The sequence below is a fragment of the Asanoa sp. NPDC049573 genome, assembly GCF_040676615.1.
Taxonomy (GTDB): Bacteria; Actinomycetota; Actinomycetes; order Mycobacteriales; family Micromonosporaceae; genus Asanoa.
Genome location: NZ_JBFAPI010000002.1, coordinates 547,790 through 605,234, shown reverse-complemented (window position 1 = coordinate 605,234; position 57,445 = coordinate 547,790). Strand labels below are relative to the sequence as shown.

Here is a 57,445-nt window from a genome sequence, read left to right as displayed (position 1 = left end):
TTCGCGGCGTTCACCGATGTGGGCCAGCCGTTGCCGATGGGCGACGCGGCATACACGACGTGGACGCACGTGGCCGGTGACCGGGCCTATTTCGCCTACGCGACCGAGCAGAAGAAGCTGCGGGTCGTCGCCGCCGACGCCAAGTCGGGCAAGCAGCTGTGGAGCCAGGAGGTGCCCGACCCCGCCGATTCGTGGCAGGGCATCCGGGCCGTGCCGGGCGCCGTGCTCGCCTACGCGGACGCGATCGGCAGCACCGAGCCGCGCCGGTTGTCCGTGCTCAACCCCGACAACGGCAGCCGGCTGTGGAACCTCGACCTCTACGGCGACGACGAGACCTTCGTCGTCGCCGACCGGCTGGTCGTCGTCGACCGGAAGAACGCGAAGCTGGTCGGCTACGGGCTGCGCGACGGCGATCAGAAATGGGAAAAAGCCACACCCAAGGACCAGTACGACAACGCCAAGACCGTGGTGTACGGCGCCCAGACGGCGGCCGACGTCGGCGGGCCGGCCGACTTCACGGGCACGGCGCTGGACCCCGACCGCGACGACGACAACCGGCTCGTGCAGATCAGCGCCGACCGGTCGGCCCGGGTCATCGACGCGGTCAGCGGCGAGATCGTCGAAGAGCAGCCCAACTTCGCCGATCCGGGCGATCTCGCGACCGTCTACGACGGCCAGCTGTTCACCACCCGCACGAGCGACAGCACCGAGGTGTTCGCGGCCGACCTCGACGCACTCGACAAGCCGCGCAGCGTCTACCGGGCGTCGGATCCGGCGCGCCGGGCGGCCGCGCTGAGCGCCTGCGGCGACAAGCGGATCTGCCTGCTGGAACAGACCTCGTACGACTCGAAGAGCACCCAACTGGTCGCCGTGCCGATCGGTGGGGACGGCCAGACCTGGACGAAGCCGGCAGCTGGCGTCGACGCGATCCTGCCGGTCGGGACCCACGTGCTGGTGCAGAGTGACGAGTCCGGCACCGACAAGGTGGTCGGCTACGACACGACCGGCAAGCAGGTGCTCGAACACGACGGCGTCGTGGGGCGGGTCAACGGCGCCAGCGTGCTGGTTTTCGGGAAACCGCCGAGCATCAGCGTCGACGACTACAACGTGATCGGCTGGGTGCTCGGCGCGAAGGAGCCGGTGCAACTCGGCGCGCTCAGCGGGGTGCGCTCGGCCAGCTGCACCTGGTCGACCAGCGTGATCGCCTGCGCCGGCGACAAGGACCTGCGGCTGCGCCGCTTCGCCGGGTAGGACGCGAAACGGCGGGCCGGTTGCCCGGCCCGCCGTTTGCTGGAGCTTGTTTCAGAGGCGCGTGCCCGCGGTGGCGTGGAACGCGTGGTGCCGGTCGGCACGCGGCTTGACGAACACGGTGTCGCCCATGTTGGGCATGTGGCGGCGGTCGGTGCGGATGGTGAACCGCTCGGAGACGCCGTCGAGGGCCGCGTGGCCGTAGATGTTGGCGTCGGAGCCGAGGTCTTCGACCAGCTCGACGACGACCGGCAGGCCGCCCTCGGTGGGCCCGACCAGGTCGCAGTCTTCCGGCCGGAAGCCGACGGTCACCTTGTCGCCGCCGCCGTTGGCGCGGGCCGCGGCGACCTCTTCGCGGGTCAGCGGGATGACCAGGTCGATGAACTTGGCGCCCGAGTCGGTCAGCGGCACGGTCTTGATGTTCATCGCCGGCGAGCCCATGAAGCCCGCGACGAAGACGTTGGCCGGCTTGTCGTAGAGCGCCCGCGGGGTGTCGACCTGCTGGAGCACGCCGTCGAGCATGACCGCCACGCGGTGACCCATCGTCATGGCCTCGACCTGGTCGTGGGTCACGTAGACGGTGGTGATGCCGAGCTTGGCCTGCAGCGAGGCGATCTGGGTGCGGGTCTGGACGCGGAGCTTGGCGTCGAGGTTCGACAGCGGCTCGTCCATCAGGAAGACCTGCGGCTCACGGACGATGGCGCGACCCATCGCGACCCGCTGGCGCTGGCCACCGGAGAGCGCCTTCGGCTTGCGGCTGAGGTATTCCTCGAGCTGGAGCAGGCCGGCGGCCTCCTTCACCCGGCGGTCGATCTCCGCCTTCGAGGTCTTACGCAGCTTGAGCGCGAAGGCCATGTTCTCGTAGACCGACATGTGCGGGTAGAGCGCGTAGTTCTGGAAGACCATCGCGATGTCGCGAGCCTTCGGCGGGAGGTGCGTGACGTCGCGGCTGTCGATGTGGATCGAGCCTTCGTCGACGTCTTCGAGGCCGGCGAGCATGCGCAGGCTGGTGGACTTGCCACAACCGGAGGGGCCGACGAGGACGAGGAACTCGCCGTCGCCGATCTCCAGGTCGAGGTGGTCGACCGCAGGCCGTTCAGTGCCCGGATAGATCCGGGTGGCCTGGGTGTAGGTGACCGTAGCCATGAGGGGACACCGCTTCCTTTCACCGGCAGGAACGTGCCGGACGATCCGAGTGAAAAGAGCTGCCGGCACGTCACCGCGCCGACACCTTGTCTGCAGGTCACCGTAAAGGTTTCTCGCAATGGTGCCAAGGTGTGGGCCGGCTACTGCCCCATTTGCCCTGGCAAGCGCCACCGGGGTGGGGGATCGCTATGCTGTGCTCAAAGCTGCCCCTGTAGCTCAGATGGCCAGAGCACTCGCCTTGTAAGCGAGATGTCGCCGGTTCGATCCCGGCCGGGGGCTCACGAGGCCGACCGTCGGCGGCTGTTCAGCCGCCGCGCGGAGCAGGCGGGGCCGGGCGGGTCGGCAGCTGCCACGGCGCCCGGTCGATCAGGCGGGCGATGAAAAGGCCCAGCAGCAGGCCGGCGACCGAGTCGGTCAGCCAGTGGAAGTCCAGGTAGATGGTGGTCACGAAGACGATCGCCGGCGGGGCGATGCGCAACCACAGGGTGGCCGTGCGGTTCAGCCAGGGTGCCAGGAGCAGCGCGATGACGCCGTACCAGACCACGGTGTTGACCAGGTGGCCGGACGGGTAGCCGGTGTCGTACGTACCCGGTGGCAGGCTGCTGTTGAAAAGATCGACCGCGTGCGGGCCGGTGTATCCCGGTGCCGCCCGCTCGGTCCAGATCTTCAGCGGCATGATCACGACGCCGGTCAGCAGGAACGCGGCGACGACCGGCAGGATCGGGTAGAGGTTGCGCCGGCGGATCGCCAGGAAGATGGCGATGACCAGGCTGATCAGCGTCAGCGGGCCGCCGTTGCCGAGATAGTTGAACACCCGGGCCAGAGTGTGGGTGACCTGCGTCTGGTGTGTCACGCACCAGTCGCGCACGGTCTGGTCGACGCCGAGCAGGCCACCGGCCGCGAGGATGCCGGTCAGCAGCGCGAAAAGGCCGACCAGCAGGAGGTCGAACCACCAGCCGGCCGGCCGCACCGGCCGGAGCCGGAGGGCGGCCGCCCGTTCGGTGATCGCGTTTCGCACGTGACCACCGTATCCGCGCGGCACACCCCCGCTCCGAGGCGCCTACAGAAGCTTCTTGATCCGGTTGTAGACCAGGTCGATCCGGACACCGCTGTTGGGGCAACCGCCGAAGTGGTGCAGGGCGATCACCCGGTCGGTTTTCCGCGAGATCACCGGCGAACCCGACGAACCGCCCGCCGTGTCGCAGTAGTACGAGACGTCGGAGTCCGTGCCGTAGCCGTCGTAGGCCGGGTCGTTGACCGCGCAGATGCCGCCGCCGTCCTTGTCGCTGCCCATCGCGATCATGCCGGGGTTGCCACCCGGGTGCTGAGGGATGTAGACCTCGCTGCCCTTCACCGGGCGGGTGGGCTCGATGGTCAGGTAGCCGTACTTCTGCACCTGCGCGAAGTTTTCCACCGAGAACAGCGTGTAGTCGAGGTCGCGGTCGGTGCTGAGCACCTTGTCGCCCCAGACCTTGGTGGCCTTGAAGACCGCGTCGCCGCCGCACTTCGCGCACTGGTAGTCGAACCAGACCTCGGTGTCGTAGGCGTCACTCGACGTGACCATGCAGTGGTTGTTGGTGAGCATCCGGTTGGTCGTGCCGAGCCGCCAACCGGTGCACAACTCGGTGCCGTTGATCAAAAGCCGGGCAACAGCCTTCGACTTCTTGTACGCGACCGGATCGGCCGATTTGTAGCAGACGGCGTCCCGCGCCTCGTTGGAGCCGCAGACGCTCTCCTCGCGGCCGTTCTCCGACAGCGACCGGGCGGTCCGCAACTCGGACGCGTCCTCCGCCGCCTGCTCCTGGCCGGTGAAGCCGCGGGCCACCTTGTCGACCCGCACGCCGAGCCCGGCGGCCTCCTGCAGCCCCAGCGGGTCGGGCACGGCGCGGTGCAGCGTGACCACCGCGGTGTCGCCGGTCACCGACATCGCCCACCGGCCGGCGCCGTCGGCCGCCTCGGCGCGGCTGCCGAGCAGCCCACCCACCACGTCGAGCGGGTCGCTGTCGACCCGGTGCACCTCGGTGCCCTCGGGGTCGGAAACGGTGACGTAGTCGCCCGGCAGCATCGCGAGTTCGTCGAAGTGCACCTTCACGTACTCGGCACCGGGGTAGCGGAACGTCTCGGTGGTGGTGCCCGCCGAGCGGTAGTCGAGCAGCGCGCCGACCGACTCGAGCGCGCCTACCTTCTGCCGCCCGACCGCGTCGATCGCGGCACCGACGCCGGCCGGCGGCGCGACCGGCAGTCCGCCGGCCGCGGTGTCGGATTCCTTACCCTGCTCTGCGGCCGCGGCCGCTGGGGGCGCTGCCGCCGCTTGGCCGAGCCGCGCGATTCCCGCCGGCTGTGCTTCGGTCCCGTCGCCGGTCATCGCGTACGCCGTCGCGCCGGCCAGAACCACTGCCGTGCACGCACTGGCGACCAGCGCCAGAGTCCGCCGCATACCTTGCCCCCTTGGCTCTCCTACATGGACTGCCACCAGGGAGAAAAGCCCCAGAGCAGACAATCAGATCATCTCGCCACTGTGTAACGAGCCACGGTCGACTGCGTAGCGCCGGTGTCAGCGGGCAGACTTGACGGGTGCGGATCACTTCGGCCCTCATCGACCCGGCGTTGCTCGACCTTCCCTGGTCGACACCGCTTGAGGAGTGGCCGCCAGATCACCTGGTCGCCCTCCCGCAGGGCATCTCCCGGCATGTCGTGCGCTTCGTCCAACTGGCCGGCACGGTCTACGCCGTCAAGGAGACCGGCGAGCGGATCGCCGAACGCGAGTACGACCTGCTCCGCCAGCTCGAACGGATCGGCTTCCCGGCCGTGGAGGCCGTCGCCATCGTGGCCGACCGCGCCGACGCCAAGGGCGAGCCGCTCGATCCCGTGCTGGTCACCCGCCACCTGCAGTTCTCGCTGCCCTACCGGGCGGTGTTCTCACACACGCTGCGCCCGGAGACGATGAACCGGCTGCTCGACGCGCTCGCCGCGTTGCTCGTGCGGATGCACCTGACCGGCTTCTTCTGGGGTGACTGCTCCCTGTCCAACACGCTGTTCCGACGGGACGCCGGCGCGTTCGCGGCCTACCTGGTCGACGCCGAGACCGGCGCGTTGCGCCCGTCGTTGTCAAACGGGCAACGCGGCGAAGACGTGGAGATCGCGCGGCTCAACATCTTCGGCGAGGCGCTCGACCTGCAGGCCGCCGAGTTGCTCGACGAGGCGATCGACCCCGAATGGGTGGCCGACGAGGTGATCGCCCGCTACGAGCGGCTCTGGCACGAGGTGACGTTCGAGCAGGAGATCGCGCGCGACTCACGGCACGACATCGAGAAGCGCATCCGCAAGCTGAACGAACTCGGCTTCGACGTCGCCGAGGTGTCGATGTCGGTGGTCGAGGGCGGCCGGGCGTACGTGCGGCCGAAGGTGGTCGACGCCGGCCACCACACCCGCCGGCTGCTCCGGCTGACCGGCCTCGACGCGGAGGAGAACCAGGCCCGGGCGCTGCTCAACGACCTCGACGCCTACCGGGCCGACAGTGACCTGCCTGACGAGCAGCAGGCCGCGCACCGCTGGCTGATCGAGGTGTTCGAGCCGGTCGTCCGGGCCGTGCCGGCCGAGTTGCGGCGCAAGCTGGAGCCGGCCGAGCTCTACACCCAGGTGCTCGAGCACCGCTGGTTCCGCTCCGAGGAGGCCGGCCGCGACGTGGGACTGGCCGCCGCCGTGCAGTCCTACCTGACCGACGTGCTGGTGCACCGCCCTGACGAGCAGGCGGTGCTCGGCGTCGAGGTGCCGGCCCTGCCCACGTCAGTCTGACGACGCCTCAGGGCTCGGCTGCGCCGGCACCACCACCGGCGGCGGAGCGGGCGGGCTGGCCTGCTTGATCAGGGCGCTCAGCCCGGCCCGGCGGGCCACCACGGTCAGCTCGTCGCCGGGCCCCAGCAGCGTCTCCGGCGGCGGTGACCAGCGCGGGCGTTGACCGGCCTTGAGCAGGGCGATCACCCGCGCACCGCGGGGCTGGTCGGCATCGCGCACCGGCCGGCCGTCGAGCGGCGAACCCTTCGCGACGACCACGATCGTGACCAGCAGGGCGTGCCGGCCGATCGGGATCGTCGCGACCACCTGCCGCTTGCGCAGCACCGCCGCGAACGCGGGCGCGGCCAGGTAGGAGACGCTGTGCGACCGGAAGATGCTGAACGTCGAGCGGATCCGCTGCGCCAGGTCGCCGTCGAACAGCCGCAACACCACCCGCAGGTCGGGCTGCAGCGACCGGCCGTTGAGCGCGGCCTGCAGGTTGGTCACGTCGTCGGTGGACACCACGACCAGCGCCCGGCACGTGCCGACCGACGCCTCGACCAGCGTCTCCTCCAGGGCCGCGTCGCCGACGATGACCGGGATGCCGAGTTGCTTGGCGACCACCGCGCCGCGCGGTTCGGCCACCTTGTCGATCGCCACCACCTCGACGCCGAGGTTGTGCAACTGGCGGATCACCCTGGTGCCGACGTTGCCGAGCCCGACCACCACGACGTGCCCCTCGCGCGGCACCGCGAGCCTGCCGGCGGTGAGGGCGAGCCGGGCCTTGACCATCGCGTCGACGACGGCGGCGGTGATCAGCGGCACCAGCGCCAGCCCGGCCACCGTCAACACGATCTGCATGAGCTGGACGACGACGCCCTTGTCGACCTCGACGTCGGCGCCGTTGAGCGCGGTCAGCAGCGTCGTGTAGACGGCCTGCCACGGGTCGAGGTGCGCGGTGCCGTCGGTGCGGTAGAGCAGGTAGCCGAACGTCACCGCGACCAGGATCACGGCCGCCGTGGCGATGCCGATCTTTCGGCTCAGGAACGAACGCAGTGCCTGGCCGAAGCCCTGCAGCGGGCGGCGGATCCGGCGCGCCCGGGCGATCCGGTTGGCCGCGACCTCGGTGGCCGGTTGCTGGCCGGTGGCCTCCGCGAGCACCAGGTCGGCCCGCGCCGGGTCGGGGAGCATCACCATGTGCGCCGGGTCGCTGGTGTCGGCGATGCCACAGACCACGTGCTCCGGGCGTACGTCGTCGCGGTGGGCCACCACCAGCGTGCGGCCATAGTGGTGGAAGTTGGTCGGCGCCACCTCGCCGAGCGCCGCGGCGACGAACGTGGGCGCCGCCATCGCCGCGTCGGAGAGCACCTCGCAGTCGCCGAGCAGGCGCTTCACGCCGTACCCGAGACCGGTGTTGAACATCCGCATCACGACTCGGACCCGCGGCGCGATCTCGTGCGCGGTGAGCGCGGCGTGGATGTTGCCGACGTCGTCCTGCTGCATCAACGCCAGGCCGGCGGCGGTCTCCAGGCCGGCGGCCCGCAGCGCCGTCTCGTCGACTCGGTCGGCGCGGATCACCCGGATGCCGCGGATCTTCGCGATGTCGGGTGCGGTGGGATGGCGACCCGGCGGAAGCACCACGGTCACCCGCACCGTCGCCGGGCCGAGCGCGTTGACGAGGTGGTAGGCGAGCGCGTCGTGCCCACACACGATGTAGTGCGGGCGGGTGTCGCCGTTGGTGCGCAAGCCGTCGCGCAACCGGGTCTCGACGGCGCGACGCGCCCGGTTGCGCCACGGAACGACCATGCCCCGGATCGTAGGTGCTCTCTGGGCGTTGGGAGCAACGGAACCCGAGCCTGCGTCGTTGGTCCGTTTGGTGAGCTAGGCGGTAAATGCCGCTAATGCGCTACTGACGGAATGGACTGACATGACCAAGTGGATCTATCGCGCGGTAGGTACGGTCGGCGTCGCCGCCGGTGGCGCCCTGCTCCTGGCGGGCGGTGCCGCGCAGGCCGACGGGATCGACGCGCCGGTGAACGACCTACGTGGTTCGCTCGACGGCTATTTCGGTGCCCTCCCGGGCGGCGGCGACCTGTTCAGCGGCGCCGACGCGGCGAACAGGGACCTGGCGCCCGCGCAGCAGCTGGGCTTCCTCGCCGCGTTGCCGAGCAGCCCGACCGCCGGGGTCGACCCCACGGCGCTGGAAGCGGGCACGGGCGCGGGCCAGCTCTCCGCCGACGACCTCAACCTGCTGTCGGTCGGTGACCAGAAAATCGGCATGGACGACCTCGGCGGCGCGCTCGGCTCCATCGGGCCGCTGACCCAGGACCCGGCCGGCTCGGCCGGCGGCGCCACCCGGAGCGCGGCGGCGCTGCCCGTGCTCGGCGGTGCCCCGGTGGACCTCGGGCTCGACAAGGTGGGCGGTCAACCCGGCGGCGCGCCCGGCGAGGACGAACTGACCGGCGCGGTCAGCAACACGCTCAGCGAAGACAACCTCAACACGATCGGGAGCGACTCCCAGATGCGGACCCTGGGCAGCACGGTAGACGCCGACCAGCTCGCGGACTTCGGTTCGGTCACCCGCCAGACCGGGCTCGGTGACCTGGGCCGCAGCGGGCTCGGCGGCGCGCCCCTCGGCGAGTCGACCGACGACCCGCTCGGCGCGGTGGGCAAGCACGCGGCCCCGGACCCCGGCGACTTCGCGATCGCCGACCTGAAGGGCGACACACTCGACCAGGTCGGCGAGCTCGTGCCGCCGCTGATCGGCGAGGCGCTCGAGGCCGAGATGCCGCCCGGCTTCCTCGGCACCGCGACCGAGGCCGACCCCAACTCCAACGCGCTCGGCCTGCCGCTCATCAGGCAGCTCCCGGTGGACGCGCTCAGCACCGGCGGCAACCTGCCGGTGCTCGGTTCGCTGACCTCGCAGGGCGCCGGCTCGGCTCCGGCCGGGCAGGCGCAGGCCCCGACCGCAAGCCAGGCCCCGGCTCAGGTTCCGGCGCAGAAGACTCAGCCGTCGGTCTCGCCGACCGCCGACAACCAGCGCGCCGGGCACCGGCAGTGGTCGAAGTCGTCGTCGGAGCGGCCGGTCGCCGGCGAGGACTCCGACTTCCGCTGACCTCCCGACGCAGCCGGCCCGCGGGGGTCCCGCGGGCCGGGTGCGCCGGCGCATACTTGCGATCATGAGGTTTCGGGGGATCGTCGCGCTCGGCGGCAAGACAGCGACCGGCATCGAGGTGCCCGCGGACGTGCTGGCCGCGCTCGGGCCGGGCAAGCGGCCACCGGTGATCGTCACCCTGGGTGGGCACAGCTATCGCACGACGGTCGCGCCGATGGGCGGGGCCTCCTTCGTGCCGCTCAGCGCGGAGCACCGCACCGCCGCCGGGGTGGCCGCCGGCGACGAGATCGACGTGGAGATCGTCCTCGACACGGCCGAGCGCACCGTCGACGTACCCCCGGATCTGCTCGAAGCCCTTGACCGGGCCGGCGGGGCCAGGAGCGCGTTCGACGCACTGTCCTACACCCGGCGCAAGGAATGGGCCCGGCTGGTCGAGTCGGCGAAGGCGCCGGAGACCCGGCAGCGACGGATCGCGAAGGCGGTCGCGGAACTGTCCGGCGGGCAGTGACCCGGTGACCGCCCGAAGCTGGGACGCCGAGTCCTACCACCGGGTGTCGGTGGCGATGGACGCGATGGCGCAGCAGGTGCTCGACCGGCTGCCCCTCGACGGCGACGAGACCGTGCTCGACGCGGGTTGCGGCACCGGCCGGATCACCGCCAAGCTGCTGGCCCGGTTGCCGCGCGGGCGGGTGATCGCCGTCGACGCCGACCCGGCGATGGTCGCGATCGCCCGGCAGACGCTGCCCCAGGTGATCGAGAGCGACCTGCTGGAGTTGTCGCTGCCGGTGACCGTCGACGCGATCTTCTCCACCGCCACGTTCCATTGGGTGCTCGACCACGACCGGCTTTTCGACCGGCTGGCGGCGGTGTTGCGTCCCGGCGGGCGACTGGTTGCCCAGTGCGGCGGCGCGGGCAACATCGCCGCGCTGCGGTCGGCCGCCGACGAGGTGGCGGCCCGGCCGGCCTGGCGGTCCTACTTCACCGACTTCACACCGCCTTTCCATTTCGCGTCACCGGATGCGACCGTGCGGCGGCTGACCCGGTCGGGCTTCCTCGACGTCGAGTGCTGGCTCCAGCCGTTTCCGATCAGGTCGGACGAGCCGCACGCCTATCTGGAGACGGTGCCGCTGGGCCCGTGGGCGCAGCTGCTGCCGGCTGCGCGGCGCCGCGACTACGTCGTGCAGGTATGGGACCGGGTGGCCGGCGACACGGTCGACTACGTGCGGCTCAATATCAGCGCACGGCGCGGATGAGCTGGGAGAAGGCGGTGGCCCGGGTGGCCGCCCTTTCCGACGGCGGGCCGCTCGATCCGCGGTTGCGGGTCACCGTGCACTTCCATCCGGATCGGCTCGTCGGCGGGCGGTCGATCCTCGCGGCGATGGCGCAGGACGGGGTCTACCGGTCGCAGTTCGAAACCGGCACCAGCAACGGCGGGCTGACCGCGGTCCCTGGCGGCGACCGCTGGCGGTGGGAAAGCCGGATGTTCGGCGGGGCCTACGACGGTGCGCCGGCCGCCGCGCGGCCAAAGTACGGGTCGCTCAACCACCGTGGCCGGGCGGCCGGCGGGTCGCCGCGGTTCGGCTCGGCACACTTTCGGCTACGTGCGTCCACTCTGGAGCGCACGACGTTCTGCTACCCGGACAGCGTGTTCGAACCGGCGTCGTTCGGCGTGGCCGCGCGGATGTCCCTGATCGCCCTGGCCGAGGCCGACGAGCAGGACTACCTCGACGACTACATCGAGGCACACGTGCACGGGGTCATCCGCTTCGCGACCGACGTCGAGGCGGTGGTCCTCGACCCGTGTTATCGCGACACGGCGGTCGAGGAACTCGCGGCCGCGCTGCCGTGCCCGGTCGAGTGGCACCACGGTTTCGTGCTGCCGGTCGACGAGTTCGTGAAGCACCCCGACTATCGAGGGCCGGCGGTCATCGAGGCGGGGCTCGACATCGCACGGGACGGGCGCCTGGACGCCCGCATCGTCGGCGCCGCCGTCAACGCCGGCCGGCACGACCCGCAGACGCTCAAACGCGTCTGGCATCACGTCGCCCGCTTCGGCAGTTGACCTCGAGGCCGTCGACGGGGCCGGCCTCTGGGTGCGCACGGTGTTGGGGGCGGCCAGCGCCGCCGTAGGCCACCGGTGGCCGCGTGCGGCCGGTCAGCTGACCCAGGAGCCGGCGCGCATGACGCGGACGACCCGCAGGTCGGCGTCGAGGATCGCCAGGTCCGCGCGCCAGCCGGGCTGCAACGAGCCGACCGTTTCCCCGAGGCCGATCGCCCGGGCCGGGGTCGTCGCCGCCATCCGGCAGGCGTCGACGATCGGGATGCCGGCGCCGACCGCCCGGCGCACGGCCGCGTCCATCGTCAGCGTGCTGCCGGCGATCGCGCCGTCGTGGGTCAGTCGGGCCACCCGGTCGCTGACCGTGACCTCCTGGCCGCCCAGGTCGTAGGCGCCGTCGGGCATGCCGGCCGCCGCCATCGCGTCGGTGACCAGGGCGGCCCGGTCGGCCCCGGTGACCGTCGCCGCGAACGACAGCGTGCCGTCGTGCAGGTGCACCCCGTCGGCGACGAACTCGCACACCACGCTGGCCGCGCCCAGCAGCGCGAAAACCGGCCCTGGCTCGCGGTGGTGCGGCGGCCGCATGCCGTTGAAGACGTGCGTTCCCACGCTCGCGCCGGCGTCGATCGCCGCCAGCGTCTCGTCGTAGGACGCGTCCGTGTGGCCTACCGCCGCGATCACGCCGTGCGAGGCCAGCAGGCGGATGGCGTCCAGCGCGCCCGGTCGCTCCGGAGCGACCGTCACCATCCGCACCGCTCCGCCGCCCAGCGTGATCAGCTCGCCCAGCTCGGTCGACGACGGGTCGCGCAGGAACGACGGGTTCTGTGCACCGCAGCGGACCGTCGACAGGTACGGCCCCTCGAAGTGGATGCCCGCCAGCACGCCGGCGTCGACCAGCGGCGCGAACGCCGCCGTGGCCGAGCGCATCAACGGGAACGGCGAGCTGACCAGGCTCGCGAACAGCGTCGTGGTGCCGTGCCGCAGGTGGAACGCCGCCGCCCGCAGCGCCGCATCGGGATCACCGGTGGTGAACGTGTCGCCGCCGCCGCCGTGGTTGTGCATGTCGACGAAGCCGGGAACGATCCACTGCGGGTCGGCGACGTCGCCTGGGGTGACCGACCCGATGCGGGTGCCGGCCACCTCGATCGAACCCGTCACGACACCGGTGGGCGTCACCACCCGTCCGTCGATCCTCACGCCGCCTCCAACGCGTCCCCGCCGAGCAGGCCGGCGCCGAGGCAGCCCGCCGCGTCGCCCAGCGCCGCCCGCACCAGCGCCGGTTCGCGCTGGAACGTCAACCGTGACCGCACGCCCGCGGCGAGCGGCGAAAGCAGCTGGGCCCCGGCCTCGGACAGGCCGCCGCCGACCACGACCACCGACGCGTCGAACAGCGTCTGCGCGATCGTCAGGCCGTCGGCCAGCGCGTCGACCACCTCGCCCCAGGCCTGGACCGCCAGCGGCTCGTCGGCCAGCGCGCGGGCCGCGACCGAAGCGGCGGACAGCCGCACACCGGCCAGCTCGGCATAGCGGCGGGCCAGCGCGGCCGCCGACGCCACCGACTCCAGGCAGCCGCGCGCGCCGCAGGCGCAGATCGGGCCGTCCGGCCGGACCATGATGTGGCCGACCTCGCCGGCCGCGCCGTGCGCACCGGCGAACGCCTTGCCGTCGACCACGTGCGCGGCCGCGATGCCGGTGCCGACGGCCACGAACAGCACATGCCGGTTTCCGGCGCCGGCACCGAGCCGGGCCTCGGCGACCCCGCCGGCGCGCACGTCATGACCGAGCGCGGCGGGCAGGCCGAGACGATCAGAAACCAGATCACGCAGGGGTACGTCGCGGAAGCCCACGTTCGCCGCCCAGACCGCCACGCCCCGGACCTCGTCGACCACGCCGGGCACCGCGACGCCCACCGCGACGGGGTTGAGTCCGTCCGCGCGGGCCTTGCCGGCGAGGCCGGACGCTACGTCCAGGAGGGTCGCGACGACCGCCGGGCCGCCGTCGGCGGCGTTGGTCGGGTGCCGTTCGGCGTGCCGCAACTCGCCGGCGCGCGACACCAGGCCGCATTTCATCACCGTGCCGCCCACGTCGAGCGCCACGACGACGTCGTCGCCTCCGGTCACCGCGGTTCCAGCACGACGGCGCGGGTCAGGTTGCGCGGCGCGTCCGGGTCCAGCCCGCGGTGCTGGGCCAGCGCGACCGCGAACCGCTGCGCCAGGATCAGCTCGGCCATCGGATCAAGCGTGACACCCGCACCGGCGCCGACGAACGTCGCCCCGGTCGCGGCGACCTCCTCGGCCAGCCCGGTCGGCGGCGCGCCGAGCGTCCAGACGGCCCGACCGGGTCCGGCGATCGCGATCGGGCCGTGCCGGTAGTCCATCGCCGGGTAGGCCTCGGTCCAGAACGTTGCCGCCTCGCGGCACTTGAGCGCGGCCTCCTGCGCCAGGCCGACCGTCCAGCCCTGCCCGACGAAGGTCACCTGCTCGACCGCGGCCGGGTCGAGCGGCAGGGGTGCGTCGACGGCCCGCTGAGCGTCGCCGGCCAGCGTCGCGACGTCTTCGCCGAGGCCGGCCCGGAGCAGGGCCAGCGCGCTGGTGGCGAACCGCGTCTGCACCACCGACCGCTCGTCGGCGAAGGGCAGCGCGAGCGCCGCGCCGGCCCGGGTCGCCGCCGGGGTGTCGGGTTCGCCGACGATCGCGAGGGTCGGACCGGACAGACCGCCCAGCAGGTCGACGATCTCCGTGGTGGTGCCGGACCGGCTGATCGCCACGACCAGGTCGTAGGAGCGGGCACGGGGGAACTCCGACGCCTGGAACGCGTCGGTCTCGCCGTGGCCGAGGCTTTCGCGGCGGGCGGCGTACGCCATCGCCATGAACCAGCTCGTGCCGCAACCGACGACGGCCACGCGCTGCCCGCGGCGCGGCAGTGGGTCGAGGTCGAGGGACGCGGCGCGCGGCCACATCTCCGGCTGGGTGGCGATTTCCGCCTCGACGTGCGTCACCCGATCCACCCCCTGGGGAGCCTGCGCGAATCAGCTCGATAATCGCGGTTTCCGCGCGTTATTGTGCAGGAGAAGGCACCGTGCGGCAAGCATGCGCGGATCGCGCGCGACCGCGCAGCCAAAGCGTTGCTTGCCGCTCGTTTCGCGCACTAGTGTGCACCGCAATTACACGGGGTCCGTGCCAGGGGGTCGATGTGGACCGGTACGCGCGTTGGAACGCCCTGCTCGAGCTGCTCACCGACAGCGGCCGGGTGAGCGTGGAAGACGCCGCGCTGCGGCTCAACGTCTCGCAGGCGACCATTCGGCGCGATTTCGACCAGCTCGGCCAGCAGCAGATGATCACCCGGACCCGGGGCGGCGCGGTCGCCAACGGCGTCTCCTACGACCTGCCGCTGCGCTACAAGACGGCCAAGCACTCCGCCGAGAAGCAGCGCATCGGCGCGGCCGCCGCGGCCCTGGTCGAGCCCGGCATGGTGGTCGGGCTCAACGGCGGCACGACGACCACCGAGGTGGCCCGCGCCCTGGCGGTGCGCCCCGACCTCAACTCCAGCGCCGACGGCGCCCAGCTCACTGTCGTCACCAACGCGCTCAACATCGCCAACGAACTGCTGGTCCGCTCGCGGATGAAAATCGTGGTGGCCGGCGGCGTGGTCCGGCCGCAGTCGTTCGAGTTGGTCGGCCCGCTCGGCAGCGCCCTGCTCCGCGAGGTCACCCTCGACATCGCGCTGCTCGGCGCCAACGCGATCGACGCGGTGCTCGGCCCGGCCGCGCACCACGAGGGCGAGGCGTCGATGAACGCGCTGATGGTCGCGCGGGCCCGGCGGGTGGTGATCATCGCGGACTCGTCGAAGCTCGGCGGTCACGCGTTCGCCCGGATCTGCCCGATCGAGCGGGTCGAGACGCTGGTCACCGACTCGGGTGCGACCCCGGAGGCGATCGCGCCGTTCCGCGCCGCGGGCGTACACGTGATCAGCGCATAGCGGTCTATCCGAATATCTACATACCCAGTAAGGTGTGCGCGATCCGACCGCCGAAGACGGGGAGCGCACGTGCCGGCCGTACTCGAAATATCGGGTCTGGAAAAGACCTACCAGAGCAGATTTCGAGGCGCCCGCAAGGCTCTCGACGGTTTCGACATGGTCGTCGAGTCGGGCCAGGTGCACGGTTTCCTCGGCCCCAACGGCTCCGGCAAGACCACCACGCTGCGCACCCTGCTCGGGTTGATCACGCCCAACGGCGGTGAGATGACGCTGCTCGGCGAGCGGGTTCCGGCCGCGCTGCCGCGGGTCGCCGGTCGGGTCGGCGCGATCGTCGAGAGCCCGCAGTTCTTCCCCAACTTCTCCGCGCACGACACGCTCTCGCTGCTGGCCGAGGCCGGCGGGGTGCCCAAGCAGCGGGTGCCCGAGGTGCTCGAGCTGGTCGGCCTGCGCGATCGCGGCAAGGAGCGGGTCAAGACCTACTCGCTGGGCATGAAGCAGCGGCTCGCCGTCGCGTCGGCGCTGCTCAAGAAGCCCGAGCTGCTGATTCTCGACGAGCCCGCCAACGGTCTCGACCCGGGCGGCATCCGCGAGATGCGCACCTTGATGCGCGGCCTGGCCGGTGCCGGCATGACGGTGCTGCTGTCCAGCCACATCCTCGGCGAGGTGCAGCTGATCTGCGACTCGGTCACGATCATCTCGCGTGGCCGGCGGGTGGTGCACGGCCCGGTCGCCGAGGTGCTCGCGCAGCACGCGGGCGGCGGTGTGACGGTGAAGCTGGAGTCGGCCGACGACCTCTCGCACGCCGCCGAGATCCTGATCGCCGCCGGCGCCCGGGTCACGCCGCGACCCGACCATCTGATCGTCTCCAACGTCGAGAAGTCAGCGTGGGTGACCCGCACCCTCGCGGAGCGGGGTTATTACGTGAGCGAGTTGGCGCCGGTCAAGGTCGACCTGGAGAGCGTCTTCCTCGAACTGACCCAGACCGCGCCGGTCGAAGGCCAGGCGCGCCAGGTCGACGACTCCGCGGTGGTCGCGCCGGGCCAGGGCGGGTGGGGCGTGTGAGCCTGCCCAAGGCAGAGGTGCGCCGGCTGTTCAAGCGCCGCGTCACCCGCATCTTCCTCATCCTGACGCTGCTGGGGCTGGCCATCTTCCCCGTGGCGTTCACGATCAGCAGCCAGCGGACCGGGCCGGAGCAGCGGGCCCAGGCGGCGGAGCGGGCACAGCAGGACTTCGAGCGGGCCAGCGCCGATTTCAAGCTGCAGGTGGCGCAGTGCGAGGCGGAGAAGGCGGCCGGTGCCACCGACACCGAGGTCCGTTACGGGCCCAACTGCGGCGCCGACTTCGGCCCGCGGCCCGAATACTTCGAGCCGGCAAACTACCTGCCGTTCGAGTTCGACTTCAGCCGCGAGTTCCAGCCCTCGGTCTACGTGTTCTGCGCGATCCTCGCGCTGGTGGCGTTCGTCATCGGCGCGTCGTTCGTCGGTGCCGAGTGGCACACCGGCGGCATGACGAACCTGCTGCTCTGGCGGCCACGCCGGATACCGGTGCTGCTCACCAAGCTGGGTGTGCTGCTCGGCGCGATGCTCGGCCTGACCGTGGTGGTCGGCGCCCTGTGGACGGCGGCGTTCTGGGCGATCGGCCGCTACGACGGCCAGGTCGGCAAGCTGACCTCCGGGGTATGGCAGTCGTTCGCGCTGACCGGCGCGCGGGGCGCGGTGGCGGTGCTGCTCGCGGCGACCCTCGGCTTCTGCCTGGCGTCGATCGGCCGGCATACCGCGATGGCGCTCGGCGTCGGCATCGGCGCGGTCGTGGTGAGCGAGATCGGCCTGCGGATCGCGTTCGAGTTGGTCCAGGTGCGGTTCGGCGACCGCTTCATCCTGTCGACCTACCTGGTGGCGTGGTTCGACAAGAAGTTCACGTTGTACGACTATCGCGCCTGCGACTTCGCACAGGGCCAGTGCAATCCGGGCGAGTTGGTCATCACCTGGCAGCAGTCCGCGGCCCTGTTCGCGATCGTGCTGGTGCTCGCGCTGGGCGGCGCGATCTGGTCGATGCGGCGGCGCGACGTGGTGTGACCCGAAGACGTCTTGATCACAGTGAATGAGCGGTGCACGGCGTCGTGGCCGCGGTTAGTCTGGTTGGCATCCCCACGTCGCCGCGTGTGTCGAGGAGCGCCATGATGCCGCCCGCCGCTGACCAGGCAGACACCCAGGACGACGACGCTCCACAGTCCGATGTGGAGCAGTCCGGGCCGCCGCCGTTGACCGAGCGCGAGGAGCAGATCCTGGCGTTCGAGCGCAAGTGGTGGAAGCACGCCGGCTCCAAGGAGCAGGCGATCCGCGATGCGTTCGACCTGTCGTCGACGCGCTACTACCAGTTGCTCAACGGCCTGCTCGACAACCCGGCCGCACTCGCGGCCGACCCGCTCGTGGTCGGCCGCCTGCGCCGGCTGCGCTCGACCCGGGCCCGGTCCCGCCGGCGCTAGTGGGCCCGGGCGTAGGCCTCGAGCCGGGCCACCTGCACCGGGTCCAGTGAGGGGCGCACCCGCTGCCGGGCCGCCTCGACGTGTTTCGCGGTGACCGAGGTGGCCTCCAGCGACTCGCGCATCGCGACCAGCGCGGCCTCGCGGATCAGCGCGGCGCAGTCGGCCGCGGAGAAACCGTCCAGGTCGCGCCCGAGGGCGACGAGGTCGACCTCCGGATCAAGCGGAACACCGCGGGCGGCCGCCCTGAGGATCTCGGCCCGAGCGGCGCCGTCCGGCGGCGGCACGAACACCAACCGCTCCAGCCGGCCGGGCCGCAGCAGCGCCGGGTCGATCAGGTCCGGCCGGTTGGTCGTGCCGATGACCACCACGTCGCGCAACGTCTCGACGCCGTCGAGTTCGGTGAGCAGCGCCGCGACCACCCGGTCGGTGGTGCCGCCGTCGGTCGACTGGCCGCGCAGCGGGGCGAGCGCGTCGATCTCGTCGAGGAAGATCAGCGTCGGCGCCGCCTCGCGGGCCCGGCGGAACAGCTCGCGGACCGCGCGTTCGCTCTCGCCGACCCACTTGTTGAGCAGTTCGGCGCCCTTGACCGAGAGCACGTTGGCCTTGCCGCTGCCGGCCAGCGCGGTGACCAGGAAGGTCTTGCCGCAGCCGGGCGGACCGTAGAGCAGCACACCGCGCGGCGGCCGCACCCCGAGCCGGGCGAACGTGTCCGGGTAGGTCAGTGGCCACAACACCGACTCGGTCAGCACCTCTTTGACCGCGACCAGGTCGCCGACATCGTCGAGGGTGAGCCCCGACAGCTCCAGTGTGGACGAAGCCATCGAGGTCGGCCGGACCGCCTCGCGCGCCGCGGTGAAGTCGGCCGCCGCGACCACGGGCGCCTCCGCTTCGCGCTGCCGCAACGCCGCACGCACGCCGGCTTCGCGCACCAGCGCGGCGAGGTCGGCGGCGACGAATCCGGGCGTACGCGCCGCGACGTCGTCAAGCTGCACGTCTGGGGCCAAAGGCGTCGCGCGGGTCAGCACGGTGAGCTGCTCGCGCCGCATCGCCTGGTCCGGCAGCGGCACCGAGATCTCCATCGAGAGCAGGTCGGGCGCGCGCAACGCGGGATCGATCTCCTCGGGCCGGCTGCTCGTGCACACGACGGCGGCGCCGGCGTCGACCAGCGACGAGAGCACCTGCCGGAACACGGTGGCCAGCGGGCCCGGGCTCTCCCGCGGCGCGAGCGCGTCGACGTCGGTGATCAGCACGACCGTGGGCGGGTCGACGGACCGCTCGGCGACCAGCGCCCGCAGTCGGGCCGCGGCCGAGTCGTTCGTGAGCGCCGCGATCTCCGGCGCCCAGAGCGGCAACACCCGCGCCCCGACGGCGGCCGCGACCGCCCGGACGAGGTCGGACTTCCCTGACCCGGCCGGCCCGGTGACCAACACCCCGAGCGAGACCGTGGTGGCCAGCCGGCTCAACACGTCGCGGTGGTGGAAGCCGAGATCGAGCAGTTCGGTGAGCTGCTGCGCCTGGTTGCGCAGCCCAGGCAGGTCGTCGACGCCGGGCGCACCCTCGTCGACCACCGCTTCGTCGACCACCGACCCTTCGACAACGGTCCCGTCGATCACGTCGGGGTCCTGGCCGGGGCCGGGGCCGGGGCCGCCGGGGCTGGCGGTCGGGGGAGGGCTGGCCGGCGCGCTGGTACGGGAGTCTCCACCGGCGTGGCCGACGGTCGTCCGTACGCCGGACGCTTGGGTGATCTGTCCGTTCTCCCAGGCGATTATGGTATCCATGGTGACCAGGGCTGCCTCCGCCGGCGTGACGTCGACCACCGACAGCAGCGTGCTGGTCCAGGCGTAGCCGACCCGGTTCGCCAGGCTCTGCCGGGCCGCCGCGACCAGCGACCGCGCCTCCTCGTCGGGCACCACGTCCTGCGGCAGCAGCGACACGTCGTCACCGGTCGAGATGACCTTGCCCAGCAGGGCCAGCCGGAGCATCTCCGGCGACACGGCCGCCACCACGCCTGGCGCACCCCGCAGGGTCGCCCGCCGAGCGGCCACCACCGGTGTCGGCGAAACGGTCACCTGTGCGCCATCGCGCACGCCGAGGTTGCCCAGCATCAGATCGTCGGCGTGCAGGAGGCCGCGGCCGTCGGCCGGCGATCCCGGCGCGACGATGCCGGCCGTGCTGCGCCGCCCGGTCAGCCGCACCGGGTCGCCGGGGCGCAGGCCGAGGGCGCGGAGCACCTCGGGATGCAGCCGGACGACGCCGCGGCGGGCGTCGAGGGCCGCGGGGCGCAGGCTCGCGGTCAGGACCAGGTCACTGTCGGCCACCCGCCGACCCTAATCCGGATCTGGTCCCAGCAGGGTTGGGTCTTGGCGGATCAGCTCGGCGAGCTGGGCGGCGGCGTCCTTGACCGGACCGGGGGAGATCGACACCGCGTCGTTGGCCCAGCCGACCAGGAACGCCGTGCTGGCCCCGGCCGACTCGACCGAGACCGTCACCGTGGTGTCGGGGTGGCGCTCGACCACCCGGCGGACCGCCTCGGCGACCTCAGCCGCCACCGACGTCCGCTTGTTGGCCGCCGCCTCGGCCCGGAGTCGCTCCAACTCTTCCCGCCGCGCCATGCGCTCCAGCGCTTCGCCGAACGCGTCTCTCACCCGGACCGACCTCCGTCACAGCCTCGCTCACGACCCCCCGCGCTCGCGCAAGGCGCGATCCAACGCCCTGTCCAGCAGCACGAGCAGGGCGTCGCGGACCGACAGGCGTTGCCGCGCGTCGAAGCGGACCACCGGAACGTGGTCGCCGACCGCCAGCGCCCACCGCACGGCGTTGAGGTCGTGGGTGAGTTGCCCGTCGAACGCGTTCACGGCTACGACGAAGGGCAAATCTGCCCGTTCGAAGTAGTCGATGGCGAAATGACACTCGTCCAGACGGCCGCTGTCAACCACTACCAGCGCGCCGAGCGCTCCCCGGGTGAGGTCGTCCCACATGAACCCGAAGCGGGACTGGCCGGGTGTGCCGAAAAGATAGAGCTTCAGGCTGCCGTCGATGGTCACGCAACCGAAGTCCATCGCCACCGTGGTGGTCGTCTTCGTCGAGTCTGGATGCAGGTCGTCGACGCCGATCGAGGCGGTGGTCATCTCCGCCTCGGTGGTCAGCGGGGCGATCTCGGAGATCGCGCCGACCGTGGTGGTCTTGCCGACGCCGAAGCCGCCGGCAACCACGATCTTGACCGGAATCGGCGCGCGGCGCCGCTTCGCCGGCGGGCCGACCACGCGCGCGTCGACCGCGGGTGCGGGTGCGCCGATGTGGTGCCAACCCACATTCGGGGCGTACGCCGACTGCTGCTCACGATGGCGCCCACCGGGGTCAGGCTCGGTGGTTGTGAGCTGCCACTCAGGAGATCGCACGTAGTCCACGGATCACCCGCCGAATCGTCTCGGGGTCGCGAGGGTCAGCGACATCAAGCGTGTGTACGTCCAGGTGGCCGGTCGCCCGAAGGTCTCCGACCAGCACCCGGGTGACCCCGAGGTGCATGCGCAACCGCGCCGATATCTCGGCCACGGACATCGGTGCGGCGCACAGCGCCACGATCGCGTGCAGTTCGCGCGCGCTGCTCGGCAGGTGGGTACGCGGTGGTCCGTCGTGGACGGTCACCTGCGTCTCCATGCCGATCGCGGGATCGACGCCGACCACCCGCCCCGACGTGAGCACGAACGGCCGCAGGGCCGCCGACGGGTCGTCGTCGGGTGGTGTCCCGCCACCCTCCCCGCCGGCCAACCCCGCCTTCAGGTACGGGCGTACACCCGTGCCTGGTTCGGGGTCGTGCACCGGGGTCATGACTGCACGGAGTTCTTCAACTCGGCGATCAGACGCGGCGTCAGCGCGCCACCGGCCCGGCTCGCGAACAGCGTCATCTCGTAGGCCAGCGTGCCCAGGTTGGCCGACCGGTCGGCGATCACGCCGAGCACCGAGCCGCTGCTGATCGAGGTGATCAGCAGGTAGCCGTCGGCCATGTCGACGATCACCCGGTTGAGGCCGCCCAGCGAGTACCAGTTTGCGGCACCACCGGCCAGGCTGGTCATGCCGGAGACGATCGCGGCCAGCCGTTCGGCGTTGGCCCGGTCCTTGATCGCCGACATCGCCATCAGCAGGCCGTCGCTGGAGACCGCGATGGCCTCCACGACGCCCGCGGTGCCTGAGGTGAACGAGTCGAGCAGCCAGTTGAAGGTCTGCGCCTCCTGGCTGAGCTGGCCGTTGGACACGTCCGCATCAGCGCGCTCGATGCTTTCGTGGATGTACGGGCTGGTCATCGTGTTCCCTCTTCGTCGCGGAGGCCGGCACTGATCTGGCGCATCGCCCGTGCCACACCGGATTCGAACTGTTGGACCAGGTCGCGGGCGGCTTCCGGGTCCAGTGGTTGGTCAGACGTCTGGCGCTCGGTGGAGACCGCCTGATCGTCGAGCGTGGCGCCGGGTTGGCGCCGGCTGAGCGGGCGGCCCGGTGCGGCCGTCGCGGTGCCGCGGCTGGTGGCCTCGGTTGCCGTCCTGCCGTTGGCTGAGCCGTTGACGGGCAGGGGCCGCGCGCCCGGCACGGCGCCGCCGCGGACCTGCCGCTCGGCATAGCGGACGCCGGCCTCGAACTCTTCGACCAGGGCGCGGGCGGCGGCCGGGTCGGCCGGCGAGGGCGGTGCCGAGGTCGGCGTCGACTCGGCCGCGCCGTCGGTCGGCAGCTTGGCGCCCGGCACCCGGCGGCGGAGCACCGCCTGGGTCTCCTCGTCGGAGAGTTCGGGCTTGGGCTTGTCGGCGGCCTTGCCCGGCTTGGCCGGCCTGCCCTTGGCCAGCGGGCCGGGCCGGGCGGCGGCCGCGGCGGCCGCGGCCGCCGCAGCGGTCGGCGTCGTGGGGGTCGTGGCGGTCGTCGGGCTCGCCGGGGTCGTCGGGGTCGTCGGGGTCGCCGGGGTCGTGTGGGTCGTGGCGGTCGTCGGGCTCGTCGGGGTCGTCGGGGTCGGCCTCGCCGGCCTGATCGGCGGGTTCGGGCGGTCCGTCGGGGCCGGGCGCTGGTTGACCGGCTCGTCGACCTCGCCGGCGATGCGCGGCTGGGGCACGAACGCGTTCCACGGCTGCCCGTTGGCGAGCATCCGGCTGGCCCGGCTGAGCGCCGCCTCGTCGAAGCCGGGCGAGTTGCCGTTGGGGCCGCCCGGCCGGCGGGTCGGTGCTCCGGGCCGGCGGCCCGGCGGCTGCTCGTCGGTGGCCTCGGGCGTCTCGTCATCCGCCGGTGCGGGCTTCGTGCTCGGCGGCTCGGTGCGTCCGGGGAGCCGCTGCCGGATCGGCCACTCGGGTGCGGCCGTGGCCGGCGGCGCCGGGGCCGGGGCCGCGGGCGCCTCGGCGTCGGCCGGCGCCGAGGCGGCCGGCTGCGCGGGAGCCTGCTGCGGATCCGCGGCACCGGCCGGTGCGGGTGCCGGCCCTTCGGCCGGTGCCGCGGATGATGCACCGCGCCCGACGCCGGCGCGGCGGTCGGGCCGGAACGGGTCGTAGACCGCGGCGGACGAGCCGTCGCCACCGATCACCGCGGGCGCGGCGGGCGACTCGGGCCGGACCTGCTCGGGAGCGGCCACCCGGGCCCGGGCGATGGCCGACCGCGGCGGCACCTCGGCGTCGGTGACCAGGTCGCGCTCGTGCACCTCGAGTTCGGCCGTGACGCCGCCGCCGGGTGTCGTGCTCAGCGTGACCCGCATGCCGTGCCGGCGGGCCAGCCGGCCGACCACGAACAGGCCGAGCACCTCGGTCGGCACCAGGTCGAGCCGCTCGCGCCGGGCCAGCCGGGCGTTTTCCTCGGCCATCCGCTCGGCCGACATGCCCAGCCCGTGGTCGACCACGAGCAGCCGGATGCCGGGATCGCTGACCACGCCGGTGACGGTGACCCGGGTGTGCGGCGGCGAGAACGTGGTCGCGTTCTCCATCAGTTCGGCCAGCACCAGCACCAGGTCGCCGATCATCGACGGTGCGATGCTGATCTCGGTCGGCACCTTGATGTCGACCCGCAGATAGTCTTCGATCTCACCCAGCGCGAGCCGGATGACGTCGGTCAGCGGCAGCGGGGCGACGTGGCTGTCGGCGCCGGCCGAGCCGGAGAGCACGACCAGGCTGCTCGCGCTGCGCCGCAACCGGCTGGAGATGTGGTCGAGCCGGTAGAGGTGCTGCAGCCGGCCCGGGTCGGCCTCCTGCCGCTCCAGCCGGTCGATCAGGGCGAGTTGGCGCCCGACCAGGTTCTGGGTGCGGCGGCCGACGTGGCCGAACATCTGCGCGACATTGCGCCGGCCGGCGACCTGCCGCTCGACCAGCCGGGCGGCGGTGGCCTGGACGCGCTCGAACGCGCGGGCCAGGTCGCCGACCTCGTCGCGGGCGCGCACGTCGACGGCTTCCAGCCGGACCGGCACCGACGAGTCGAGCTCACCGTCGGCCACCTTGGTCAACTCGGCCTCGGCGATCTGGGCGACGTCGTCGGCCGACTCGGTGAGCCGGGTCAGCGGCCGGACGACCGCGCGGGCGACCGCGACGCTGAGCAGCACGACACACAGGAGCAGGAGCAGACAGGCCAAGCCGACGCCGTACGCCTCCGTCAGCGCTCTGTTCTGCCGGTCGCCGACCTCGGCCTTGACGTCGGCGACGATCCGTTTCTCGACGAAGGTGCCGAGCGTCATCAGCGACTCGGCCAGCGGGAAGAGCGTCGGCAGCTTGATCTTCGCCAGCGCACCCACCGGGTCCTTGGCCAGCTGGCCGAGGAAGTCGCCGCTGGTGCTGCGCGCGTCGACGCCCTGCTGGACCAGGTCGTAGACGCCGTTCTGCTCGGGCGTCGCGTAGGCGCGGAACCGGTCGACGTCTTGCAGCAGGACGGCCATCGTCGGCACGGTCATGGTCGAGATCAGTGAGGGCACCGCCGCGGTCGGGTTGGCGTCGCGGACCGCGGTGAGCAACACGATCTGGGTCGCGACCAGGCTGATCCCCTCGTCGGAGCGGAGCACCGAGTCGAGCGCCATGACCTGTCGGCCCTCGGGGGTGGTGGTGTCGGCCTTGTCGCGCAGCCGCAGCGAGTTGATCAGTCGGGTGATCTCAGTGCTGAACGTCGGCAGCAAAACTTCCGGCCGGGCCTCGCCCTTGAGCACCGAGGCGCGGATGGTGGCCAGCGCGGGCAGCGCGTCGAGCGAGACCTGCAGCTCGCCCGGCAGCCCGCTGACCGCGCGCAGGTCGGCGGCCGCGTCGGCGACCTGCGCGCTCTGCAGCACCAGCCGGTTGCGCTCGACCACCCCGAACAGGTAGCCGATCGAGAGCATCCGCTCCTGCTGGAGGTTTTGCACGAGCGAGCCGACCTGGCCGGCGACCTCAACGGTTTCGGCGGTCCGGTCGGCCTGGTTGGCGATGGAGACCCGTTCGCCGACGACGGGCACGGCCAGCGCGATGATGCCGAGGAGTGGCGCGATGAGCAGTAGCGCCAGCTTTCCGCGGATGCGCAGCCTACCGAGTAGCACCGGATCGCTCCCACTGTGTGGCGTGCTGTTGCGACGCGTCCTGGTAGGGCGCGCCGGTGATCGGCGCGACCGTCGGCCACGACGTGGCCCGATCCGGCGGCAGCGCGTCGGGGTTGGCCGGCCCGGCCTCCGGGAACGGGCCGGTCGGCCGCGCCGGCCGCTGGCGGCCGCCGAGGAAGTAGGCGAGGAAGAACCCGACCGCCAGGAGCACCGCGACGACCGCGGCGCCACCGGTCAGCAGCCGGTTTCGGTCGATCGCGTCGGAGCGCGTGTTGAGCAGCCGTTCGACCTCGTTGAGGATCGTGCTGGACAGCTCGCCTGCCGCGGCCTGCAGGCCGGCGCGGGCGCTCCCGATGAGCGACTCGTCGGCGGCCGGCTGGCTGCCGTCACTGCCCGCGGCGGCGGTGGCGGCCTGGGAGAACGACGCCACGACCACGTCGGCCGTGCGCTGGTAGCGGTCGAGCCGGCTGAGCAGGTTGCCGCCCAGGGTGCGGCTCTCGGTGCTGTCCACCGCCGCCCGCAGGTCGTCGACCAGCTTGTCCGACGCGTTCTGCACCGTCGCCCGCTGCGCGGCCAGCTCGGAGACCAGCGTGAACAGTTGCTGCTGTGAGGCCGCGGTCGGCGGCTTGCCGGCCGTCGCCTTGCGGGCCGCGACGCCGAGCACCGCGGCGTCGGCGAGCCGGCCCGTCGCGATGACCGCGATGGGGAGTTCGGTCGCCGCGCTGCTCTGGAGGTGGAACGCGTCGGCGTCAGGGTCGTGGGACAGACCGGACTCGTCGCGCACCTTCGCGTAGAGGGCCAGCAGTAGGTCGCCGACCTCCCGGTAGGCGGCGACGGTCTGGGTCGGGTCGGCGGCGGGCGGCGCGGCGCGCAGGGTCTCCAGCCGGCTGCGGATGCCGTTCCACCGGTCGGTCGTGTGCAGCCGACCGCCGAGCCGGGCATCGGTGGCGTCGGCCTGTTGCACCGCGACGACGATGGCGTCCCGCGAGACCGGCTTGTTTTCCACCGTCGCCGACTGGGCGTCGACCACGGCGAACGCGACCTGTTGAAGGGTGCGCAGGTAGGCGACACCGTCGAGTTCGCGGGCCGTGGCGGCGGCCCGGTCGCCCTGGGCGCGCCAGTTCTGCGCGAACAGCACCCCGGTGGGCACCAACAGCGCGACGACCAGGATGGACAGCAGCACGGACAGCGCTCCCGAGCGGGCCCGGGAACGCGGTGCGGAACGTGTCATCGGCAACCCCTCCACGAAGTGGTGGCACGGGCTGAAGAGTTGCCCCGGCCGTCCCGTCCACCGGACGGAGAAACTAGTAGAGGGGCACCCAGGGAGGCCCAAACCGAACAGCCATTTCTGCTTCATCCGTCGGTTTCTATGGCCCTGTGTGATGGATCATGAAGCGAAACACCACGCTCCGTAACTTGCTCCACGTTCATTGCCCGCTCGGCGTCAATCGTCGGATTTCGCGGGATTAGCACGTGTCCCACGAAGCGGCTGCGCACCGAACTCAGACAATGCTCAGCGTCCTCGCCGTACCTTTGGCGGCATGTCACCACCGCTGTCCCGTCGCATCCGTCGCCGCCTGGTCGCGGGCGGCGCCGCCCTGCTCGTGCTCGCGGGCGCCGTGCTCTGGGCCGTCTGGCCGGACTCGCCCGACTACCGCACGCAGGACACCCGGATCACGGTGCGGTCCGGCCCGCGCGGCGACGAACCGGTCGACCTGGACACCCGGTTGTTCCTCCCGGACGGCGCCTCGGCGACCGACAAGGTGCCCGCGGTGCTGCTCGCTCACGGTTTCGGGGGCACCAAGGAGAGCACCTACGACGACGCCGAAGACCTCGCCGGGCTCGGCTACGCGGTGCTGACCTGGACGGCGCAGGGCTTCGGCCGCAGCGGCGGGCAGATCCACCTGGACAGTCCCGATTACGAGGTACGCGACGCGCAGCGGTTGGTCGACTGGCTCGCCGCCCGGCCGGACATCCGCACCGACGGGCCCGGCGACCCCCGGGTCGCGGTGGTCGGCAGTTCCTACGGCGGCGGCCTGGCGTTGCTGCTCGCCGGCCAGGACCAGCGGATCGACGCCGCGGTGCCGATGGCCACCTGGAACGACCTGGCCGGCGCGTTCCTGCCGGAGTCGACCGGGCGCGGGCCCGTAAACGGCGTCTTCAAGAAGACCTGGGCCGGTCTGTTCTTCGGCAACGGCGCCAGCCCGGCCCTGGATCTGGGCGCCGCTTCCCCGGACCTCGCCGCCGCGGCCGCCGGCGCCGACCCGTCCTGTGGCCGGTTCGCGGCCGACGTGTGCGCCGCCTACCAGCGGATCGCCACGGCCGGGCGGGCCGACCAGGCCGCCGTCGACCTGCTCCGCCGGTCCAGCCCGGCGACCGTGCTCGACAAGATCAAGGCGCCGACCCTGCTGGTGCAGGGCACCGCCGACACGCTCTTCCCGCTCAGCGAGGCCGACGCCAACGCCCGTGGCATCGCGGCGACCGGCACCCCGGTGCGGGTCGCCTGGTTCACCGGTGGCCACGACGGCGGCGACGGTCCGCAGTCCGACCAGGATCGGGTCCGCTTCCTGATGGCGCAGTGGCTCGACCACTACGTCAAGGGCACCGGCGACGCGCCGGCGACCAGTTTCACCTGGTCGCGGATCACCGGCTTCAACGCGCTCGACCGGGGCGTGGTGACCAGCGGCTACTCCGACCCGGCCTACCCGGGCCTGGCCGGCACCTCGACCTCGACGGTGACCGTGGCCGGTCCGGCGCAGCAGGTGGCCAACCCGCCCGCCGGCAACCCAGCCGCGATCTCCTCGCTGCCGGCCGCCGGCGGTCTCTCCTCCTTCGTCAACGGCGTGGTCACCGACCTGCCCGGCCAGCACGCGCGGTTCACCTCGGCACCGTTGGAGCAGCCGGTCGACATCGTCGGCGCGCCGACCGTACGGATCCGGGCCGCGTCGCCGACCGGCGAGGCGGTGCTCTTCGTCAAGCTCTACGACGTCGACCCGGGCGGCGGGGTGGCGACGCTGTCCAGCGGGCTGATCGCGCCGGTCCGGCTGACCGGGCTGCCCGCCGACATCGCACAGGCCCAGCCGGTCCCGGTCACCCTGCCCGCGATCGTCCACCGGGTCGAGGCCGGGCACACCCTGCGGATCGCGGTCGCGACCTCCGACCAGGCCTTCGCGACGCCGAACCAGCCGGCGGTCTACACGGTCGCGGTGCCCGACGACGCCACCGCGGTCACCCTGCCGACCGTGGCCGGCTCGCCGATCGCCAGCCCGCAGGTGATCTGGCGCTACGTGCTGCTCGGCCTGCTGGTCGCGATCGTCATCGGGCTCGTCGTGGTGTTGCTGGTGGTCCGGCGGCGGCGCGGCCGGCACGACGCTTCGGTGCATCCCGAGTACGCGGACGTGCCGCTGCGGGTCGACGGGCTGCGCAAGGAGTACGGCGACTTCGTCGCGGTCGACCGGGTCGACTTCGAGGTGCGGCGCGGCCAGGTGGTCGGCCTGCTCGGGCCCAACGGTGCCGGCAAGACCACCACGCTGCGGGTGCTGATGGGCCTGACCAACCCCACCGCCGGCCAGGTGCACGTGTTCGGCCACCCGCTGGTGCCCGGCTCGCCGGTGCTCTCGCGGATCGGCGCGCTGGTCGAGGGGCCGGGCTTCCTGCCGCACCTGAGCGGCCTGGCCAACCTGCGGGCGTACTGGGCGGCCACCGGGCGGCCGGAGGCCGACGCGCGACTCGACCGGGCGCTGGAGATCGCCGGGCTGGGCGAGTCGGTGCACCGCCGGGTCAAGACCTACAGCCACGGCATGCGGCAGCGGCTGGCGATCGCGCAGGCGATGCTCGGCCTGCCCGAGTTGCTGGTGCTGGACGAGCCGACCGACGGGCTCGACCCGCCACAGATCGCCGAGATGCGCCGCGTGCTCAAGCGCTACGCCACCGACGGGCGGGCCGTGCTGGTCTCCAGCCACCTGCTGGCCGAGGTCGAGCAGACCTGCACCCACGTGGTGGTGGTCAACAAGGGCGCGATCGTCGCTTCGGGCCCGGTCGACGACATCGTCGGCGAGTCGCCGACCGTGCAGATCGAGGTCTCCGACGCGGGCGCCGCGGCCGACGTGCTCGGTCAGCTCGCCGGCGTCCGCTCGGTCTCGCTCGACGGCGACCCGCGGCAACTCGTGGTCGACACCAATGGCACGGCCCGCAGCGAGGTGGTGGCCGAGTTGGTGCGCGCCGGCATCGGGGTGGAACGGGTGGTGCCCCGGCGCCGCCTCGAAGACGCGTTTCTCGCCCTGGTGGGGGAGAGCTCTAGTGGAAGCGGAGACCGCTGATGGCAACCGACCTGGAAGCTGGCGCGGCGGCCGGTTACCGAGCGTCCCGCACGATGCCGATCCGAGCGGAATGGCGACGGCAGTGGTCGCGTGCGCGTACCCGATGGGCCCTGGGTCTGATGGTCGCCCTGCCCTTGATCATTCTGGTGGCGTTCCAGTTCGACAACGGCGGTGATGACAACGGTGGCGGCGAGTTCGGCAGCCTGATCGACCTGGCCACCTCCGGCGGCCTCAACTTCACCCTGTTCTGCCTCTACGTCTCGGCCACCTTCCTCCTGGTCGTCGCGGTGGCGTTGTTCTGCGGCGACACGGTGGCCAGCGAGGCGCAGTGGGGCAGCCTGCGCTACCTGCTGGCGGTGCCGGTGCCGCGCGCCCGTCTGGTGGCGGTCAAGCTGGTCGTCGCGCTCGGCTATTCGGGGCTGGCGTTGCTGGCGCTCGCCTGCACCGGGCTGGCCGTCGGCACCGCCCGCTACGGCTGGAAGCCCCTGCAGAGCACGGTCGCCAACGAGATCGCGGCGGGCCCGGGCCTGGTCCGGCTGCTGGGCATCCTCGGCTACCTGGCGGTGGTGCTGCTGGTGGTGGCCGGGCTCGCGTTCCTGCTCTCGGTGTCGACGGACGCGCCGCTGGGCGCGGTCGGCGGCGCGGTGCTGCTGTGGATCCTGTCGAGCATCCTCGACCAGATCAGTGCGCTGGGCGCTGTGCGCAATCTGTTGCCGACCCACTACAGCACGGCGTGGCTCGGGCTGCTGTCGACACCGGCGCAGTTCGACGACATCGTGAAGGGCGCGATATCGGCGATCGTCTACGCCACGCTGTTCTGGTCGCTGGCCTTCTGGCGGTTCACCCGCAAGGACGTGACTAGTTGACCTTGTGAGGCGTGGTTCACACGTTGGGAAGGGACAGGCCTCCATCCGGCCGGAGGCCTTACCCTGGAGAGCACAACTGAATACCTCATCCAGAGGGGCTGAGGGATACGGCCCGACGACGCCCCGGCAACCACCGCCGACGACTCATTGAAGAGCCGCGGTGCGCAGGTGCCAATTCCGTCCCCCGTCGCATGGTGCGGCGCGGGAAAGATGAGAGGACCCTCCCTCATGACGTCGATCATCGACGAAACAGCCTCCCCGGTTGCCGACAGCCCCGCGCGCGCCCTGGTCTGTCGTGGCTGCGGCGCGGAGTTCCCGCTGGCCGCGCAGCACGCCTGCTACCAGTGTTTCGGCCCGCTCGAAGTGGCCTACGACCCCGCCGCGCTGGCCCGGGTCACCCGCGCCCAGATCGCCGCCGGCCCGCAGAACATCTGGCGCTACGCACCGCTGCTGCCCACCGGGCAGGACCCGGCTAGCCGGGTCACCCTCAACCCGGGCCTCACGCCGCTGGTCAACGCGCCGGCCCTGGCCGCCGAACTCGGCATCAGCGCGCCGTTGTGGGTCAAGGACGACAGCGCCAACCCGACCCACTCGTTCAAGGACCGGGTCGTCTCGGTCGCCCTGACCGCCGCCCGCGGCCTCGGCTTCACCCGTTTCGCCTGCGCGTCGACCGGCAACCTGGCCAACTCGGTGGCGGCACACGCGGCCCGCGCCGGCGTCCCGTCGATCGTGTTCATCCCGGCCGACCTCGAGCCAGGCAAGATCATTACCACCGCGGTGTACGGCGGAGACCTGGTCGCCATCGAGGGCTCCTACGACGACGTCAACCGGCTCTGCAGCGAGTTGGTGGAGACCGACGAGTTCGAGGACACCGCGTTCGTCAACGTCAACGTGCGGCCGTTCTACGCCGAGGGCTCCAAGACCCTCGGTTACGAGGTGGCCGAGCAGTTGGGCTGGCGGATCCCGGCGCAGGTGGTCATCCCGATGGCCAGCGGTGAGCTGCTCACCAAGATCGACAAGGCCTTCACCGAACTCGTAGAGATCGGGCTGGTCGACGCGCCGGCCGGCGGGTGGCGGGTGTTCGGCGCGCAGTCGGCCGGCTGCAACCCGATCGCGACGGCACTGCAGAAGGGCACCGACGAGATCATCCCGGTACGCCCGACCGGCATCGCGAAGTCGCTCAACATCGGTGACCCAGCGGCCGGGCTCTATGCGCTCGAAGCGGTGAAGCGCACCGGCGGGTGGATGGACTACGCCGACGACGACGAGATCCGCGCGGCGATCCAGTTGCTCGCGCGTACCACCGGCGTGTTCGCCGAAACGGCCGGCGGCGTCACCACCGCGGTACTGCGCAAGTTGGTGGAGTCGGGACGGCTCGACCCCACCGCCGAGACGGTCGTCTTCAACACCGGTGAGGGACTCAAGACGATCGATGCGGTGGCCGGCCAGGTTGGACCCACCCACCGCGTCAAGCCGTCGCTTCGGGCTGCCCGGGAAGCCGGTCTGCTCGGCTGACAGGCCCGTTATCCAGGATGGACTCATCCATTCGGGTGAGGCACCATGTTCGCACCGTAGCGGTGAATTTGCCGTCCGTCGAGAAAACATGTCCGCAGGGACTTGACGACCATGACGGGAATCTCGCAGGATGCTCCGTGCGGGAGGGCGAGCCGCCGTAGACTTTTGAAGTTCTAGCGACCCAGCGCCGGAGGCGTTGTGCGACCGCCCTTCCGACCAAACGTTGTTGAAGGCCCCGTCCAGCTGTGGACGGGGCCTTTAAATTCGCTCGCGTCGTGACGCTCGGTTGGGCACGCTGGCGGGCATGAGCATCGTGGTGACTCCGCTTCCGGCGACCGACGAGGTCGGCGCCCGGCACGCGCTCGACATCAGGTCGCGCAGTGACGCCGCGGACCTGCCCGACTTCCCGCCGACCGACGAGCGCCACTTCCTCATGTCGCTGCGTGACCCGTGGCCGGGCCAGCACAAGGCCAACGCCCTGGCGTGGTTCGACGGCGTCCCGGCGGGCTTCCTCGAGCTCGACCTGCCGTTCCTGGAAAACACCGCCACCGCCGACCTGCGGCTCGACGTCCTGCCCGAGTTCCGGCGACGCGGCGTCGGCCGGGCCCTGCTCGACTACGCGGAGCAGACCTCCCGGGCCGACGGTCGCAAGCACCTGATCGGCACCACGGTGTGCGCGCTCCCCGGCGGCGTCCCGCGGCCGGTCGACGGCGACGAGTTCGCCCGCGCCCGCGGCGCGCAACTCGCGCTGACCGACGTGCGGCGCCGGCTGACCATCGAGTCGCTCGACCGTGCGGCGCTCGACGCGATGGTCGAGGCGGCCTGGCCGCACGCCGCGGGCTACAGCCTGGTCCGCTGGCGTGGCGCGGTGCCCGACGAATACGTCGCCGACATCGCCTACCTCGAGGGCCGGCTGATGTCCGACGCCCCGCTGGGTGACCTCGCGCTGGAGGGGCAGAAGATCGACGAGGCGCGGTTCCGCGAGCAGGAGGCGGCCCGCGAGCGCCGGGGCCGGCGGGTCTACACCACCGCGGCCCGACACGACGCCACCGGCCGGCTGGTCGCCCTGACGGCGCTCGACTTCGCCGAGAGCATCGACTGGCATTGCTGGCAGCAGATCACCCTGGTCGACCCCGACCATCGCGGCCACCGGCTGGGCGCGCTGGTCAAGGTGGAAAACCTGACCACCGTGCTGTCGTCGGAGCCCGCGCTGCGGGTGATCGACACCTGGAACGCCGCCGTCAACTCCCACATGATCGCCATCAACGAGGCGATGGGCTTCCGACCCGTCGACGAGTGGCACAACTGGCAGATATCCCTCTGAGGGTTCCCCAGCAGGCATGATGGCTGCATGACGGAGACCCCGCACCCCTGGTTCGCCAACCACGCCGAGACGCTCGAGCGCGCCGCGACCGCGATCAAAGAGCGCGCCTACTGGTCGGCCTACCCCGAGTCGCCCAGCCCGCGTGTCTACGGCGAGACCGCGGCCGCCGAGGGTGAGGTCGCGTTCCGCGGCTACCTCGACGCCAAGTTCCCGCTCGACCAGCCGGGCATCACCGACTGGGTGGCCACCGAGCGCAGTCCCTTCGGCGTGCCGCTCGACGTGTCCTACCCACACGTCGAGCCGTCGACCCTGATCGAGGCCGCGACGGCGGCGCTGCCCGCGTGGCGCGACGCCGGCCCGCAGACCCGCGTCGGCGTCTGCCTCGAGATCCTCGCCCGCCTGCACGCGCACATCTTCGAGCTGGCCAACGCGGTGCAGTTCACCAGCGGCCAGGCCTTCGTGATGGCCTTCCAGGCCGGCGGCGCACACGCCCTCGACCGCGCGCTGGAGGCGCTCGCCTACTCCTACGCCGAGATGACCCGTCACCCGGCCACCGCGGGCTGGGAAAAGCCGGCCGGCAAGGGCGACCCGCTGCGGATGACCAAAACCTTCCACGTCGTCCCGCGCGGCGTCGCGCTGGTCATCGGCTGCAACACGTTCCCGACCTGGAACTCCTACCCGGGCCTGTTCGCCAGCCTGGCCACGGGCAACCCGGTCATCGTCAAGCCACACCCCGGCGCCGTGCTGCCACTGGCGATCACCGTGCGCTACGCCCGGGCCGCGCTCGAAGAGGCCGGCTTCGACCCCAACCTGGTCCAGCTCGCCGCCGAAGCACCCGGCGAAGGCCTGGCCAAGACCCTGGCGCTCGACCCGGCCGTGCGCATCATCGACTTCACCGGCTCGACGGAGTTCGGCGACTGGCTGGAGGCCAACGCCCGCCAGGCGTCGGTCTACACCGAGAAGGCCGGCGTCAACACGATCGTGGTCGACTCGACCGACGACTTCGCCGGCATGTGCCGCAACATCGGCTTCTCGCTCACCCTCTACAGCGGCCAGATGTGCACCACACCGCAGAACATCCTGGTCCCGGCCGCCGGCATCGAGACCGACCAGGGCCACAAGACCTTCGACGAGGTGGCCCACTCGATCGCCGCGGTGGTCGCGAAGCTGACGGGCGACCCGGCCCGCGCCGTCGAACTGACCGGCGCGATCGTCAACGAGGGCGTCCTGACCCGACTGGCCGAGGCAGCGACCGTGGGCACCGCCGTACTCCCGTCGGCGCCGGTTACCCACCCGGCGTTCGCCGAGGCCGTGGTCCGCACCCCGACGGTGGTCGCCCTGACCGCCGCCGACGCGCAGACTTATGGTCGCGAATGGTTCGGCCCGATCACGTTCGTCATCGCGACCGACTCGACCGAGGCGAGCATCGACATCTTCCGCTCAACGGTCCTGTCCAAGGGCGCCCTGACGGCCGCGGTCTACTCCACGGACGAGGCCGTCCTCTCGGCGGTCGAGTCGGCGTCACTGGACGCGGGCGTGCATCTGAGCTGCAACCTGACCGGCGGCGTGTTCGTCAACCAGTCGGCCGCGTTCTCCGACTTCCACGCGACAGGCGCGAACCCGGCGGCAAACGCCGCGCTGACCGACGGTGCCTACGTCAGCAACCGCTTCCGCATCGTCCAGTCCCGCCGCCACACGGCCTGACCTTCAGGCGACCCGCCCCCGGGCCGGGCGTCCAACACGACGCCCGGCCGGTCCGCGCGCCCGGCTGCCTCATCGGGCGTGTCCCGCCGCGCCGGTATGTCTGTTCGCGGCGTACATGTTTTCGCATGTGGCTACACGCGAAAACATGTACGGCTCGCGGAGCCCCGTGCCGACCCGGTGTTGTCAGGCCGCCGACACGAGGTCGGACGCGCGCGTCGCATTCCTCATGTGAGCCATGGCCATGCGGCGTGCGGGGCGTCCGCACTCACCTGCCGGAAGGCCCGGTCAGGCCCGGCGGCGCATCTGCAGTTCGGTCATGGCGGCGGTGGTGGGGTGGGGAAGGCGTACGCCGGTGTCGACGAAGCCGACCCGCTCATAGGCGCGGACCGCCCGGTCGTTGCCGACCACGACCTCCAGCATCAGGTCCGGGCGGCCGGCCGCGCGCGACCAGGCGCTCACCGCCGCCGTCAACGCCGAGATCAGGCCCTTGCCGCGCCAGGCCGGCGTGACGTACACCGCGAAGATCACCGTTACGCCGGGCTCGTCGGCGATCGCGGTGCCGCCGGCGTGTGCGACCACCCTGTCGTCGACGACGGCGATGAACTGGGCCACCCGGTCGCCGGTGGAGTTCTCGGCGATGCGGGCCGCGTACTCGGCGTGCGGGCGGGCCGCGGCCTGGGCCAGGGTCTCCAGGAACGCCAGCGGGGAGTCGGCGAGCATCTCCAGGCGCAGCGCGCGGGTGCGGGCCGCGTCGGCCGGGCGGACCCGGCGGACCTCGACGGACGCGGGCAGGCGGCGGGAGTCCAAGGCCGCGGTCATCTGGCGCTCACGTAGACCCAGGCCTGGGCGCCCGACACCAACGGCAGCAACTCGCGGCGGTAGTCGTCGACCTCGTAGCCGTCGGCGGCGACCAACTCCGCGTCCGTGATGTCGAAAACCATGCCGGCGACCTCGTCGACCGGGTTGCCGGTCGGTGCGACCACGGGGTGCTGTGCGGTGCCGCTCAGCGCGACCACCGCGGCGTCGGTGATCTCCAGCAGGGTCATCCGGTAGCCGGGCAGCGCGTCCTCGCGGCCGTGCAGTTCCCGGCCGAAGTTGGCGCGCTGGACCGCCGGGTCGCGCAGGGTGCCGTAGGAGAAGAGCAGGGGCATGGGTGCGATCCTGCCGGGCCGCCGAGCCGACCGCGGCGTCAGGGGGACGGCGACGCCAGGCGGGTCGAGGGGGCCAGCAACTGGGCGCCGACCGTCTGGCAGGTGGCGGCGCCGTAGTCGAAGCCCAGGCTGCCCGGATAACGCACCAGCACGCCGATCGCCCACTGATCGGAGACCGCCAGGCATGCCATGTGCCAAAGGCCGTCCTCGTCGCGAAGCAGCCAGCCGTTCTTGATCGCTACTTCCGACGCGGCCGGTTCCGGTAAGGCGCGGCGGACACCGAAATCGCCGGTTCCGCGTACGCCGCGCATCTCCGATAGAAGCCATGGAGTCCAGCGTTCGCCCGCCGCGCGCCCGTCGGCAATGCATGATGCAAGGCGCACAGTGTCGCGGGCCGAGATCAGCGTGTTGCTCCAGTTGTTCTCGTGCGCCTGGCTGTCGGTGAGGCCGCATATTTCGATCATGCGCAGGATCGAGTCCCGGCCGCCGGCCAACTCGTAGACCGCGATCGCCGCCGCGTTGTCGCTGTCGCGGATCATGACGGTCAGCTGGCCCAAACGAAAACCCGAAGGCTCTTCGCCTTTCTCTGCGGAAAGTCGCAAATAATCCGCGGCCAACCACGCCTTCACCATCGACATCGTGTCGCTCGGTTCGGCCATGTTCGGCGACCCCGTGATGCGCCCGTTCTGCCGGTCGAGAAGGGCCCAGGACAGAAACCCGTCCACGGGTACGTCGACCGCCCCGACCCGCAGCGCGTGCGGCCGGGCCCGGTCGGCGCCGGGCGACGGTCGTTTCGCCGCGGCGACCGTGACCTGCTGCTTCGGCGTCACGTAGTAAACCGCGACCGCCGCCGCGGCGGTGATCAGCAGGACGGCCGCCAGGACCGGGAGCGCGTTCCGCCGGTGGGACCGGTGCCGGCCGGGCTGCGCGCCGTGTCTGCCTCGCAACACGTTCGGTTAACGAGCGAGCGGTCTGTCCGGGCGCTCAGGGTGTCCATTTTGGGGTAGTGCGCGGTCGTCACTCCTCGTGTACCTTACGATTTCGGCCGCAATGTTCGAGGGCTCACCTACACCCGCGAATGGGCGGTCTTGGACCGGCAGGCGCATCAAAGGTTAGGAAGTGCACCGTGGCACAGGGCACCGTCAAGTGGTTCAACAGTGAAAAGGGCTACGGTTTCATCGCGGTCGATGGGGGCCAGGACGTGTTCGTCCACTTCTCCGCGATCGAGATGGACGGCTACAAGTCTCTCGACGACGGCCAGCGCGTCGAGTTCGAGATCGCGCAGGGTCAGAAGGGCCCGCAGGCGGAGCAGGTTCGCCTAATCGCTTGAGCGAAGTCAAGCCGGGCACCCCACCCGGGTCCTCGACGACCTAGCGCCGATCCCGCTAACGGGGTCGGCGCTGCTCTGTCTTTACATCAGTGCACTTCCCATCTATTCGCGACTTTGCGCATTGCGGACAGCGATGCCTTTCAACCATTGACGAGTCATAAAACGCCACACCGGGTACGAGCGGCGCCGCCATGATCATCTAGGCCGCGCCGCGCCCGCCCGCGGGGCCGACTCGCTTGCACTCGCCTGGTCCGAGTGCTAAACAAGTCATTGGCACTCGCCAACCGTGAGTGCCAATGGTCGGGGCGGTGAGGCCACCGCCGGTGCCCTACAGAGACGGGCGCGGCATGGGGCCGGTCGTCGCGGGCTATCCGGCCCGGCCGGCGGACGTCACTGTCGCCAGGTAGTGACGTCCGAAGGTGCGTACAACAGGCGGTTCTCCGTGGCCGACCAGGCTGCGGCGACCGTGAGTGTCCAGGAGGACAACGCCGTATGGCCAAGATCATTGCGTTCGACGAGGAGGCGCGCCGCGGCCTCGAGCGGGGTATGAACACCCTCGCCGACGCCGTAAAGGTGACGCTCGGCCCCAAGGGCCGCAACGTCGTGCTCGAGAAGAAGTGGGGCGCTCCCACCATCACCAACGATGGTGTGAGCATCGCCAAGGAGATCGAGCTCGAGGACCCCTACGAGAAGATCGGCGCTGAGCTGGTCAAGGAGGTCGCCAAGAAGACCGACGACGTGGCCGGTGACGGCACGACGACGGCGACCGTCCTCGCCCAGGCGCTGGTCCGCGAGGGCCTGCGCAACGTCGCCGCCGGCGCGAACCCGATGGCCCTGAAGCGGGGCATCGAGGCCGCCGTCGCGCGCGTCGCGGAGGAGTTGGCCAAGATCGCCAAGGACGTCGAGACGAAGGAGCAGATCGCCTCCACCGCCTCGATCTCCGCCGGTGACACCAGCGTCGGCGAGATCATCGCCGAGGCGATGGACAAGGTCGGCAAGGAAGGCGTCATCACTGTCGAGGAGAGCAACACCTTCGGCCTCGAGCTCGAGCTCACCGAGGGCATGCGCTTCGACAAGGGCTACATCGCGCCTTACTTCTGGACCGACCCGGAGCGTATGGAGGCCGTCCTCGACGACCCCTACATCCTGATCGTCAACAGCAAGATCTCGTCGGTCAAGGACCTGCTCCCGATCCTCGAGAAGGTCATGCAGGGCGGCAAGCCGCTGCTGGTCATCGCCGAGGACGTCGAGGGCGAGGCCCTGGCCACCCTGATCGTCAACAAGGTCCGTGGCACCTTCAAGTCCGTCGCCGTCAAGGCCCCGGGCTTCGGTGACCGCCGCAAGGCCATGCTGACCGACATCGCGATCCTGACCGGTGGCCAGGTCGTGAGCGAGGAGCTGGGCCTCAAGCTCGAGGCCGTCGGCCTCGACATGCTGGGCCACGCTCGCAAGGTCGTGGTGACCAAGGACGAGACCACCATCGTCGACGGTGGTGGCGACCAGGAGCAGATCCAGGGTCGGGTCAACCAGATCCGTGCCGAGATCGAGAAGAGCGACTCCGACTACGACCGCGAGAAGCTGCAGGAGCGCCTGGCCAAGCTGGCCGGCGGTGTTGCGGTCATCAAGGTCGGCGCGGCCACCGAGGTCGAGCTCAAGGAGCGCAAGCACCGCATCGAAGACGCGGTCCGCAACGCGAAGGCCGCCGTCGAAGAGGGCATCGTCCCCGGTGGTGGCGTCGCGCTGGTGCAGGCCGGCAAGACCGCCTTCGACAAGCTCGACCTGGTCGGCGACGAGGCGACCGGTGCGCAGATCGTCAAGATCGCGCTCGACGCCCCGCTGCGTCAGATCGCCGTCAACGCCGGCCTCGAGGGTGGCGTCGTCGTGGAGAAGGTCCGCAACCTGGAGACCAACCACGGCCTCAACGCCGCGACCGGTGACTACGTCGACCTGCTCAAGGCCGGCATCATCGACCCGGCCAAGGTGACCCGTTCGGCGCTGCAGAACGCGTCGTCGATCGCGGCCCTGTTCCTCACCACCGAGGCTGTGGTGGCGGACAAGCCGGAGAAGGAGAAGGCCCCGGCTGCGCCGGGCGGCGGTGACATGGACTTCTAAGTCCATCGAGCACAACCACGAAAGGGCGGTCCGCGCGAGCGGGCCGCCCTTTCGGCTCTCCGGCCTACCGCCGGCGCTGGTTCCGGCGCTTGTCCGCCCGGCTCGTCAGGGACCGCACCGGAAGATCAACACCAAGATCGTCCGCAAGGTCACCCGGAAGCTCGGCAGCGAGGTCGCCGTCTGAACCGCCGGGAAGTCGGGCGGCGAGGTCGTTCGGAAGGTCGTCCGCCGCGGGCCGGTCGCCGGACGTGCCGGGACCGGAGGGCTCCGCGGTCGGCTCGTCTTCGAGGGTCATGCCGGCACGTTAGGGGTTGGCATGCCATCCCGCCGGGGAATCGCGACACAATGCACCGCGCGAGCTACATATCTTCCAGCTCCGGGCCCTTGGTCGCGGCGGCCGTGCTGATCAGCACCACCGGGCGCAGCCCACCGGTGCCGACCGAGCGCGCCTCCACCGGGGCCGCGACCCGATGGTCCTCCTCAGGGGACAGCGCATCCATCGTGCAGTGGAAATGCGTACCAAACACGCTAAATACGCATCATAGTTGCCGGCGGTAGAGGAAGAAGACCCGCTCGATCCGTGCCCCGGAGTTCGCCGAATAGAACGGGACCGGCCCGACCCAGCCGATCTGCGCCGAGGAAAGACCGGCGGAGTGCTGCTCCTGCAGGCACCGCCGCAACAGCACGCCGCCGACACCGAGCCCCCGGGCCGCCGCGGCGGTGCCCATCGGCCCGAAATACGACGGCCGCGAGGACCCCCAGCACGCGAAGCCGAGCACCGAACCATCGCGCACCGCGAAGTGGATGCCGGCCGACTCGCTGATCTCCGCACCCCACCCGAGCCCGAAGTGCTCCTGCGCGAACTCCACGAGCCCGGGCACGTCGGCGGTTACCGCCCGGCGCACCGCCACCCCGGCCGCGGCGAGCCGCGCCTCCGCCGGCGCCGTCGACTCCAGCGCCAGCGAGCCGGGCGTCAGGTCGGCCGTCATGTTCCACGCCACCGACTCGCGCGCGTACCCGCTCGCCTCCGCCAGGCACACGGCCGGCGTGTAGCGCACGTCGATGCCCGGCCACGCGTACACCGGCGCGTTTCCGACCAGCGCCACCGCGCGGGCGCCGAACCCGGCCAGCGCCGACTCGACGCGGGCCAGCAGCGCGCGGCCGATACCGTGCCGCCGGTGGTCGGGATGCACCGCGATCAGGTCGACGTGCCCGACCGAGGGGTCGCGGAAGCCGGTCGACCCGAGCACGACGCCGACCACGTCAGACCCGGAAAGAGCGACCCATCCGGTGGTACGCCGTTCGCCGGCCGAACCCGGAAGCGGGCCGGGATGCCGCAGCCGCCCGACGATGACCTCGGCCTCGGCGGCGTCGTCCGCGAGGTCCAGCGCGACCTGGCACAGCGCCACGACGCCAGGGACGAGGTCGGGGCTCAGCGAAGCGAGCTCGTAGGGATGATCCACGAGCGGAGGCTACCCGGCCGCCGCCAGCGCCGCCGATGCGTCGACCAGCCCGGCGCCGGCCGCCTGGGCCGGCGTGCACGGCCCGACGTCGCCGACCTGCACCGGAGCGGCCGTGCTGCGCAGGATCTCCCGGGTCTTGGCGACATCGCCGACCAGCGCGGGCCGCGCCGACCACAGCAGCGCCACCACGCCCGCGACGTGCGGCCCGGCCATCGAGGTCCCGGTCAGCGCGCCGTAGCGCCCACCGGGCAGCGCCGAGACCACGTCGACCCCGGGCGCCACCAGGTCGGGCTTGTCCGGCCCGCGGCTGGAGTGGTCGGCCAGCGTGCCGGACGAGTCGACCGAACCAACCGTGAACGTCTCGGCGTAGGTCGCCGGCGGGTCGGTGACCGAGCCGCAGGTCGGGCCGGTGTTGCCGGCCGAGGCGACGACGAAGATGCCGGCCGCGTCGAGGGCGTGCACCGCCGGCTCCAGCGCGCGCCGGTCGCAGCCCTCGATCCGCGGGCAACCCCAGGAGTTCGTGAGCACCTGCGGGGCGCGCGCCGGCCGGCCCGCCGTGAACGGGTCGCCGCCGGCCGGGAACGGGGCCAGCATGAACTGCAGGCAGTCGAGATAGCGGGCGGGGTTGCCCATGTTGCGGGCCAGGTTGACGCAACCGACCCACTGCGCGCCCGGCGCCACCCCGACTCCGGCGCCGACCGCGGTGGCGAGCGTGTGTGTGCCGTGGAAGCCGGCGTCGGTCGGCGCCGTCGTGCCGTTCCACGGGTCGAACCACGAGTCGTCGCCGCCGCGGAAGCCGGGCGCCAGCGCCGGGTGTGCACCGTCGGCGCCCGAGTCGGAACTGCCGATCACGATGCCCTTCCCGGTCACGCCGTCGGCCCATGCCTCCGGTGCGTGCACCTGCTCCAGGTTCCACCGCGGGCCCGACAACGCCACGCCGGGAGTGTGGATCGACAGCGCGGGTGCCGGCAGTGGTCGCAGCACCTGGTCGACCAGCACCCGGTCGACGTCGGCCCGGCGGGACAGGAACTCCCTCAGCACCGGGCCGCCACCGTGCACCTCGATGCCGTTGACCAGGTAGTAGGGCGTGTAACGCAGGTGCCACCGGTCGAGTTCGTGGCGCAGGCCGGCCTGGGTGCGATCGGCGTGCTCGACCAGCCGGCGGTAGACCTCGGTGGTGCGGGCGGTCAGCGCCGCCTGGCCGGTCCCCGCCGGCAACCCCGACAGGTCGGCCTGGCTCGACAGCACCACGAACAGCCGCTCGCCCGCGAAGCCCGGCTGCCCGGGCCCGAGGTAGGCCACCAGCCCGCCGAGGGCCAGCACTCCGGCCAGCGTCGCGGCGACCGGGCGGCGCACCGCCACAAAGCGCAGGCCCAGGCCGTACGCCATGGCGACGAGCACCCCGATGACGAGTGCGGCGCCGGCGGCGATGGCCGCCCAGAAGGGCGCGTCGCGCCCGGCGAGCAACAGCGTCGTCTCCTCGGGGTCGACGAACGCCAACGGCCCGACCACCGCGAAGCCGACGAGCCAGGAGACCGGCGGATCCCGGAGCGCGGCCAGCGCGAACCCGACCAGCGGCAGCCCGATCAGGACCGCCAACTGCGGGCCGCTGTGCCCGACGCCGGCACCGAGCAGGGCGAGCGCGACCGCCGCCCGGGGACCGCCGACCCAGATCACCCGGGCCCGGCTCCACCCCGCCATCGACTCCCAGAACCGCGGGCCGAGCAGCGCCGCGGCCAGCCGCCCGACCGCGGCCGCCGCCAGCACCGCCAGCACGGTCTCGAGCACGCCGCCCAATGCGCCAAGCACCAGCCAGGGCGCCAGCAGCAGCACCCCGCCGGCCACCCCGAGCAGGACCGAAGCCGACCGGCCCGGCCGGCCGACCAGCGCGGTCAGCGCGAGCGCCACCACCGCGAGCAGGGTCAGATAGAGCTCGTGCTGCGCGACGGGGACGATCCGCAGCGCGGTCAACACCGCGAGCAGGGCCGCGCCCGAGAACCAGGCGCGTCCGGCGGCCCGGCCGGCCGCGGTGACTGGCAACACGGCGGCCAGCAGGGCCGGCACGCCCATCAGCAGGAAGCCGAACACGCCGACCGCCGGCCAGGTCCACACCGGCAGCGACCACGCCGTCACGAGTTGGAGGTGGTCGAGCAGATAGCCCAGGCCCTGGGTGGCCGCGGTCGCCAGGACGATCCAGCCGCCGGCCACGATCGCCGCGAGGATGCCGAGCCAACGCGGCGGCGCCGGGCGATCAGCGGGGGCAGCCATGCGCGCCAGCGTAAAGCCCGGCGGGGTTACGGTGGACCCGTGCGAGACCCCGCGATATCCCGCTTCGCCGCGAGCCACCTCTCCGCGACCCGGCGCGCCGACGACCTGCGCCGGCTGCGCAGCGAGCGGTTCGACGTGCTGGTCGTCGGCGGCGGGGTGACCGGCGCCGGTGCCGCCCTCGACGCCGCGGCCCGCGGCCTCAAGGTCGCGCTGATCGAGGCCCGTGACTACGCCGCCGGCACGTCGAGCCGGTCGAGCAAGCTGATCCACGGCGGCCTGCGCTATCTGGAGCAGCTCGAGTTCGGTCTGGTGCACGAGGCGCTCACCGAGCGCGGCCTGCTCTCCACCCGGCTGGCACCGCACCTGGTCCGCCCGGTGCCGATCCTGGTGCCGCTGCCGGCCGGCGGGCTGCCGCTGCGCGCGTTCCGGCGCGCCTACTACGGCCTCGGTGTCGCGACCTACGACGCGTTCGCCGGCGTTCTCGGCCACGGCCGGGGCATGCCGCTGCACCGCCACCTGAGCCGCGAGGGCGCCCGGCGGCTGTTCCCGAGCCTGCGCGGTGACGTGACCACTGGCGCGATCCGCTACTTCGACGGCCAGGTCGACGACGCCCGGCTGGTCGTCACGCTGGCCCGCACCGCCGCCAGCTTGGGCGCCGCGATGGTGACCAGCGCCCGCGCGGTCGGCTTCCTGCGCCAGGCCCGCGAGGTCGTCGGTGTCCGGGTGCGCGACATGGAGGCCCGGCCGGGCGATCCCGACGCCGAGTTCGAGGTGCGCGCCCGCACGGTCATCGCCGCGACCGGCGTGTGGAGCGACGACATGTCGCGGATGCTCGGCGACGTCGGCGTCCGCCCCGGCTTCCGGGTCCGCGCGTCCAAGGGCGTGCACCTGGTCGTGCCGCGCAGCGCGATCACCGGCGAGGCCGGGCTGATCCTGCGCACGCCCACCTCGGTGCTCTTCGTGATCCCGTGGGGCGGGCACTGGATCATCGGCACCACCGACACCGACTGGCAGCTCGACCGGTCGCACCCGGCCGCGTCGGCCCGCGACATCCAATACATCCTCGACCAGGTCAACCCCTGGCTCGCCCGGCCGCTCTCGACGGACGACATCGAAGGGGTGTACGCCGGACTGCGCCCGCTGCTCAGCGGCGAGGCCGAGGCCACCTCGAAGCTGTCCCGCGAGCACGCGGTGATCGAGCCGATGCTCGGCCTGCTGCTGGTCGCGGGCGGCAAATACACGACCTACCGGGTGATGGCCGCCGACGTGGTCGACCGCGCGGTCCGCCGGCTCGGTGGCGGCCAGCGGTCGACCACGGCGGAGCTACCGCTGCTCGGTGCCGACGGCTACGCGGCCACCTGGCGCGACCGGGCCGACCTGGCCCGGCGGCGCGGCGTGCCGGCCGGCGTGGTCGAGCACCTCCTGGAGCGCTACGGCACCCTCACCAACGAGTTGCTCGCCCTGGTCGAGGCCGATCCGGCGCTGGCCGCCCCGCTGGCCGGAGCGCCGGAATACCTCGCCGCCGAGGTGGCCTACGCCGCCTACGCGGAAGGTGCGCTGCACCTCGACGACGTGCTCACCCGGCGCACCCGGATCTCGTTCGAGACCGCACACCGCGGCGCCGAGTCGGCCGAGCACGCGACCGAGGTGATGGGCGCCGTGCTCGGCTGGGACGACGCGGTGCGCCGCCGCGAGGTCGAGCACTACCTGGCCCGGGTCGACGCCGAGCGCGAGTCGCAGCGAATGCCCGACGACGCCACCGCCGACGCCGCCCGGATGGGCGCCGCCGACGTGCGCGGCCTGGCCGCCGACCGCGGCCTGGAGATCCCCAGCAGCGCCGCTCTCTAGAAGATCTTGCCGGGATTGAGCAGCCCGGCCGGGTCGAGGGCGGTCTTGATCGCGCGGTGCACCGCCATGCCGACCGGGCCGATCTCCTGGGCCAGCCAGTCCTTCTTGAGCAGCCCGACGCCGTGCTCGCCGGTGCAGGTGCCGCCCATCGCCAGGCCGAGCCGCATGATCTCGTCGAACGCGGCCCGGCCGCGCGCGACCGAGTCCGGGTCGAGCCGGTCGACCACGATGTTGGGGTGCAGGTTGCCGTCGCCGGCGTGGCCGACGACGCCGATCGGCACGCCGTACTCGGAAGCGATCTTCTCGATGCCGTCGAGCATGGCCGCCAGTTCGGTGCGCGGCACGGCGATGTCGTCGATGATGATCCCGCCGCTGCCATCGGGGTAGGTCTCCGCCGCGAACTTCTCCATCGCCGGATGGGCCAGCCGGCGGGCGCGCAGCAACTCGGCCGCCTCGACCTGGTCGGTCGCCGCGAACACCTCCAGCGCGCCGGCCGCTTCGCAGACCGCCTCGATCGCGGCCAGGTCCTCGGCCGCCCGGCTGCCGGTGTCGACGGCCGCGAGCAGCAGCGCCTTGGCGTCGGTGCGCAGGCCCATCGGGCGCAGCGCCTCGATCGCCTTCAGGTGGGTCTGGTCGAGCAACTCGAGAAGGCTGGGTGAGAAGCCGCCGGACGAGATCGCGGCCACCGCGGCGCCGGCCGCGGCCGTCGTCGGGAACAGAGCGATCAGCGTGAGCGAGGCGTCGGCGGCGGGGCGGAGCCCGACCACGATTTCGGTGATCACCCCGAGGGTGCCCTCGGAGCCCACGAACAAGCGGGTCAGGTCATAACCCGCGACACCCTTGGCGGTACGCCGGCCCGTGCGCAGCACCTCGCCGGAGGCCAGCACGACCTCGAGGCCGAGCACGTACTCGGCGGTCACGCCGTATTTGACGCAGCACATGCCGCCCGCGTTGGTCGCCACGTTGCCGCCGATCGTCGACGACTCCCACGAGCCCGGGTCGGGCGGATAGCGCAGGCCCGCCTCGACGGCGGCGGCCGCCAGCGTGGCGTTGACCACACCGGGCTGCACGACGGCGTAGCGGTTGACGGGGTCGATCTCGATGATCCGGTCCATCGCCACCGTGGAGAGCACCACGGCGCCGTCGACCGCGTTGGCGGCGCCGGCGAGGCCGGTGCGGGCGCCCTGCGGCACGACCGGGACGCCGGCCCGGGCGGCGGCCCGCACCACGGCCACGACCTCGGCGGTCGTCCGCGGACGGACCACGACGGCCGGCGTGCCGAACGGCACCAGGTCGGCCTCGTCGCGCTGGTGGCCGCGCAGCAGGTCGGGGTCAGTCAGCACCGCCCCCTCGGGCAACACCGCGCGCAGCTCCGTCACCAGATCAGCCATACCAGCGACGTTAGCCTCTTCGGGTGGTCTACCTCGATCCCCCGGCCTGGCCTTCGCGAGGGCGACTCTGGTCACATCTGGTCAGTGACGTCTCCTACGCCGAGTTGCACGCGTTCGCCGAGATGCTCGGTTCGCCCCGGCGCGCGTTCGACCGTGATCACTACGACGTGCCCGCCGACCGGTTCGCGATGGCGGTGTGGCTGGGCGCGACGGTGGTGCCGAGTCGGGAGATCGTGCGCCTGCTGCGGGAGTCCGGTCTGCGCCGACCCAAGCACCTCAACGGTCGAGGGCGCCCAGCTCACGGATGAGGTTGGCCCGGGCCGGCTCGGTCCAGCGCTCGGCCAGGTCGGGCAGCCGGTAGAGGGCGGGCAGCTCCAGCAGGTGGCGCAGGATCTGGGCCCGGCCGGCGCGGAACTCGGCGTCCGGGACGAACTCGTACTCGCGGCGGACGGCCGCGGCGTAGGCGTCGTAGGCGGCCGGCGGCCCGGCCAGCACGGCGAGGTCGGCGTCGCAGAGCAACGCCCCGTCGCGGTCGTCGGCCTGGCTGGCGTGGCCGGCGGTGAGCAGCACGAGGCGCCGTACGCCGTCGATCGCGGTCGTGGGCACACCCAGCGTCACCAGCGAGACCACCGCCAGCTCGGCGGAGGCCCGCTCGTTGCCGTCGCCGGGCGTGTGCGGGTCGTAGACGGCGTCGTGGAACCACGCGGCCAGCCGGACCAGGTCGGGCTCGTCCGCCTGGTCGGCCTCCTCATCCACGATGGAGAGGACCGTCGCCAGGTGTTCGAGCGTGTGATAGTGCCGGTGCGGCTCGGCCCAGCGGGAAAGCAGCGCCGAACCCTCGGCGTCGACGGCGTGGTCGTCGGCGGTCGCGCCGGCGCCCCTGACAGCAGCGCGCCAGGCGGCGGCGAGATCTCTCACCCCACCATTCTGGTCCGTGGCTACGCTGTCCGCATGACCTTGCCCCTGCACCCCGCCGTGCCCGAGGAGCGTGGGCGGGGCTGGCGGGTGCTGGTGCTGCTCGGCGTCACCGTGGTGATCGCGCTCTGCGCCATCACGATGTCGGTCGTGCTCGGCTGGAACATCGGCGTCCAGGCCACGGTGATCGGCCTCGCCGCGGCGATCCTGCCGGTCCCGGTGCTGGTCGCGTGCTTCCTCTGGCTCGACCGCTACGAGCCCGAGCCGGCCCGGCTGCTCGCGGTCGCGTTCACCTGGGGCGCGTTCGTCGCCACTCTGGTCGCCTACGGGGTCAACACCGGCGCGGTGCACGTGTTCGCCCGGCTCGGGCTGCCCGACAGCCTGGTGGCGGTGCTGGTCGCGCCGTTCATCGAGGAGACCATGAAGGCGCTCGGCCCGGCGCTGATCCTGGTGCTGTTCCGCCGGGAGTTCTCCGGCATCACCGACGGCATCGTCTACTGCGGGCTGTCGGCGGTCGGCTTCGCGATGGTGGAGAACATCCTCTACCTCGGCGGCCACGGTTACGCGGCGGGCGCGGAGCGTTACGGCCCGGCGGCCGGCGCCCAGATGCTGATCCTGACCTTCATCGTCCGGATCTTCCTGACCGGCTTCGCCCATCCGCTGTTCACCTCGATGACCGGCATCGGGCTGGGCATCGCGGCCCGCTCGGCCGACCGCTGGGTGCGGTTCTGTGCGCCGGTGGCCGGCCTGCTGGTGGCGATGATGCTGCACGGCACCTGGAACCTGGTGCCGACGCTGGCCCAGGCGACCGGCGAGGGGCTGATCCTGCTCTACGGCTACATCGCGCTGATGGTGCCGGTCTTCTTCGGTGTGGTCGGCCTGACCATCTGGCTGCGCGGTTGGGAAGGTCGGCTCACCGAGCGGGCCCTGCCGGTCTACGTGCAGGCCGGCTGGCTCAGCCCGCCCGAGGTGGCGTCGCTCGGCTCGCTGGCCCGGCGGCACTCCGCCCGGCAGTGGGCCCGCCGGGTGGCCGGGCCGTCCGGGCTCAAGGCGATGCGCGGTTTCCAATTCGCGGCGACCCGGCTCGCGCTGCTCCGCGACGGCCTGCAGCGGGGCCTCGACAGCCGGCCGGCCGACCGGGCCCGCGCGGAGCGCGACGAGCAGCGGTTGCTCTCCGAGATCTCGATGTATCGGCAGGCCTTCGTCGGTCGCGACCCGCAGGTGCCGCCGGCCGTCTGGGACGGCACGGGCTATCAGGTGATGTTCCCCGACGGCGTACGCCGCCCACTGCCCGCGCCCGACGACCCGGTGGTGCCGATCCCGGTCGTGCTGGCCCCGCCGGTGCCCTACTACGGCCCGCCGATGCCCTACAGCCGCTACAGGTAGAGCCCGGTCGAGTCGTTCTCCACCCGCTGCGCGGCGACGGCGTGCACGTCGCGCTCGCGGAGCAGCACGTACTGCCGGCCGTGCAACTCGACCTCGGAGCGGTCGTCGGGGTCGAAGAGCACCCGGTCGCCGGTGACGATCGAGCGCACGTGCGGGCCGACGCCCACCGCGGTCGCCCAGGCCAGCCGCCGGCCCATCGAGGCCGTGGCGGGAATCACGATGCCGGCCGTGGAGCGGCGCTCGCCCTCGGCGCCGTCGTTTCGGACCAGGACGCGGTCGTGCAGCAGCCGGATGGGCAGCTTCTCGTCGGTGTCGGAGTCGGCCATCACGCGGGGAACGCTACCTCGCGCAAAGTCCGGGACGACTCCGGGTCGGATGGGCTAAGGGCGTCCGGCGCTTCCCGCTACCGTGGGAGGGCGATTCACAAGTCAGGGGGAGTCTTGGGTCGGTTCCAGCAGGTGCGGGCGAGCGTCCAGCGCGCCTACCAGGCGGGCCGCGACTCCGTCCGGGCGGCGCGGGCTGCCCGCGAGCCCGTCGCCGTCGCCGAGGCCCCGGCCGAGCACTTCCAACCCGTGCTGCCCGAGGCCGAGCCGCCACCGCCGCCGGCGCCCGTGCACCCGTCGACGACCAGCCGCGACGACGCCGACGTGCCCTACAGCCTGCGCATCTCGGCCGCCTGGTCGTGGCGGCTTCTGGTGCTGGCCATCGCGGTGTACGGCCTGGTGCGGGTGGTCGGCATCCTGCGCTTCGTGATGATCCCGCTGGCCATCGCGCTGCTGCTGACCGCCTTCCTGTCGCCGGCCGTCGGCTGGCTGCTGCGGGCCCGGTTGCACCGCACGTTCGCGGTGGTGGTGGTGATGGTCTGCGGCCTGGCGGCCGTGGCCGGCACGTTGACCCTGGTGGTCAACGAGTTCGTCTCGGGCGCGCCGCAGCTCAGCAACGACGCCGCCAAGGGCGTCCGGCAGATCCAGGACTGGCTGCGCACCGGGCCGCTGCACCTGAGCGACGCGCAGCTCAACCGCTACATCGACGAGGCGCAGTCGTGGATCACCGACAACTCGTCGCGGTTCACCAGCGGGGCGCTGGCCACGGCGGCGACGGTGGCCGAGGTGCTGACCGGCGCCGTGCTGGTGCTCTTCTCGACGTTCTTCTTCCTGCGCGACGGCCGCAAGATCTGGCGGTTCATCGTGCGGCTGTTCCCGATCGGCGCCCGGTGGCGGATCGACGACGCCGGCCAGGCGTCCTGGTCGGCCCTCGGCAACTACGTACGGGCGACGGTGCTGGTCGCCTTCATCGATGCATTGGGCATCGGGATCGCGTTGGTGATCTTCCGAATACCGTTCTCGTTCGCACTGGCCGCGCTGGTCTTCCTCGGCGCCTTCATCCCGATCGTCGGTGCCGCGCTGTCAGGCGCCGTGGCAGTGCTGGTCGCCCTGGTCGCGCAGGGCCCGATCGTCGCCTTGATCATCCTGGGCGCGGTGATCGGGGTCCAACAGCTCGAAGGCCACGTACTGCAGCCGCTGATCATGGGCCGGGCAGTGGCGATCCACCCGCTGGCGATCATCGTCAGCATCGCCTCCGGCGTGGTCATCGCCGGCATCGTGGGTGCGCTGGTCGCGGTGCCCTTGATCGCTGTGCTCAACACCGCCGTCCGCCGCCTCAACAAGCGCCGCCCCCCGAGCATCCCGCCTGGTGTCGAGGTCGTCAGCACGCGCCAATAGGCGAGCTGATCTTCTTGCTCTGCACCCGTGTGGGAAGCGCCTGTCACGTCTGCGCCGCCGTTGCTGGGTCCCGCTTGATCGTCGAGCTGCCCTGTGGGCATTGCCGCGTCGTTGGGTGGCGCTTCGCCAGGGATGCCCTGACGAGCTGGCCGCCAGCGGTTGGTGGCGGTTGGCTGTGGTGGTCAGGGTGCCCTGCCGGACACGGACGCTGCCGTCGTCGGCGCGGGGGGTTGACGTCAGGTGGCCGCGGCGGCGAGGCGCTTCAGGGCGCCGACCGCCACCTCCTGCCGCGTCGTATACCAGAACGGAGGCAGCGACTTCCGCAGGAACGCCCCGTAGCCGCGGGCCGTCTCCAGGCGCGAGTCGAGTACCGCAACCACGCCCTTGTCGCCGTGGGAACGGATCAGCCGCCCGGCGCCCTGGGCCAGCCGGATCGCCGCGATCGGCACGCTGACCGCGGCGAAGCCGGAACCGCCGCTGGCGTCGACCGCCGCCGCGCGGGCCGCGGCCAGTGGCTCGTCGGGGCGGGGGAACGGCAGCCGGTCGATGACCACCAGTTGGCAGGCGTCGCCGGGCACGTCGACGCCCTGCCAGAGCGACATCACGCCGAACAGGCAGCTCGCCTTGTCGTCGCGGAACTTGCGGACCAGCAACGGCAGCGACTCGTCGCCTTGGAGCAGGACCGGCAGGTCGGTGCGGGCCCGGACCAGCTCGGCCGCCTGCTGCGCGGCCCGGCGGGAGGAGAACAAGCCAAGGGTGCGGCCGCCCAGGGCCGAGACCAGCGAGAGCAGCTCTTCGCCGGCCTGCGCGGGTAGCCCGGAGGCGGCCGGGCGGGGCAGGTGGGCGGCGACGTAGAGGATGCCCTGGCGCTCGTATTCGAAGGGCGAGCCGACGTCGAGCGACCGCCAGCCGGGGCCGCCGATCTCGGCGACCTCGCCCGCCGCGGTCGACAGGTTGGGCGACCGGGCCGCGGTGGCGGCCGCCGAAGCGGCGGCGGCCGGGGTGCGTGGCGCGGGGACGTTGGCGCCCGGCAGGCCCAGCGCCCGCGCGACCGTGTCGAACCGGCCGCCGAGGGCCAGTGTGGCCGAGGTCGCCACGACCGTGCGCTCGTCGTAGAGGTGGGTGGCCAGGGTGCCGGCCACCGACAGCGGGGCCACCACCAGCGCTCGGCGGCCGGCGCCGGGGCGGTCGGGCTTTTCCACCCAGGCCACGTCGTGGCCGGCCTCTTCGAGCAGCCGCTGCGCGGTCTTGGAGATGTCGTCGACGAGTGCCTTGGCCTGCTGCTTGCGCACCGGGTCGGGGTCGTCGGCCTTGATGTCGCCGATCTTGTCGAGGGCCCGCCGGGTGGCGGCGTCGAGCAGCGTGCAGGCCTCGCGGAGCGGCTCGGGCAGGCCGTCGACGATGCGGCCCGCCGGCGCCTCGGCCAGCCCGACGGCCAGCGCGTCGCCGGCTTCGAGCAGCATCTCGGCCAGCTCGGGCTGGATGATCGGGCGGGCTCGGCGCGCGGCGCGGTCGACCGACTCGGGGGTCAGCTCGGCCTGCGACGCCGAGGAGACCCGGTCGGCCAGCTCGTGTGCCTCGTCGATGACCAGCAGCTTGTGTGGCGGCACGATGTGGCGGCCGGCCAGCATGTCGACGGCCAGCAGGCTGTGGTTGGTGATGACGATGTCGGCCTCGCGGGCCCGGACCCGGGACGCCTCGGCGAAGCACTCGGTGCCGTAGGGACAGCGCTGCGCGCCCACGCACTCGCGGGCCGGCATCGAGACCTGCTTCCAGGCCTGGTCGTCGACGCCCGGGTCGAGCTCGTCGCGATCGCCCGTCGCGGTCTCCATCGCCCACTCCTGCAGGCGCAGCACCTGCTTGCCCAGCCGCCCGGCCTCGCCGAGCCACTTGACGGGGGCGGCGGCGGCCGGCGCGGGCGAGTCGAAGAGGGTGTCTTCGGGCTCCTCTTCGGCCGAGTTTTCGAGCCGGGCCAGGCAGAGGTAGTGATGGCGTCCTTTGAGGACGGCGAAGGTCGGCCGGCGACCGAGCACCGGCTCGACCGCGTCGGCCAGCCGGGGCATGTCGTGATCGACCAATTGGGACTGCAGTGCGAGCGTCGCGGTCGAGATGACCACCGGGCCGTCGACGGTCAGCGCCGGCGCGAGGTAGGCCAGCGACTTGCCGGTGCCGGTGCCGGCCTGCACCAGCAGGTGGTCGCCGGAGGCCAGGCTCTCGGCGATCGCCGCGGTCATCTGCTGTTGGCCCGGCCGCGCGGCCCCGCCGGGAACCGCGCCGACCGCCGCGCTGAGCAATGCCTCGGCCGACGGACGGGTGCGCGCTGACGAGGTCACCGTGCGACGGTACCCGTACCCCCCGACCAAAGCGGTTGGCGCCACGTGCCGTTAACCCGGTGACGCGGTAGCGGTTACCCGGGATCGGTTAGGGTGTCTGCGTGCCGAGCGACATCGTCCGGGTGGTCTACCGCAAATATGACGGATCCGCCCACAGGGACTACCCCGCTCGCCGCCTCGCCGAAGACGACCTGGGGGTATGGCTCGGCGTGACCCTGGGCACCGAGTCCGTCTACCACGGCCGGCCGTCTGTGGAGAAAATCCCGTTTGTCGTGCTTGTGCCGCACGATGCCTGGTGGACCGGAATGTTCAACCCGCCGCCGCGCACCAGCGAGGTCTACTGCGACATCACCACGCCGGCGCGCTGGCGCGGTGACACCGTGCACCTGGTCGACCTCGACCTCGACGTGGTCCGCCGCCGCGCGACCGGCACCGTCGAGTTGCGCGACGAAGACGAGTTCGCCGAGCACCGGGCCCGCTTCGGCTACCCCGACGACCTGGTCGCCGCGGCCGAGGCCGCCGCGAAGCTGCTCCTGCAGGCTCTCGGCGACGGCACCGAGCCGTTCGCCACCGCCTACCGCAAGTGGCTCGCCCTCGTCGTCTGAGAGCGGCTACCGAGGTGGCCAGCCCGGCGCGTCGTCGGCCGTGTGCAACACCCGGGCCATCTTCTCCGGGTTGAGCTGGTTGAAGGCCGCGGTAATGCGGCCGTCGTCGACCGCGAACGAGAGCACCGACCGGAACGGCCGGCCGTCCTGGTAGACGGCGTCGAACAGCAGGCCGAGGCCACCGTTGACCTCGACGATCTCCGTGCGTACGCCGGTCGTCTCGGTGGGCATCCGGCGCAGCAGGCCGAAGACGAAGCGGGCGACCTGCACGGCGCCCTCGATCGGCTTGCGGGCGGCGGGGAAGTGGCCGCCGGAGTCGCCGATGAAGACCACGTCGGGTGCCAGGACCGCCACCAGCGCCTGGATGTCACCGGTCTCGGTCGCGTCGACGAACGCCTCGAGCACCCGGCGCTGCTCGGCCAGGGTGGCGCGGTGCCGGGGCGCGCCGTCGTTGACCGCGCGGCGGGCGCGGGACGCGAGTTGTCGGGCGGCCGGGACGGTGGTGCCCAGTGCCGCGGCGATGCCGTCGAACGGCACCTTGAACGCCTCGTGCAGCACGAACGCCACCCGCTGCTCGGGGGTGAGCCGCTCCAGCACGACCATCAGCGCCATGCCGATCTCGTCGTCGCGCACCACCCGATCGGCCGGGTCGGGCCCGAACGTGCTCGACGCGATCCGGCTCACCAGGGGCTCCGGCAGCCACTGGCCGGGGTAGGCCTCGCGCCGCACCCGGGCCGAGCGCAACACGTCGAGACAGATCCGCGCGGTCGCGGTGGTCAGCCAGCCGCGCAGGTCGCGGATCTCGGCGCGGACGGCCGGGTCGGCCAGCGCCGCCGAATAGCGCAGCCAGGCCTCCTGCACCGCGTCTTCGGCCTCGGCCCGGCTGCCCAGCATGCGGTAGGCGACGGCCGTCAGGTGGTCACGCTCAGCCTCGAAGTCGGTCACCAGGTCTTGCATGTAGGCCTCCCCTTGTGGGCATTCTGCCAGCGTCGGCATCGCCGCCGGCGGCCGCTGTAGCACCGGGAGTCACCGATATGCCAGATATGCGGAGCATGTTGCGCGTGGAGTCCGAAAGCCCGGATGTCCCGGTCGATCTGACCGCGGTCGATCCCGGGTCGACGCCCGGCCTGCCCGGCCGCAAGGTCACCGGCAGCGACCCCAAGCTCTGGGCCCGGGGCGAGGTCGAGCGGATCGGTGCCGAACTGGCCACCCAGCAGGAGATGCTGTTCGCGCGGGGCACGATCGAGCCCGAGTTGGGGCGATCGGTGCTGCTGGTGCTCCAGGCGATGGACTGCGGCGGCAAGGACGGCGCGGTGAAGCGGGTCGCCGGCGCGATGAACCCGCTGGGCCTGCACATCAGGGCGTTCGGCCCGCCGACCGAGGAGGAGCGGCGGCACGACTTCCTCTGGCGGATCCGCAAGTCGCTACCGCCGGTCGGCTACGTGGGCGTGTTCAACCGGTCGCACTACGAAGACGTGCTGGTCGTACGCGTGAATGGGCTGGCTCCTGAATCGGTGTGGCGCCCCCGCTACAAGAAGATCAACGACTTCGAGCGCAAGCTGGTCGACTCCGGCACCGCCGTGGTCAAGGTCATGCTGCACATCTCCCGCGACGAGCAGCGGGAGCGGCTGGTGCGGCGGCTCGACGACCCGACCAAGCAGTGGAAGTTCAACCCCGACGACCTCGACTCGCGGGCCAGCTGGGACGACTACCAGGCGGCCTACGCCGAGGCGCTGGCCCGCTGCGCCGACGCCGCGCCCTGGTACGTGCTGCCGGCCGACCGCAAGTGGTATCGCGACTGGGCGCTGTCCCACTTGCTCCGCGAGACGTTCGCCGACCTGAAGCTCACCTACCCGAAGCCGGACTACGACGTGGCTGCGCAGCGGCGTCGTTTGGAAGCGGACGGTTGATCTGGGTGAACGCCAGGTGAACGGAAGGTTGCGGTCGGGCAGACCTTGGTAGCCCGGCGAAAGTACCGGTCCGAGGTTTTCTAACATTCGGCGAACGCGTTCCCCGAGATGGCGCGTCCGGACACCCCCTTCGACGCGACGAGGTCCGAGCCGTGAAGTTCTCCTTCCGTCCAAGCGACGGCGTCTTCTACGAGCTGTTCAGCAGAGCGGCCGACAACCACGTGCGTGGCACGGAGCTCCTGCAGGAGCTCGCGCTGCCCGGCGTCGACGTGCAGTCGGTCAGCGAGCGGCTGACCGAGGTCGAGCACGACAGCGACCAGATCACCCACGAGCTCTACCAAAAGATCAACTCGACGTTCGTGACGCCGTTCGACCGCGAGGACATCTACCGGCTCGGCTCGCTGCTCGACGACGTCATGGACCACCTCGAGGCCGTCGGCAACCTGCTCTACCTCTACGGGCTGACCAAGCTGCCGGCGCTGCCGCGCGAGATGCACGAGTTGGTCAACGTCCTCGACCAGCAGGCCAAGCTGACCGCCGAGGCGATGCCGCGGCTCAAGTCGATGAAAGACCTCGAGGACTACTGGATCGAGTGCAACCGGCTCGAGAACGAGGGCGACCAGGCCTACCGGATGCTGCTGGTGCGGCTCTTCTCCGGTGAGTACGACGCCCTCACCGTGCTGAAGATGAAGGAGGTCGCCGACGAGCTGGAGGCCGCCTGCGACTCCTTCGAGCACGTGGCCAACACCGTACAGACGATCTCGGTCAAGGAATCCTGAACCGTTGGACGCACCCCTTATCGCCGTTCTCGCGGTGATCTTCATAGCGCTCGCTTTCGACTACACCAACGGGTTCCACGACGCCGCCAACGCCATCGCGACGAGCGTCTCCACCCGCGCCCTGACCCCGGGCGTGGCCCTACTGATGGCCGCGATCGGCAACTTCATCGGCGCGCACTTCGGTGAGAAGGTCGCCAAGACCGTCGGCAGCGGCCTGGTCAACCTGCCCACCGGGTCGGCCAGCCTGAGCGTGGTCTTCGCCGGCGTACTGGGCGCGATCGTCTGGAACCTGATCACCTGGTATTTCGGCCTGCCCTCGTCGTCGTCCCACGCCCTGATCGGCGGGCTGGTAGGCAGCACCCTGGCCGCGTCCGGCACGGTCCTCTGGACCAAGGTCATCGACAGCGTCGTACTGCCGATGGTGCTCTCGCCGCTGGTCGGCTTCGCCCTGGGCTTCGTGGTCATGAAGCTGATCCAGGTGATCTTCCGCAACGGCCACCCGAGCAGGCTCAACCGCGGCTTCCGCGCGGCGCAGACGGTCTCGGCGGCGGCGATGTCGGTCGGCCACGGCATGCAGGACGCGGCCAAGACGATCGGCATCATCGTGCTGGCCCTGTACGTCGGCGGCCACCAGGGCAGCTCGGACGTCATCCCGGAGTGGGCCTTCTGGACCTCCGCGACGGTGCTGGCGCTGGGCACCTACGCCGGCGGTTGGCGGATCATCCGCACGCTGGGCCGCCGGATCATCCACCTGGGCCCACCCGAGGGCTTCGCGGCGGAGACGGTGGCCAGCGGCGTGCTCTACTTCAACGCCCTGGTGCTGGGCGCGCCGATCTCGACCACCCACACGATCACCTCGGCGATCATGGGCGTGGGCGCGACCAAGAAGCTGTCGGCGGTCCGCTGGGGCGTGGCCGGCAACATCGTCGCCGCCTGGGTCCTGACCTTCCCGGCGGCCGGCGCCATGGCCGCCCTGGCCTACTACGCGGTCCGCCCGGCGTTCTAACCCAAGATCTATAAACGGATGACTCGGGTCCGCGGTGGGCACGACCGTCGCTCCCGCCAGAGACCGCTCCGCTTCGCTCCGCTGCCAGGCCCGCGCTTGGGCAACGCAACACCAGAGGGGCATGGACGCGCGGGTAGGCCCCTGTCCGCGAGACCGCGGCGATAAGCGGTTGTTCTGTGGGCCT

Annotated in this window: 49 protein-coding genes, 1 tRNA gene, 2 pseudogenes and 1 riboswitch (1 of these 53 only partly in view); of the genes and pseudogenes, 26 read left to right on the top strand and 26 right to left on the bottom strand. The window is 71.9% G+C overall.

Going from position 1 to position 57,445, the window contains the following annotated elements; genetic code table 11:
- Positions 1-1,251, top strand: partial view of an Hsp70 family protein gene (locus tag AB0J74_RS06465; RefSeq protein WP_363445305.1) — the 3' portion only. Its footprint begins 1,533 nt before the window's first position; 1,251 of the gene's 2,784 nt are visible here — the last part of the coding sequence; its start codon lies off the left edge, out of view; it ends in the stop codon at positions 1,249-1,251.
- A 51-nt stretch (positions 1,252-1,302) separates the two neighbouring features.
- On the opposite strand, the gene ugpC is transcribed toward AB0J74_RS06465, so the two are convergent.
- Positions 1,303-2,394: a sn-glycerol-3-phosphate ABC transporter ATP-binding protein UgpC gene (gene ugpC / locus AB0J74_RS06460; protein WP_363445303.1), complete on the bottom strand. Its 1,092-nt coding sequence runs from the start codon at positions 2,392-2,394 to the stop codon at positions 1,303-1,305.
- 205 nt (positions 2,395-2,599) lie between these two features.
- On the opposite strand from ugpC, the gene AB0J74_RS06455 reads away from it, so the two are divergent.
- Positions 2,600-2,673: transfer RNA gene (locus tag AB0J74_RS06455), tRNA-Thr, on the top strand.
- Between the two features lie 25 nt (positions 2,674-2,698).
- On the opposite strand, the gene AB0J74_RS06450 is transcribed toward AB0J74_RS06455, so the two are convergent.
- Both AB0J74_RS06450 and AB0J74_RS06445 read right to left on the bottom strand, forming a co-directional pair.
- Complete coding sequence (locus tag AB0J74_RS06450; protein WP_363445301.1) at positions 2,699-3,412, bottom strand: phosphatase PAP2 family protein; 714 nt, start codon at positions 3,410-3,412, stop codon at positions 2,699-2,701.
- A gap of 42 nt (positions 3,413-3,454) precedes the next feature.
- Complete coding sequence (locus AB0J74_RS06445) at positions 3,455-4,831, bottom strand: serine protease (RefSeq protein ID WP_363445299.1); 1,377 nt, start codon at positions 4,829-4,831, stop codon at positions 3,455-3,457.
- A 137-nt stretch (positions 4,832-4,968) separates the two neighbouring features.
- On the opposite strand from AB0J74_RS06445, the gene AB0J74_RS06440 reads away from it, so the two are divergent.
- On the top strand, positions 4,969-6,189 hold the full coding sequence (locus AB0J74_RS06440; RefSeq protein ID WP_363445297.1) for a DUF4032 domain-containing protein: 1,221 nt from the start codon (positions 4,969-4,971) through the stop codon (positions 6,187-6,189).
- On the opposite strand, the gene AB0J74_RS06435 is transcribed toward AB0J74_RS06440, so the two are convergent.
- Entirely contained in the window at positions 6,181-7,974 is a 1,794-nt protein-coding gene (locus AB0J74_RS06435; protein WP_363445295.1) for an NAD-binding protein, read from the bottom strand. The genes AB0J74_RS06440 and AB0J74_RS06435 overlap by 9 nt on opposite strands.
- Positions 7,975-8,095: 121 nt before the next feature.
- On the opposite strand from AB0J74_RS06435, the gene AB0J74_RS06430 reads away from it, so the two are divergent.
- From AB0J74_RS06430 to AB0J74_RS06415, 4 genes are all read left to right on the top strand, one after another.
- On the top strand, positions 8,096-9,283 hold the full coding sequence (locus tag AB0J74_RS06430) for a hypothetical protein (RefSeq protein WP_363445293.1): 1,188 nt from the start codon (positions 8,096-8,098) through the stop codon (positions 9,281-9,283).
- A gap of 64 nt (positions 9,284-9,347) precedes the next feature.
- Positions 9,348-9,791 carry a YdeI/OmpD-associated family protein gene (locus tag AB0J74_RS06425; RefSeq protein WP_363445291.1) on the top strand — a complete coding sequence of 148 codons (444 nt, stop codon included), beginning with the start codon at positions 9,348-9,350 and terminating at the stop codon, positions 9,789-9,791.
- A gap of 4 nt (positions 9,792-9,795) precedes the next feature.
- Positions 9,796-10,536: a methyltransferase domain-containing protein gene (locus tag AB0J74_RS06420; RefSeq protein ID WP_363445289.1), complete on the top strand. Its 741-nt coding sequence runs from the start codon at positions 9,796-9,798 to the stop codon at positions 10,534-10,536.
- Positions 10,533-11,345 (top strand): DUF3626 domain-containing protein, encoded by an 813-nt coding sequence (locus tag AB0J74_RS06415; RefSeq protein WP_363445287.1) that lies wholly within the window; start codon positions 10,533-10,535, stop codon positions 11,343-11,345. Before AB0J74_RS06420 ends, AB0J74_RS06415 begins: the two co-directional genes overlap by 4 nt.
- 93 nt (positions 11,346-11,438) lie before the next feature.
- On the opposite strand, the gene nagA is transcribed toward AB0J74_RS06415, so the two are convergent.
- Genes nagA through AB0J74_RS06400 form a run of 3 tightly spaced genes read right to left on the bottom strand, consistent with a single transcriptional unit; the run spans position 11,439 to position 14,337 of the window.
- Complete coding sequence (gene nagA, locus AB0J74_RS06410; RefSeq protein WP_363445285.1) at positions 11,439-12,536, bottom strand: N-acetylglucosamine-6-phosphate deacetylase; 1,098 nt, start codon at positions 12,534-12,536, stop codon at positions 11,439-11,441.
- Positions 12,533-13,459: an ROK family protein gene (locus AB0J74_RS06405; RefSeq protein WP_363445283.1), complete on the bottom strand. Its 927-nt coding sequence runs from the start codon at positions 13,457-13,459 to the stop codon at positions 12,533-12,535. Before AB0J74_RS06405 ends, nagA begins: the two co-directional genes overlap by 4 nt.
- Entirely contained in the window at positions 13,456-14,337 is an 882-nt protein-coding gene (locus AB0J74_RS06400) for an SIS domain-containing protein (protein WP_363445281.1), read from the bottom strand. Before AB0J74_RS06400 ends, AB0J74_RS06405 begins: the two co-directional genes overlap by 4 nt.
- A gap of 194 nt (positions 14,338-14,531) precedes the next feature.
- Here AB0J74_RS06400 and AB0J74_RS06395 point away from each other — a divergent pair, with 194 nt between their 5' ends.
- From AB0J74_RS06395 to AB0J74_RS06380, 4 genes and pseudogenes are all read left to right on the top strand, one after another.
- Positions 14,532-15,317 (top strand): DeoR/GlpR family DNA-binding transcription regulator, encoded by a 786-nt coding sequence (locus tag AB0J74_RS06395; RefSeq protein ID WP_363445279.1) that lies wholly within the window; start codon positions 14,532-14,534, stop codon positions 15,315-15,317.
- A 69-nt stretch (positions 15,318-15,386) separates the two neighbouring features.
- Positions 15,387-16,379, top strand: coding sequence for an ATP-binding cassette domain-containing protein (locus AB0J74_RS06390; protein ID WP_363445277.1), 993 nt, complete (start codon positions 15,387-15,389; stop codon positions 16,377-16,379).
- Positions 16,376-17,392, top strand: coding sequence for an ABC transporter permease subunit (locus AB0J74_RS06385; RefSeq protein WP_363445275.1), 1,017 nt, complete (start codon positions 16,376-16,378; stop codon positions 17,390-17,392). Before AB0J74_RS06390 ends, AB0J74_RS06385 begins: the two co-directional genes overlap by 4 nt.
- Before the next feature lie 185 nt (positions 17,393-17,577).
- Positions 17,578-17,802: pseudogene (locus AB0J74_RS06380) on the top strand (DUF3263 domain-containing protein); the annotation flags it as partial.
- Here AB0J74_RS06380 and AB0J74_RS06375 read toward each other — a convergent pair.
- The 7 genes from AB0J74_RS06375 to AB0J74_RS06345 form a co-directional block, all read right to left on the bottom strand.
- The gene (locus AB0J74_RS06375; RefSeq protein ID WP_363445273.1) at positions 17,799-20,120 is read right to left on the bottom strand and encodes an AAA family ATPase; all 2,322 of its coding nucleotides are present in this window, start codon (positions 20,118-20,120) and stop codon (positions 17,799-17,801) included. The pseudogene AB0J74_RS06380 and the gene AB0J74_RS06375 sit on opposite strands and share 4 nt — an antisense overlap.
- 9 nt (positions 20,121-20,129) lie before the next feature.
- Positions 20,130-20,447, bottom strand: a complete 318-nt coding sequence (locus AB0J74_RS06370; RefSeq protein WP_363445271.1) for a hypothetical protein — start codon at positions 20,445-20,447, stop codon at positions 20,130-20,132.
- A gap of 27 nt (positions 20,448-20,474) precedes the next feature.
- Positions 20,475-21,065: an ATP/GTP-binding protein gene (locus tag AB0J74_RS06365; RefSeq protein ID WP_363445484.1), complete on the bottom strand. Its 591-nt coding sequence runs from the start codon at positions 21,063-21,065 to the stop codon at positions 20,475-20,477.
- 121 nt (positions 21,066-21,186) lie between these two features.
- Positions 21,187-21,630, bottom strand: coding sequence for a DUF742 domain-containing protein (locus tag AB0J74_RS06360; RefSeq protein WP_363445269.1), 444 nt, complete (start codon positions 21,628-21,630; stop codon positions 21,187-21,189).
- On the bottom strand, positions 21,627-22,103 hold the full coding sequence (locus AB0J74_RS06355) for a roadblock/LC7 domain-containing protein (protein WP_363445267.1): 477 nt from the start codon (positions 22,101-22,103) through the stop codon (positions 21,627-21,629). The genes AB0J74_RS06360 and AB0J74_RS06355 overlap by 4 nt, the downstream gene beginning before the upstream one ends.
- Positions 22,100-25,315, bottom strand: a complete 3,216-nt coding sequence (locus AB0J74_RS06350) for a nitrate- and nitrite sensing domain-containing protein (protein ID WP_363445265.1) — start codon at positions 25,313-25,315, stop codon at positions 22,100-22,102. The genes AB0J74_RS06355 and AB0J74_RS06350 overlap by 4 nt, the downstream gene beginning before the upstream one ends.
- Positions 25,302-26,546: a hypothetical protein gene (locus AB0J74_RS06345; RefSeq protein ID WP_363445263.1), complete on the bottom strand. Its 1,245-nt coding sequence runs from the start codon at positions 26,544-26,546 to the stop codon at positions 25,302-25,304. The genes AB0J74_RS06350 and AB0J74_RS06345 overlap by 14 nt, the downstream gene beginning before the upstream one ends.
- A 310-nt stretch (positions 26,547-26,856) precedes the next feature.
- On the opposite strand from AB0J74_RS06345, the gene AB0J74_RS06340 reads away from it, so the two are divergent.
- The 5 genes from AB0J74_RS06340 (at position 26,857) to paaN (ending at position 35,043) form a co-directional block, all read left to right on the top strand.
- Positions 26,857-29,634 (top strand): alpha/beta fold hydrolase, encoded by a 2,778-nt coding sequence (locus tag AB0J74_RS06340; protein ID WP_363445261.1) that lies wholly within the window; start codon positions 26,857-26,859, stop codon positions 29,632-29,634.
- Positions 29,634-30,500 carry an ABC transporter permease gene (locus AB0J74_RS06335; protein ID WP_363445258.1) on the top strand — a complete coding sequence of 289 codons (867 nt, stop codon included), beginning with the start codon at positions 29,634-29,636 and terminating at the stop codon, positions 30,498-30,500. Before AB0J74_RS06340 ends, AB0J74_RS06335 begins: the two co-directional genes overlap by 1 nt.
- Positions 30,501-30,582: 82 nt before the next feature.
- Positions 30,583-30,717: riboswitch (SAM riboswitch) on the top strand.
- Between the two features lie 11 nt (positions 30,718-30,728).
- Positions 30,729-32,015, top strand: coding sequence for a threonine synthase (thrC, locus tag AB0J74_RS06330; protein ID WP_363445256.1), 1,287 nt, complete (start codon positions 30,729-30,731; stop codon positions 32,013-32,015).
- 304 nt (positions 32,016-32,319) lie between these two features.
- The gene (locus tag AB0J74_RS06325) at positions 32,320-33,339 is read left to right on the top strand and encodes a GNAT family N-acetyltransferase (protein ID WP_363445254.1); all 1,020 of its coding nucleotides are present in this window, start codon (positions 32,320-32,322) and stop codon (positions 33,337-33,339) included.
- 27 nt (positions 33,340-33,366) lie between these two features.
- Positions 33,367-35,043 carry a phenylacetic acid degradation protein PaaN gene (gene paaN, locus AB0J74_RS06320; RefSeq protein ID WP_363445252.1) on the top strand — a complete coding sequence of 559 codons (1,677 nt, stop codon included), beginning with the start codon at positions 33,367-33,369 and terminating at the stop codon, positions 35,041-35,043.
- 285 nt (positions 35,044-35,328) lie between these two features.
- Here paaN and AB0J74_RS06315 read toward each other — a convergent pair whose 3' ends face one another.
- The 3 genes from AB0J74_RS06315 to AB0J74_RS06305 are packed head-to-tail and all read right to left on the bottom strand — an operon-like array spanning position 35,329 to position 37,024.
- A complete protein-coding gene (locus AB0J74_RS06315) occupies positions 35,329-35,862 on the bottom strand; it encodes a GNAT family N-acetyltransferase (protein WP_363445250.1) in 534 nt (177 codons plus the stop codon).
- Positions 35,859-36,194: a gamma-glutamylcyclotransferase family protein gene (locus AB0J74_RS06310; RefSeq protein WP_363445248.1), complete on the bottom strand. Its 336-nt coding sequence runs from the start codon at positions 36,192-36,194 to the stop codon at positions 35,859-35,861. Before AB0J74_RS06310 ends, AB0J74_RS06315 begins: the two co-directional genes overlap by 4 nt.
- Positions 36,195-36,232: 38 nt before the next feature.
- Complete coding sequence (locus tag AB0J74_RS06305) at positions 36,233-37,024, bottom strand: serine hydrolase (protein WP_363445246.1); 792 nt, start codon at positions 37,022-37,024, stop codon at positions 36,233-36,235.
- A gap of 296 nt (positions 37,025-37,320) precedes the next feature.
- Here AB0J74_RS06305 and AB0J74_RS06300 point away from each other — a divergent pair, with 296 nt between their 5' ends.
- Positions 37,321-37,524, top strand: coding sequence for a cold-shock protein (locus AB0J74_RS06300; protein ID WP_116068170.1), 204 nt, complete (start codon positions 37,321-37,323; stop codon positions 37,522-37,524).
- A gap of 492 nt (positions 37,525-38,016) precedes the next feature.
- The gene (gene groL / locus AB0J74_RS06295) at positions 38,017-39,636 is read left to right on the top strand and encodes a chaperonin GroEL (RefSeq protein ID WP_363445244.1); all 1,620 of its coding nucleotides are present in this window, start codon (positions 38,017-38,019) and stop codon (positions 39,634-39,636) included.
- 64 nt (positions 39,637-39,700) lie between these two features.
- Here groL and AB0J74_RS06290 read toward each other — a convergent pair whose 3' ends face one another.
- The 4 genes from AB0J74_RS06290 to AB0J74_RS06275 all read right to left on the bottom strand — a co-directional run bounded on the left by AB0J74_RS06290 (position 39,701) and on the right by AB0J74_RS06275 (position 43,367).
- On the bottom strand, positions 39,701-39,931 hold the full coding sequence (locus AB0J74_RS06290; RefSeq protein WP_363445242.1) for a hypothetical protein: 231 nt from the start codon (positions 39,929-39,931) through the stop codon (positions 39,701-39,703).
- 64 nt (positions 39,932-39,995) lie between these two features.
- A complete protein-coding gene (locus AB0J74_RS06285) occupies positions 39,996-40,163 on the bottom strand; it encodes a hypothetical protein (protein ID WP_363445240.1) in 168 nt (55 codons plus the stop codon).
- 12 nt (positions 40,164-40,175) lie between these two features.
- Positions 40,176-41,099: a GNAT family N-acetyltransferase gene (locus AB0J74_RS06280; RefSeq protein ID WP_363445238.1), complete on the bottom strand. Its 924-nt coding sequence runs from the start codon at positions 41,097-41,099 to the stop codon at positions 40,176-40,178.
- A gap of 9 nt (positions 41,100-41,108) precedes the next feature.
- A complete protein-coding gene (locus tag AB0J74_RS06275) occupies positions 41,109-43,367 on the bottom strand; it encodes a S8 family serine peptidase (RefSeq protein ID WP_363445236.1) in 2,259 nt (752 codons plus the stop codon).
- Between the two features lie 39 nt (positions 43,368-43,406).
- Between AB0J74_RS06275 and AB0J74_RS06270 the strand changes: the two genes are divergently transcribed.
- On the top strand, positions 43,407-45,215 hold the full coding sequence (locus AB0J74_RS06270; RefSeq protein WP_363445235.1) for a glycerol-3-phosphate dehydrogenase/oxidase: 1,809 nt from the start codon (positions 43,407-43,409) through the stop codon (positions 45,213-45,215).
- Here AB0J74_RS06270 and AB0J74_RS06265 read toward each other — a convergent pair.
- On the bottom strand, positions 45,212-46,606 hold the full coding sequence (locus AB0J74_RS06265; protein ID WP_363445233.1) for an FAD-linked oxidase C-terminal domain-containing protein: 1,395 nt from the start codon (positions 46,604-46,606) through the stop codon (positions 45,212-45,214). The genes AB0J74_RS06270 and AB0J74_RS06265 overlap by 4 nt on opposite strands.
- A gap of 23 nt (positions 46,607-46,629) precedes the next feature.
- On the opposite strand from AB0J74_RS06265, the gene AB0J74_RS06260 reads away from it, so the two are divergent.
- Positions 46,630-46,914 carry a DUF4031 domain-containing protein gene (locus AB0J74_RS06260; protein ID WP_363445231.1) on the top strand — a complete coding sequence of 95 codons (285 nt, stop codon included), beginning with the start codon at positions 46,630-46,632 and terminating at the stop codon, positions 46,912-46,914.
- On the opposite strand, the gene AB0J74_RS06255 is transcribed toward AB0J74_RS06260, so the two are convergent.
- Positions 46,883-47,524: a metal-dependent phosphohydrolase gene (locus tag AB0J74_RS06255; RefSeq protein ID WP_363445229.1), complete on the bottom strand. Its 642-nt coding sequence runs from the start codon at positions 47,522-47,524 to the stop codon at positions 46,883-46,885. The genes AB0J74_RS06260 and AB0J74_RS06255 overlap by 32 nt on opposite strands.
- A 51-nt stretch (positions 47,525-47,575) precedes the next feature.
- On the opposite strand from AB0J74_RS06255, the pseudogene AB0J74_RS06250 reads away from it, so the two are divergent.
- Positions 47,576-48,907, top strand: a pseudogene (locus AB0J74_RS06250) (PrsW family intramembrane metalloprotease); the annotation flags it as partial.
- Here the strand turns inward: AB0J74_RS06250 and AB0J74_RS06245 are convergent.
- Positions 48,898-49,233, bottom strand: coding sequence for a co-chaperone GroES (locus AB0J74_RS06245; RefSeq protein ID WP_363445482.1), 336 nt, complete (start codon positions 49,231-49,233; stop codon positions 48,898-48,900). The pseudogene AB0J74_RS06250 and the gene AB0J74_RS06245 overlap by 10 nt on opposite strands.
- A 114-nt stretch (positions 49,234-49,347) precedes the next feature.
- Between AB0J74_RS06245 and AB0J74_RS06240 the strand changes: the two genes are divergently transcribed.
- Positions 49,348-50,628 (top strand): AI-2E family transporter, encoded by a 1,281-nt coding sequence (locus AB0J74_RS06240; RefSeq protein ID WP_363445227.1) that lies wholly within the window; start codon positions 49,348-49,350, stop codon positions 50,626-50,628.
- A 236-nt stretch (positions 50,629-50,864) separates the two neighbouring features.
- On the opposite strand, the gene AB0J74_RS06235 is transcribed toward AB0J74_RS06240, so the two are convergent.
- Entirely contained in the window at positions 50,865-52,862 is a 1,998-nt protein-coding gene (locus AB0J74_RS06235; RefSeq protein ID WP_363445480.1) for an ATP-dependent DNA helicase, read from the bottom strand.
- Positions 52,863-53,062: 200 nt separating this feature from the next.
- On the opposite strand from AB0J74_RS06235, the gene AB0J74_RS06230 reads away from it, so the two are divergent.
- Positions 53,063-53,566: a DUF402 domain-containing protein gene (locus AB0J74_RS06230; RefSeq protein ID WP_363445225.1), complete on the top strand. Its 504-nt coding sequence runs from the start codon at positions 53,063-53,065 to the stop codon at positions 53,564-53,566.
- Positions 53,567-53,572: 6 nt separating this feature from the next.
- Here AB0J74_RS06230 and sigJ read toward each other — a convergent pair whose 3' ends face one another.
- Positions 53,573-54,523: an RNA polymerase sigma factor SigJ gene (sigJ, locus tag AB0J74_RS06225; protein WP_363445224.1), complete on the bottom strand. Its 951-nt coding sequence runs from the start codon at positions 54,521-54,523 to the stop codon at positions 53,573-53,575.
- 95 nt (positions 54,524-54,618) lie between these two features.
- Between sigJ and AB0J74_RS06220 the strand changes: the two genes are divergently transcribed.
- From AB0J74_RS06220 to AB0J74_RS06210, 3 genes are all read left to right on the top strand, one after another.
- A complete protein-coding gene (locus tag AB0J74_RS06220; RefSeq protein WP_363445222.1) occupies positions 54,619-55,476 on the top strand; it encodes a PPK2 family polyphosphate kinase in 858 nt (285 codons plus the stop codon).
- 152 nt (positions 55,477-55,628) lie between these two features.
- Positions 55,629-56,255, top strand: coding sequence for a DUF47 family protein (locus tag AB0J74_RS06215; RefSeq protein ID WP_363445220.1), 627 nt, complete (start codon positions 55,629-55,631; stop codon positions 56,253-56,255).
- A gap of 4 nt (positions 56,256-56,259) precedes the next feature.
- Positions 56,260-57,261, top strand: a complete 1,002-nt coding sequence (locus tag AB0J74_RS06210) for an inorganic phosphate transporter (RefSeq protein WP_363445218.1) — start codon at positions 56,260-56,262, stop codon at positions 57,259-57,261.
- Positions 57,262-57,445: the final 184 nt, after the last annotated feature.

Coding starts and splice junctions, on each gene's coding strand:
- ugpC (WP_363445303.1), bottom strand. CDS start 2,394: ATGGCTACGGTCACCTACACCCAGGCCACCCGGATCTATCCGGGCACT.
- paaN (WP_363445252.1), top strand. CDS start 33,367: ATGACGGAGACCCCGCACCCCTGGTTCGCCAACCACGCCGAGACGCTC.
- AB0J74_RS06325 (WP_363445254.1), top strand. CDS start 32,320: ATGAGCATCGTGGTGACTCCGCTTCCGGCGACCGACGAGGTCGGCGCC.
- AB0J74_RS06345 (WP_363445263.1), bottom strand. CDS start 26,546: ATGACACGTTCCGCACCGCGTTCCCGGGCCCGCTCGGGAGCGCTGTCC.
- AB0J74_RS06355 (WP_363445267.1), bottom strand. CDS start 22,103: ATGACCAGCCCGTACATCCACGAAAGCATCGAGCGCGCTGATGCGGAC.
- AB0J74_RS06265 (WP_363445233.1), bottom strand. CDS start 46,606: ATGGCTGATCTGGTGACGGAGCTGCGCGCGGTGTTGCCCGAGGGGGCG.
- thrC (WP_363445256.1), top strand. CDS start 30,729: ATGACGTCGATCATCGACGAAACAGCCTCCCCGGTTGCCGACAGCCCC.
- groL (WP_363445244.1), top strand. CDS start 38,017: ATGGCCAAGATCATTGCGTTCGACGAGGAGGCGCGCCGCGGCCTCGAG.
- AB0J74_RS06430 (WP_363445293.1), top strand. CDS start 8,096: ATGACCAAGTGGATCTATCGCGCGGTAGGTACGGTCGGCGTCGCCGCC.
- AB0J74_RS06445 (WP_363445299.1), bottom strand. CDS start 4,831: ATGCGGCGGACTCTGGCGCTGGTCGCCAGTGCGTGCACGGCAGTGGTT.
- AB0J74_RS06425 (WP_363445291.1), top strand. CDS start 9,348: ATGAGGTTTCGGGGGATCGTCGCGCTCGGCGGCAAGACAGCGACCGGC.
- AB0J74_RS06290 (WP_363445242.1), bottom strand. CDS start 39,931: ATGACCCTCGAAGACGAGCCGACCGCGGAGCCCTCCGGTCCCGGCACG.
- AB0J74_RS06435 (WP_363445295.1), bottom strand. CDS start 7,974: ATGGTCGTTCCGTGGCGCAACCGGGCGCGTCGCGCCGTCGAGACCCGG.
- AB0J74_RS06235 (WP_363445480.1), bottom strand. CDS start 52,862: ATGACCGCGGCGATCGCCGAGAGCCTGGCCTCCGGCGACCACCTGCTG.
- AB0J74_RS06335 (WP_363445258.1), top strand. CDS start 29,634: ATGGCAACCGACCTGGAAGCTGGCGCGGCGGCCGGTTACCGAGCGTCC.
- AB0J74_RS06310 (WP_363445248.1), bottom strand. CDS start 36,194: ATGCCCCTGCTCTTCTCCTACGGCACCCTGCGCGACCCGGCGGTCCAG.
- AB0J74_RS06275 (WP_363445236.1), bottom strand. CDS start 43,367: ATGGCTGCCCCCGCTGATCGCCCGGCGCCGCCGCGTTGGCTCGGCATC.
- AB0J74_RS06415 (WP_363445287.1), top strand. CDS start 10,533: ATGAGCTGGGAGAAGGCGGTGGCCCGGGTGGCCGCCCTTTCCGACGGC.
- AB0J74_RS06360 (WP_363445269.1), bottom strand. CDS start 21,630: ATGACCCCGGTGCACGACCCCGAACCAGGCACGGGTGTACGCCCGTAC.
- AB0J74_RS06315 (WP_363445250.1), bottom strand. CDS start 35,862: ATGACCGCGGCCTTGGACTCCCGCCGCCTGCCCGCGTCCGTCGAGGTC.
- AB0J74_RS06245 (WP_363445482.1), bottom strand. CDS start 49,233: ATGGCCGACTCCGACACCGACGAGAAGCTGCCCATCCGGCTGCTGCAC.
- sigJ (WP_363445224.1), bottom strand. CDS start 54,523: ATGCAAGACCTGGTGACCGACTTCGAGGCTGAGCGTGACCACCTGACG.
- AB0J74_RS06340 (WP_363445261.1), top strand. CDS start 26,857: ATGTCACCACCGCTGTCCCGTCGCATCCGTCGCCGCCTGGTCGCGGGC.
- AB0J74_RS06220 (WP_363445222.1), top strand. CDS start 54,619: ATGTTGCGCGTGGAGTCCGAAAGCCCGGATGTCCCGGTCGATCTGACC.